The sequence below is a fragment of the Paracoccus haeundaensis genome (assembly GCF_006239215.1).
In the GTDB taxonomy this organism is placed as follows: Bacteria; Pseudomonadota; Alphaproteobacteria; order Rhodobacterales; family Rhodobacteraceae; genus Paracoccus; species Paracoccus marcusii.
Genome location: NZ_VDDC01000035.1, coordinates 1 through 41065, shown reverse-complemented (window position 1 = coordinate 41065; position 41065 = coordinate 1). Strand labels below are relative to the sequence as shown.

The window sequence follows — 41065 nt, the reverse complement described above, 5'->3', positions numbered from 1 at the left end:
GGCGGCCGCCGCCGTTGCGGCACGCGATGCGGCGGCGCAGGGCGCGGGCGCGGGCACCGTCCTGTCGCTGGCGGGCGACGCCTGGGCGGATCGCGCGGGCGGCACGTCGGGTGCCCTGTGGGGCGTGGCCCTGCGTGCCTGGGGGCAGGCGCTGGGCGATACGGATGTGCCCGATGCGGCCCGCGTGGCCGCAGGGGCGCAGGCGGGGATCGACGCAGTGACCCGCCTGGGCGGCGCGCGGCCCGGCGACAAGACGCTGGTCGATGCCTTTGCGCCCTTCGTCGACACACTGCAGGGGCAGGTCGCCCAAGGTGCCGCGCTGGTCACCGCCTGGGAGGCCGCAGCAAGCGCGGCGACCGCCGCCGCTGAAGCCACCGCCGACCTGACGCCGCGCCTTGGCCGGGCACGCCCGCTGGCGGAACGCAGCATCGGGCATCCCGATGCGGGCGCGATCTCGCTGGCGCTTTGCGCGCGGGTCGTGGCCGGGGCGCTGGCCCGCTGAATTCGGGCGGCGCGACCGACGCGCCGCCCACGAACCATCATTCCAGACGGAGAGACATATGCGCATTGCTTTGGCCTTGGGGGATGCCGGGGGCGTCGGCCCGGAACTGGCGGCGAAACTGCTGGCACATGACGACATGAAGATCTTGGACGTGATCGTCGTGGGCGATGCGCGGGTGCTGGAGATGGGCGCGCGCCATGCAGGGGTCACGCTGGACCTGCCGCGGATCGGCGCCGATCAGGTCGGCCCCGACATGGCGCCGGGCCATGTGCTGCTGGATCTGGCGAATTGCGCGGTGGACGGCATGACCCTGGGCCAGTCCAGCGCCCATGCCGGCGCGGCCAGCCTGCAGAATTTCGGCTGCGTGCTGCAACTGGCAGGGGCGGGGATCGCGGATGCGGCGATGTTCACGCCCTTCAACAAGCATTCGATGCGGCTGGCCCGGCCCAGCTATGTCGACGAGATCGGCTTCATCGACGCGGTGCTGAACGCCGATCGCAGCGGGCGCGAGTTCAACGTCCTGGAGGAGGTCTGGAACGCCCGCGTGACCAGCCACATCCCCCTGCGCAAGGTGGCCGAGACGCTGACCACCGAGCGTATCCTGGACAGCCTGCGCCTGACGGCCGAGGTGATGGCCGGTGCGGGCAAGCCCGGCGCGCGGATCGGCGTCGCGGCACTGAACCCCCATGCGGGCGACGGCGGCAATTTCGGCCACGAGGATGACGAGATCCTGGCCCCCGCCGTGGCGCAGGCCGTGGCCCTGGGCATCGACGCCAAGGGGCCGATCCCGTCCGACACCGTCTTCGTGCGTGCCATCCGCGGCGAATTCGACGCGGTGCTGACCATGTATCACGACCAGGGCCAGATCGCGATGAAGCTGATGGGCTTTGACCGCGGCGTGACGCTGATCGCGGGTTACGGCTTTCCGATCGTGACGCCCGCGCATGGCACGGCCTTCGACATCGCAGGGCAGGGGCGCGCCGATCTGGGCGCGACGCTGACCGCCGCGCGGCTTGGCCGCGACCTGGCCGCGCTGAACCCTGCCCGCGCGCCGCGCGCGCTGCCCGCGGGCTGGGCGCAGGCGGAAGTCGCCCCGACATTGCTGGTCGCCGAATAGGCGCCCGGTCTTTTTCCCGCCGCAAGCGGGTCGCATCATCTTTGGGAGGAGAGAGAGAATGACCATCAAGACCGCATTGATCGCAGGCACCGCCCTGCTGGCAGCCACTGTCCCGGCGCTGGCGGAATGGACCCCCGAACGCCCGGTGGAATTCGTCGTGGCATCCGGGGCCGGCGGCGGGACCGACAATTTCGCCCGCACCATCCAGGCCGCGCTGACGCGCAACGACATCCTGGACCAGAACATGGTCGTGCTGAACAAGGGCGGCGGTTCGGGTGCCGAGGCGTTCCTCTATGCCCGCCAGAACGCCGCCGATCCGCACAAGCTGATCTTCGGGACGAACAACGTCTATCTGCTGCCCCATGTGGCCCAGCTGGCCTATTCGGCCGAGGACCTGCAGCCCGTCGCCGCGCTGGCGCTGGACGAGTTCCTGATCTGGGTCAAGGCCGACGCCCCCTGGCAGACGTCGATGGAGCTGATCGAGGCCGCAAAGGCCGAACCCGGCACCATCGTCTTTGGCGGCAGCCAGTCCAAGGACACCGACGAGACGCTGGTCGCGCTGATCGAACAGACCACCGGCGCCGATTTCAAGTACGTCCCCTTCAACGGCGGCGGAGAGGTCGGCGTGCAGCTGGCCGGCGGCCATATCGCCGCGAACGTCAACAACCCGAACGAGAACATCGGCCAGTGGCAGGCAGGCGCGATCCGTCCGCTGTGCGTGTTCTCGCCCGAACGGATGGCGGAATCCGAGCCGGTCAGCGGCGACATGGGATGGCACGACATCCCGACCTGCGCCGAACAGGGGCTGGAGATCGAGCGGTACCAGATGCCGCGCACCGTCTGGCTGCCCGCGGGCACGGACCCCGAGGTGGTGGCCTTTTACCAGGACGCCCTGACCCGCGTGGCCGAGACCCAGGAATGGAAGGACTACCTTGCCAAGACCTCGCAGACCGCGGCGGTGCTGACCGGGGACGAGCTGACCGCCTTCATCGAGGAGAACGAGGCCGCGACCGTGACCGTCTTCGAGGCCGAGGGCTGGGTCACCGCCGCCGCGCAGTAAGCGCATCGGGGCATCCGGGATCGTCCGGATGCCCCTTTTGCCAATGGGGAAAGGGAGGGTCATGACCGTCAGACGTTTTCATGCCGAGATCGGCACGGCAATCACCACCGGCGCATTGGGCGTGGCGGCCATCATCGGCGCCGCCGAACTGGGCACCGGATGGAGCGACCATGGCCCGCAGCCGGGCTATTTCCCCTTCTGGGTGGCGATCGTGCTGATCGGGGCCAGCCTGTGGAACCTGGTCGGCGCGCTGGTCGCGCATCGCAAGGCACAGCGCACGCCCCCCGACCCCCTGGATGACCCGGAGGAGCCGTTCCTGCCGCGCCAGAACCTGATCCGCATCGCGACCTTCCTGGGGGCGATGACGGCCTTCGTCATCGGCATGCTGACGGTCGGCTTCTATGTCGCGGCGACCTTCTACATCGGGCTGACCGCCTGGCGGCAGGGCGGGTTCCGCCTGTGGAAAGGCCTGGCCATCGGCGCGGGTTTCGCCGTCAGCCTGTACCTGATCTTCGAGACGATCTTCCGGATTCCGCTGTTAAAGGGGCCGCTGGAGCCGCTTCTGGGCATCTATTAAGGGGCCACGACAATGGGCAATTTCGATCTGCTGATGCACGGGTTTTCCGTGGCCATCACCCCGATGCACCTGATGCTGATGGTTGCGGGCGTCCTGATGGGACTGGTCGTGGGCGTGCTGCCGGGTCTGGGGGCGCCCAACGGGGTGTCGCTGCTGATCCCGCTGACCTTTGCGCTGGACCCGACATCGGCCATCATCCTGCTGACATCGATGTATTGGGGGGCGCTGTTCGGCGGGTCCACCACGTCGATCCTTTTCAACATTCCGGGGGAACCGTCATCGGTCGCCACCACCTTCGACGGCTATCCGATGGCGCGAAACGGCCAGTCGACGCGCGCGCTGACGCTGGCCTTCGTGTCGGCGGGGGTGGGCGCGCTGATGGGTATCCTGGTCATCACCCTGCTGGCGGGCTGGGCGTCGCAATTCGCGCTGCGCTTCGGTGCGCCCGAATATTTCGCGGTCTATTTCCTGGCCTTCGCGGCCTTCATCGGCATGGGCAGCGCCGCCCCGATGAAGACGCTGGTGTCGCTGACGACCGGCCTGATCCTGACATCCGTGGGCATGGACAGCGTGACCGGTTCCATCCGTTTGACCTACGGGTTCTCGGACCTGCTGGGCGGGATCAGCTTCCTGGTGGTGGTGATCGGCCTCTTCGGCATCGGAGAGCTGCTGGCCACCGTGCAGGAGGGGCTGCGCTTTCGCGGCGTGTCCTCTAGGATCGACCTGCGCGATGTGCTCAAGACCCTGGCCGAGCTGCCCAAGTACTGGGCCACGACCCTGCGGTCGGGCCTGATTGGCATCTGGATGGGCATCACGCCGGGCGGGCCGACGGCGGCCAGCTTCATGTCCTATGGCGTGGCGCGCCAGACCTCGCGCAAGGGCGCGGCCTTCGGGTCGGGACGCCCCGAGGGCATCGTCGCGCCGGAAACGGCGGATCACAGCGCGGGCACCTGCGCGATGCTGCCGATGCTGGCCCTGGGCGTGCCGTCATCGGCCACTGCGGCGGTGATGATGGGTGGGCTGATGATCTGGGGCCTGACGCCGGGGCCAATGCTGTTCGCGACCCAGCCCGATTTCGTCTGGGGCCTGATCGCCAGCATGTACGTGTCGAACCTGCTGGGCGTGATCCTGGTCCTGGCCACCGTGCCGATGTTCGCGGCGCTGCTGCGCATCCCCTTCACCATCATCGGGCCGATGATCGTCGCGATCTGCTTCGTCGGTGCCTACACGGTGTCCGGGGCGACGTTCGATCTGTGGCTGGTGCTGATCTTCGGTTTCGTGGGCTTCATGTTCACCAAGCTGGACTATCCGCTGGCGCCGATGATTCTTGCCATGGTCCTGGGCCACAAGGCCGAGAACGCGTTCCACCAGTCGATGCTGCTGTCGGACGGATCGCTTGGCATCTTCTTTGCCAACCCGTTGGTGACAGGGATCATGATCGTGGCGCTGGCGCTGCTGATCATGCCCAAGACGCTTGGCCTGGCGCTCAGCCTGCGCCGCAACCGCAAGGTGGTCGCATGAACCTGATCGGTCACTTTGCCGCGCGCCACGGGCGCACCGTCCAGACCGCGATCATCGGCACCGGCGGGTTCGGGCGCAGCTATCTGGCGCAGGCGCGCCATGTGGACGGGCTGGCCTGCCGGGTGGCGGTGGACCGCGATGCAGAGACGGCAGTGGCGGCGCTGGCATCTGTCGGCGTGGACGTGGCGCGGATCGTTTCCTGCACCGACGCGGCGGCCGCGCGGGCGGCATGGGATGCGGGTCATTTTATCGCCGCCGGCGATCTGGCCGCGGTCGCCGCCCTCCCGCTGGACGTCGTACTGGAGGCCACCGGCGACCCCGAGGCCGGCGCCCGCCATGCTGAGATGGCCATTGCGGCGGGACATCACGTCGTCATGGTCACCAAGGAGACCGACAGCGTCATCGGCCCGATCCTGTCGCGCATGGCCCGCGATAGGGGCGTGGTCGTGGCGCCGGTGGACGGCGATCAGCCAAGCCTGCTGATCGGGCTTGCGACCTGGGCGCAGGTCATCGGCCTGCGGATCGTCGCGGCGGGCAAGTCCAGCGAATACGATTTCGTCTTCGATCCCGATACGGGGCAGGTGATCAGCAATGGCACGGCTGTAGCCGCGCCGGGGCTGGCCGACTGGATGGACCCGGCGGATCGGCCTTGGGCCGATGTGGCCGCGGGCCGGGCGCACGCCCTGCGCGCGCTGCCACAGCGCGCCGTGCCGGACCTGTGCGAGCTGACGCTGGTCGCCAATGCCCTGGGGCTGATGCCGGACCGTGCGGACCTGCACGCCCCCATCGCCCGCATCCCCGAGGTCGCGGACCTGATGACCGACCAGGGCGGGCTTCTGTCGGGGCAGGGGCGGCTGGACGTGTTCCACTGCCTGCGCTTGGCCGGCGAGGTCAGCTTCGCGGGCGGCGTCTTCGTCACCGTGGCCTGCGACGACGCCGCGACGTGGGACATGCTGCGCGACAAGGGCCATGTCGTGTCCCGCGACGGGCGCACCGCGATGATCGGCCTGCCGCGCCACCTGCTGGGGCTGGAGGCCGCGACCACGGTGTTCGAGGCCGCCCTGCACGGCGTCTCCTCCGGCGCGCGCGCCCCGCGCCCGGTCGTGGACCTGACCGCCTTCGCCGATGCCGACCTGCCCGTCGGCACCGTCCTGCGGGCCGAGGGGCATCATCACAGCATCGCCCATGTCTCGGGCCGCATGACGCCCGCGCGGGCGGTCGCGGACGATGTGCCGGTGCCGTACTACCTGGCCGCCGGGCGGACGCTGCGCCGCGACGTCGCGGCAGGGCAACCGATTCTGTGTGGCGACGTGGCACTGGACGAAGGCTCGACGCTCCTGCGGCTGCGCCGGATGCAGGACGCCCTCACCGATTGGGGGCTTGCCTCAGGGGCTTGAAGCCCGTCCGCCGCGCGGGCATTGAGGGCAGGCACCAACCGGAGGCTTGCCCGATGCGCGTGATCTTCATGGGAACGCCCGATTTCTCGGTCCCCGCCCTGCGGGCCATCGCCGCGCGCCACGACGTGGTGGCGGTCTATTCCCAACCGCCCCGCGCGGCCGGGCGTGGGCAAAAGCCGCGCCCCTCTCCGGTGGCCTTGGCGGCGCAGGACCTGGGGATCCCGGTCCGCACCCCGGCCCGCCTGCGCGACCCCCAGGACCAGGCCGACTTCGCGGCGCTGGACGCGGATGTGGCGGTGGTCGTGGCCTATGGCATGATCCTGCCGCAGCCAGTGCTGGATGCGCCGCGCCTTGGCTGCCTGAACATCCATGCCTCGATCCTGCCGCGCTGGCGAGGGGCGGCGCCTATCCACCGCGCGATCCTAGCGGGGGATGCGGAAACCGGCGTCGCGATCATGCAGATGGAGGCGGGGCTGGATACCGGCCCGGTGCTGGCCCTGACCCGCACGCCCATCACCGCGGATGACACAACTGCCAGCCTGCATGACCGCCTGTCGGCGATGGGGGCGGACCTGATCTGCGACGTGCTGGACCGCCTGCCGCTGCCTGCCGTGCCTCAGGCGCAGGATGGCGTGACCTACGCCGCCAAGATCGACAAGACCGAGGCGCGTATCGACTGGACCCTGCCTGCCGAACAGGTGGACCTCCAGATCCGCGGGCTGTCACCCTTTCCGGGGGCGTGGTGCATGATCGGGGACGAACGCGTGAAGCTGCTGGCGAGCACCGTCGTCCCGGGACAGGGCGACCCCGGAACGGTCCTGCCCGATTTCACCATCGTCTGCGGCTCCGGGGCGGTGCGCATCACACTGGCACAACGTGCGGGCAAGCGGCCGATGACCCCTGCCGACCTGCTGCGCGGTTGGGCGATGCCCCCCCGGTTGGGCTAGGGCCGCATCAGCGGCCCGTCGCGCCCGGGCGCGGTGGGGCTTGCCCCCACCCGGCGGGCGCGACCGCCATCGCGGGACGCAAACGGCGCCCCGCGTGATGCTCAGATCGCGCCGTGACAGTGCTTGAACTTCTTGCCCGATCCGCAGGGGCACGGATCGTTGCGCGCAGGCATCCCCCAGGTCGACGGATCGGCCTCGTCAAAGCCCGGGCGCGGCGCGGAAGGAGCCTCGGGCGCGGCGGGCGCGGGCGCTGCCGCCTCGGGTTCCGCCGATGCCTCCTCCTGGACCTGCTGCTGCTGGCGGGCCATCTGGGCCGCCATCTCGTCGCGCTCGGCCTGCGTCAGGGGACGGATCTGCGCCAGCCGCTGCGTCACGTCAAAGCGCAGGCCGTCAAGCAGCGTCTCGAACAGCTGGAAACCCTCGGTCTTGTATTCCGCCAACGGGTCGCGCTGCGCATAGCCGCGGAAGCCCACGACGGAACGCAGGTGATCCAGCGTCATCAGGTGCTCGCGCCATTTCTGGTCGATCTGCTGCAACAGGACCTGCTTCTCGATCTGCACCATGGTCTCGGGGCCGAAGGCCGCGGCCTTGTCCGCCATATAGGCGTCGCTGGCCTCGGTGATGCGTTCGCGCATCACGTCATGGTCCACGCCGTCCTCGGCCGCCCAATCCGCGACCGGCAGGTTCAGGTTCAGCCGCTCGCGGACCGATTTCTTCAGCCCCTCGGTGTCCCATTGCTCGGGATAGCTGCGGGGCGGCATGTGCTCGTCGATCAGGTCCTCGATCACCTGGTGCCGCATGTCGGCGGTGATCTCTCCGACCTCCTCGCTGTCCATGATCTCGCGGCGCTGGCCGAAGATCGCCTTGCGCTGGTCGTTCATCACGTCGTCGAACTTCAGCAGCTGCTTGCGGATGTCGAAGTTGCGACCCTCGACCTTGGCCTGTGCGCGTTCCAGCGACTTGTTCACCCAAGGGTGGATGATCGCCTCTCCCTCCTTCATGCCAAGCGTCGACAGGACCTTGTCCAGACGCTCGGAGCCGAAGATCCGCATCAGGTCGTCGTCCAGCGACAGGAAGAACAGCGACCGTCCGGGGTCGCCCTGGCGGCCCGAACGGCCGCGCAGCTGGTTGTCGATCCGCCGGCTTTCGTGGCGTTCGGTGCCCAGCACGAACAGCCCGCCCGCCGCCAGGACCTTTTCCTTCTCTCCGGCATGCTCGGCCTCGATCCGGGCGCGCAGCTCGTCGGGATGGGCGTCGGGATCGGCCTTCAGGGCCTCCATCACCTTCATCTCGACATTGCCGCCCAGCTGGATGTCGGTGCCGCGACCGGCCATGTTGGTGGCGATCGTCACCGCGCCCAGCTTGCCGGCATCGGCCACGATCTGCGCCTCGGCCTCGTGCTGGCGGGCGTTCAGGACGTTGTGGGGCACGCCGTCCTTCTTCAGCATCTCGGACAGCAGCTCGGACTTCTCGATGCTGGTGGTGCCGACCAGGATCGGCTGGCCCTTGGCATGGGCCTCCTTGATCGCCTCGACGACGGCGGCGTTCTTCTCGGTCGCGGTGCGATACACGCGGTCATGGTCGTCGATCCGCGCGATGCCGCGATTGGTCGGAACCTCGACCACGCCCAGCTTGTAGATCTCGGCGAATTCCTCGGCCTCGGTCGATGCCGTGCCGGTCATGCCTGCCAGGCGCTGGTACAGGCGGAAATAGTTCTGGAAGGTGACCGAGGCGAGGGTCACGTTTTCGGGCTGGATCTCGACGCCTTCCTTGGCCTCGATCGCCTGGTGCAGGCCGTCCGACAGGCGGCGGCCCTTCATCATCCGGCCGGTGAACTCGTCGATCAGCATCACCTCGCCGTCGCGCACCATGTAATGCTGGTCCCTCAGGAACAGCTTGTGCGCGCGCAGGGCCTGGCTGGCATGGTGGACGATGGTGGTCGATTCCGGATCATAGAGGGTCTGTCCCTCGGGCAGGACGCCGTCGGCCTGCAGACGCGTCTCCAGGAACTCGTTGCCGTCCTCGGTGAAGGTCGCATTGCGGGACTTCTCGTCCAGCTTGTAATGCTCCTCGGTCAGCAGGGGCACATAGGCATCCAGGATGCGGTACAGCTCGGACCGGTCCTGGCTGGGGCCGCTGATGATCAGCGGCGTGCGCGCCTCGTCGATCAGGATGCTGTCGACCTCGTCGACGATGGCGAAGTTGTGACCGCGCTGGACCATCTCGGCCACGCTGCCCTTCATGTTGTCGCGCAGATAGTCGAAGCCCAGCTCGTTGTTGGTGGCGTAGGTCACGTCGCAGGCATAGGCGTCGCGCTTTTCGCCCTCGGGCTGGAACGGCACGACCACGCCGCAGGACATGCCCAGCTGGGCATAGACCTTGGACATCCATTCGGCATCGCGTTTCGCCAGATAGTCGTTGACGGTGACGACATGGACGCCCTTGCCCGACAGCGCGTTCAGGTAGGCGGGAAAGGTGGCGACCAGGGTCTTGCCCTCGCCGGTCTTCATCTCGGCGATGTTGCCCTGATGCAGGAAGATCCCGCCCATCAGCTGCACGTCGAAGGCCCGCAGGCCAAGCGCGCGGCGCGCACCCTCGCGGCAGTTGGCGAACGCCTCGGGCAGGATGTCGTCCAGCGATTCGCCGCCCGCCACGCGGGCCTTGAATTCGGCGGTCTTGTCGACCAGCCCCTGATCGGACAATGCCTTGAAGCTGTCCTCAAGGGCGTTGATGCGGGCGACCAGCGCGCGCGTGCCCTTGACCTTGCGGTCATTGGGCGTGCCAAAGACCATCTTCGCCAGATTACCGATCATGTTACCTTCGCCATCACGTTGTCGGGAAGGGACGTCACCTGCGGCCCACTTGCCCGCGCCGGTCGCATTGCCGTATCAGGGGCGTTGAACGAACGCGGCGGCGGCGCCTTCCACGGAGTTGGTTTGGATGTAGGCGCAGCCCACCTGACTGTCAATGTTGGCCCGGCCCCCGCGGGGGTGCGCGCCGTGAAAGGACCCATCCCCATGACCCGATCGACTTTGCTGGCCGCAGCCGTGCTTGCCGCCCTTTCCGCCCCCGCCCTGGCGCAGGACGCCGATGCCGACCAGGTGGTCGCCACCGTGAACGGCCAGGAGATCACCCTGGGCCAGATGATCGTCATGAAGCAGTCGATCCAGGACCCGGCCATGGCCGAGATGCCCGACCAGGCGCTGTGGGACGTGATGCTGGACCAGCTGATCCGCCAGACCGCCGTGGCCGAATCCGCCGAGGACACCGCCGGCGTGCGCGCCCAGCTGGAGCTGCAGCGCCGCAACACCCTGGCCTCGGCCGCGGTCAGCCAGATCGCCCAGGCCGAGCCCACCGAGGAAGAGCTGCAGGCCAGCTATGACCGCCTGTTCGCCGATGCGGGCAGCGTGACGGAGTACAACGCCGCCCATATCCTGGTCGACAGCCAGGAGAAGGCCGCCGAACTGAAGGCCGAGGTCGATGGCGGCGCCGATTTCGGCACCGTGGCCGAGGCGAACTCGACCGGGCCGTCCGGTCCCAACAAGGGTGATCTGGGCTGGTTCGCCGCCGACCAGATGGTGCCGCCCTTTGCCGAGGCCGTCGCGGCGCTGGAGCCGGGCCAGGTCAGCGACCCGGTCGAGACCGAATTCGGCTGGCACGTCATCAAGCTGAACGAGACCCGCCTGCGCGAGGCGCCCCCGCTGGCCGAGGTCCGTGACCAGATCAGCCAGATGGTCCTGCGCGAGAAGGTCGAGGCTCAGATCCAGAGCTTGGTGACCGCCGCCGACGTCAAGAAGACCGAAGGTCTGGACCCCGCCCAGCTGAACGCCACCGACCTGCTGGAGGCCGAGTGATGGGAAAGGCGGGTCTGCCCGTCTCTCCTCTGGCACCTGCGCGGTTTCCTGACCTGCCGGTGATCGCGGGCGTCGATTTCGCCAGCGCCGCCGCGGGCATCAAGTACCAGGGCCGCAGCGACGTCACGCTGATCCGCATCGCGCCGGGCAGCACGGTGGCCGGGGCCTTTACCCGGTCGTCCACGCGCGCCGCGTGCATCCTGGACAACCAGGCCAAGCTGGCGCAGGGGGGCGATGCGCCCGACGGAGCGGCGATCCTGATCAATTCCGGCAACGCCAATGCCTTCACCGGCGCGCGCGGCCAGCAGTCGGTCGATGCCGTCTGCGCGGCCGTGGCGGGTGCCCTTGACCTGCCGCAGGGGCGGGTCTTCACCTCGTCGACCGGCGTGATCGGAGAGCCGCTGCCGCACGAGCGGATCGTGGCCATCGTGGGCGATCTGGCACGTGATCTGGATGCGGGCGGGGTCGCCGATGCGGCGCGTGCGATCATGACCACGGACACCTTCCCCAAGGGCGCGTCCGCGACCCTGGCGGACGGCACCCGCATCGCGGGCATCGCCAAGGGATCGGGGATGATCGCGCCCGACATGGCGACGATGCTGGTCTATCTGTTCACCGATGCCACGGTGCCTGCAGCCGTGCTGCAGCAGTCGCTGTCCTCCGGGCTGGACGCGACCTTCAACGCGATCACCGTGGACAGCGACACGTCCACATCCGACGCGCTGATCCTGGCCGCGACGGGGCAGGGGGCAGGCGCGCCCATCACCGATCTGGACAGCGATGCGGGGCGCGACTTCGTGACCGCGCTGCACGGCGTCATGCGCGATCTGGCCCATCAGGTCGTCCGCGACGGCGAGGGCGCCACCAAGTTCGTCGAGATCGCCGTGACGGGCGCCGCGGATGCGGCCGACGCGCATCGCGTGGCGATGGCCATCGCCAATTCGCCGCTGGTCAAGACCGCCATCGCCGGACAGGACGCGAACTGGGGCCGCATCGTGGCCGCGGTGGGCAAGTCGGGCGCGCGCGCCGACCGTGACCGCCTGCGCATCGCGTTCGGGGACATGGTCGTGGCCCGCGACGGCTGGCGCGATCCCGACTATGACGAAGCCGCCGCCAGCGCCTACATGCGCAACCAGGACCTGCGGATCGCCGTCGATCTGGGCTTGGGCGACGCGTCGCGGACGGTCTGGACCTGCGATCTGACGCACGGCTATATCGACATCAACGCGGATTACCGGTCGTGAAGACCGTCCTGGTGTCCGCGGTGGCACTGATCGATCCCGACGGGCGGGTGCTTTTGGCACAGCGCCCGCCGGGCAAGTCCATGGCGGGCCTGTGGGAATTCCCCGGCGGCAAGGTCGAACCCGGAGAGACCCCCGAGGCCGCCCTGATCCGCGAGCTGGAGGAGGAGCTGGGCATCCAAACCTGGAACAGCTGCCTGGCACCGCTGACCTTCGCCAGCCACGCCTATGACACGTTCCACCTGCTGATGCCGCTGTTCGCCTGCCGCCGCTGGCAGGGAATCGTCCAACCGCGCGAAGGGCAGCAGCTGGCTTGGGTCCGGGCACGCGATTTGCGCGATTACCCCATGCCTGCGGCAGACATTCCCCTCATCCCGGCCCTGCAGATGTGGCTATAGTGTCGCAAATTTGAGTGATCCGATTGCATTGTTGCTGAAAAAAGTCGTAGATGATCAAGTTGCGAACGATTTTTTAACCATTTCATGACTAACTTTGTTTAGGGCACAGAGGAGGCTTGACATGATTCGCACTATTTCCGTCGGCAGCTACATCTCGATCCAGGGTCTTTTCGAGGGCTCGACCGCGGATGGGAACATTTTGGTCCGCGTCGGCAACCGCACTTTCGAGGGCAAGCCGGTCGGCCACTGACCGTTCCGGCGCACGGGGGAGCGTGGCGCCAAGGGAACCGCATGAACATCAAGGGGGTGATCCGAAAGGGTCACCCCCTTTTCCGTTCCATCGTGCCGGGCCCCGGAACGCAAAAAGCCGGGCGATCGTATCGCCCGGCTTTCGCATGTCGCAGACGGCCGCTTACAGCGAGCGTTCGACCTCTTCGCGTTCGAAGATCTCGATGACATCGCCGGGGCGGATGTCATCATAGTTCTCGAAGGCCATGCCGCATTCCTGACCGGACTGCACTTCCTTGACCTCGTCCTTGAAGCGCTTGAGCGTCTTCAGCGTGCCTTCGTGGATCACCACGTTATCGCGCAGCAGGCGCACGCCGGCCGAACGACGGGCGATGCCTTCGGTGACCAGACAGCCGGCGACGTTGCCGACGCCCGTGACGCGGAACACTTCCTTGATGGTCGCGTAACCGATGAAGTTCTCGCGAATCTCATTGGACAGCATGCCCGAAGCGGCGGCCTTGATGTCGTCCAGCAGGTTGTAGATGATCGAGTAGTAGCGGATCTCGACACCCTTCTGGTTCGCGGCGTTGCGTGCCGGAGCGTTGGCCCGGACGTTGAAGCCGATGACCGGAGCGCCCGAGGCCTCGGCCAAGCCGATGTCGGATTCGGTGATCGCACCCACGCCGTAATGCAGCACGCGGACGCGGACCTCGTCGTTGCCGACCTTTTCCAGGGCCTGCACGATGGCCTCGGCCGAACCCTGCACGTCGGCCTTGAGGACGACAGCCAGTTCGGACACGTTCACGTCCGCCTTGGCCTTGGCCATCATCTGCTCCAGCGTGGTCGCGGCACCGGCTGCGGCGCGCTTGTCCTTGGTCTGCTGGGCGCGGAACTCGGCAATCTCGCGGGCCTGGGCTTCGGTCTCGACCACGTTCAGCACGTCTCCGGCCTCGGGGGTACCGTTCAGACCCAGAACCTCGACCGGGACGGACGGGCCGGCTTCCTCGACGCGGTCGCCCTTGTCGTTGATCAGGGCGCGGACCTTGCCCCACTGCTCGCCCACGACGAAGATGTCGCCGCGGCGCAGGGTGCCGTGCTGCACCAGGACGGTGGCCACGGGGCCGCGTCCGACATCCAGCTGCGCCTCGATGACCGCGCCCTGTGCGGCACGGTTCGGGTTGGCGCGCAGCTCCAGCAGTTCGGCCTGAAGCGCGATGGCCTCCAGCAGGTTGTCCAGGCCCAGGCCGGTCTTGGCCGAGACCTCGACATCCTGCACGTCGCCCGACATGGCCTCGACAACCACCTCGTGCTGCAGCAGGTCGGTGCGGACCTTCTGCGGGTCGGCCTCGTGCTTGTCGATCTTGTTGATCGCCACGATCATCGGCACGTTGGCGGCCTTGGCGTGGTTGATGGCCTCGACGGTCTGGGGCATCACGGCATCATCCGCCGCGACCACCAGCACCACGATATCCGTGACGTTCGCGCCACGGGCACGCATCGACGTGAAGGCCGCGTGGCCCGGCGTGTCCAGGAAGGACAGGACGGCGCCACTGTCGGTCGTCACCTGATAGGCGCCGATATGCTGCGTGATGCCGCCGGCTTCGCCCGAAACGACGGAGGCCTTGCGGATCGCGTCCAGCAGCGAGGTCTTGCCGTGGTCGACATGGCCCATGATCGTGATGATCGGCGGGCGAGGCTGCATGTCCTCGTCACGATCGACCGTGGGGGCGATGACCTGCTCCACATCGCTGTCGCTGACGCGCAGGACCTTGTGGCCGAATTCCTCAATCACCAGCTCGGCGGTATCGGCGTCGATGGGCTGGTTGGCAGTGACCATCATGCCCATCTTCATCAGCGCCTTGACCACGTCGGCGGCGCGTTCGGTCATGCGGTTGGCCAGCTCCTGGACCACGATGGTCTCGGGCAGGCGGACTTCGCGGAACTGCTTTTCGGGACGGGCGGACTGGCCCATCGCCTTCTGGCGGGTGCGTTCCTGCTTGCGCTTCATCGCGGCCATGCTGCGCTGGCGGCCGCCTTCGCCGTTCAGCGCCTGATTCAGCGACAGCTTGCCGCCGCGACGGTTGTCGTCGGTGGTCTTGGCCTTGGCGGTCTTGTCTCGATCCGTGCGCTCCACGCGGTCGGTCTTGCGGGCCACGCCGGTCGTGACGCCCTTGGTCTCGGCGCGCGAGGCGGCAGCCTCGATCGCGGCCTGATCGGGGGCGGCGGGCTTGGTCGCACCGGCCGAGGGCTTGGGACGCTCCTGGCGCGGCTCGGCCTTGCGGCGGGCCTCGTCGGCGGCATCCTGCGCGGCCTGGGCCTCGGCCAGGGCCTTGGCCTTGAGGGCCTCCTCGCGCTCGCGCTCCTCGCGGGCCTTGGCCTCGATCTCGGCGCGGCGGCGCTCGCGCTCCTCCTCGCGGGCCTTCTCGTCGGCCAGGCGCTTGGCGGCGTCATCGGCCTCGCGTGCCTTGGCGGCGGCAAGGGCCTTCAGGCGGCGCTCCATCTCGGCATCGGAGATGCCTGCGGGGCGCTTGGAGCTGTCGCCGGCCACGCGGGCGGTCAGCGGGTTCTTTTCTTTCTGCGCATCCGTCATCGGCGCGGCTGCCTTGGGCACCACGACGCGCTTGCGCTTGGTTTCGACGACGACGCTTTTGGTGCGACCGTGGCTGAAGCTTTGCTTGACTGCGCCGGGGCGATTACCGCCACCAAGGCCCAAGGGGGTTTTTCCGTCTTTGTCGCTCATCTGCGTCTTCATTCCTTCCCGACAGCCGTATTGCCGTCGTCATGCCCGCGCAGACCCGTTAGTCTGCCGGCTTCCAAGATCACCTTGTCCGTCAGGCCACCCTTCGCAAGCGCGCCGTGTATGACATGACTGCGCCCAAAGGACAAACCCAATTCTGATGCGGTCAGGCAGCCGAACCAGCGTCCGCCGGTGGGCGTCCACAGCTTGCCCTTGCCGCGGTCCGACCCGTCGCTGGCCTGAAGCAGCACCTTGGCGCGACCTTCGGCCAGCCAGCCCTTGACCTTTTCGAACCCCGCCACCGCGCGGCCCGATTTCCGCGTCAGCGACACCAGTTCGACCAGCCGGCGGGCGATGCCCGCCTCGACCAGGTCGGCCAGGTCGGGGGCCGCCTGGACCGGAGCCTTGGCGGCACGAGAGAACAACCCCTTGGTCACCGCCTTGTTCAGGGCCGCTTTGTCTGCGGCGACCCAGATGCCGCGACCGGGCAGCTTTTCCGCCAGGTCGGGCACGACCTGCCCGTCAGGGCCGATCACGAAACGGATCAGGCCCCGCTTGGGTTGCACCTCGCCGGTGGCGATGCACCGGCGTTCCGGGTCATCGTCCCGGTCCTTGTCATGTCCACCACGGCTCAATCTGTGCTCCGATCCGGGGCGATCAGGCCCCGGCCTCCTCGTTGTCGTCATCGTCCTGCAGGTCGTCTTCCGCATCCGTGTCGTCCAGCTCGGTCGGATCGACCCAGCCCAGCATCACGCGCGCAGTCATGACCATGGTCTGCGCATCTTCCAGCGTCACGCCATAGGGTTCCAGCAGGCCTTCGTCCTTGACGCGGGCACCGTTGACGGTGGTCCAGCCACCGGCCAGCTCCCAGTCGGCGCAGGTCGCGAAATCTTCCAGCGTCTTGACGTCGTCCTTGGCCAGCGCCTCTACCATCTGGGGTGTCAGACCCTCGAATTCAATGAGGCTGTCCTCGGCGCCCAGGGCACGCGCGGCATCCAGGGCGGCCTTGTTCTTTGCCTCCAGCACGTCGCGGGCGCGGGCCTGCAGCTCAGCTGCGGTGCCCTCGTCAACCCCGTCGATCGTCAGCAGCTCGTCCTGGTCGACATAGGCGACCTCCTCAAGGTTGGTGAACCCTTCGGCCACCAGCAGCTGGGCGAAGAACTCGTCCAGGTCCAGCTGTTCCATGAACAGCGCGGTGCGGGTGTTGAACTCTGCCTGACGACGCTTGGATTCCTCCTCGTCGGTCAGGATGTCGATGTCCAGGCCGGTCAGCTGGCTGGCCAGGCGCACGTTCTGGCCGCGACGGCCGATGGCCAGCGACAGCTGCTCGTCGGGCACGACGACCTCGATCTTGTTGGCCTCCTCGTCGAAGACAACCTTGCTGACCTCGGCGGGCTGCAGGGCGTTGACCAGGAAGGTCGCCTGGTCCTCGTTCCACGGGATGATGTCGATCTTCTCGCCCTGCAGTTCGCCGACGACGGCCTGCACGCGGCTGCCGCGCATGCCGACGCAGGCGCCGACCGGGTCGATGCTGCCGTCATGGCTGATCACGGCGATCTTGGCGCGCGAACCGGGGTCGCGGGCGACGGCCTTGATCTCGATCACACCGTCATAGATCTCGGGGACTTCCATCTTGAACAGTTCAGCCATGAACTGCGGGTCGGTACGCGACAGGAAGATCTGCGGCCCGCGCGTCTCGCGGCGCACGTCCTTGATATAGGCACGGATGCGGTCGTTCGGACGATAGCTTTCGCGGCCGATCTTCTCGTTGCGGCGCAGGATCGCCTCTCCGCGGCCGACGTCGACGATGATGTTGCCGTATTCCTCGCGCTTGACGACACCGTTGATGATGCTGCCGGCGCGGTCCTTGAATTCCTCGTACTGGCGGTCGCGCTCGGCCTCGCGGACGCGCTGCAGGATCACCTGCTTGGCGGATTGCGCGGCGATGCGGCCCAGTTCGACCGGGGGGACCTGGTCGATGATCTCGTCGCCGATCTGGGGGTTGTCCAGATAGGGCTTGGCCTGCTCGACCGTCAGTTCGGCCTGATAGTTCTCGACGGCATCGTCGGCCACGACCGTGCGCACGCGCGTGAAGGTCGCGTTGCCGGTGCGGCGGTCGATCTTGACGCGGATGTCCATCTCCGCGCCGTAGCGGGACTTGGCGGCGCGGGCCAGGCTGTCTTCCATCGCTTCGATGACCAGCTCGGGCTCGATCATCTTCTCGCGGGCGACGGCTTCGGCCGTCTGCAGCAGTTCAAGCTGGTTGGCAGAGGTGATGGCCATCACTCACTCCTTGGGTTGCACGGCGGTCGCGCCGTCATCATCGGTTTCGATCTCGTCGAAGGCGGTTTCGTCCAGGTTGTCGATCTCGACCCCGGCTTCCTTCTTCTGACGCAGCATTTCCTTGATCAGCTCGTCCGTCAGGACCAGCTTGGCGTCCGACAGCAGGTCGAAGTCCAGCCCGATCGTGTGGGTCTGGCCCTTGTCCTCGATGTTGATCAGCACCTCGGTGCCCTCGACGCCCGCCAGGACGCCCTTGAACTTCTTGCGCCCGTCGATCGCCTGGTTCAGGTCCAGCCGCGCCTCATAGCCCTCGAATGTCCCAAAGTCCTTCAGGCGGGTCAGGGGACGGTCGATGCCGGGGCTGGACACCTCGAGGTGATAGTTGTCCTCGATCGGGTCCTCGACATCCAGCGTGGCGCTGACCGCGGTCGAGATCTGGGCGCAGTCGTCCACGTTGATGCCGCCCTCGGGGCGGTCGGCCATGATCTGCAGCGTGGCGGTCTTGCCGCCCTGCAGGCGGACGCGCACCAGCTCGTATCCCAGATCCTCGATCACCGGGGTGATGATCTCGGCCAGGCGGCGGTCGATCGCGGTCTTGGCGATCAGGTCGTTCGTGACGGGCAGATCGTCGGACATCAGATCCTCTTGGACAGGAAAAAGGGGCCGTCAGCGGGCCCCATGCGGAAGTTCCGGTGGGCAGGGTTTGGACGCCTGCACCGCTGTTGATCGGTCCTATAGCCGGAGACGGGTGCGAATGCAAGCGATCTTAGGCGGCGGGTCGCGGCACGGCGGGGTTGTCGCGCCAGATGCGCCAGTTCAGTCCCGACGCGACGCACAGCCACGCCAGATAGGGCAGCAGCATCGCCCCCGCGACCCGGTCCAGCGACCAGAAGCTTACCGTCATGGCCGCGACCGTCACCAGCAGCGTGGTGATGATCGCCATGCCCAAGGCCATCCGCCGCGCCCCGAAGAAGACCGGCGTCCACAGCGTGTTCAGTGCGATCTGCGCCGCCCACAGGGCCAGCGCAGCCCCCGCGCCGGGCAGGCCCGCCACCCGCGTCGCGGCCGCGGCAGACAGCAGGTAGATGATCGTCCAGGCCACGGGAAAGGCCCACTTCGGCGGGGTGAAGCCGGGCTTGCGCAGCCCGTCATACCACGCGCCGGGCTTGAAGATGACGCCGGTCGCGGCGGCGGCGACGCTGGCCAGCAGGAAGATCGGGAACAGGATCAACGGGGAACCTTTCTGCTGCGGTCTTCGTCGCGGATGCCGTCCATGACGGCGGCCAGCTCTGCGGTGATGCGGGGTTCGGACAGGGCGTGGCCCGATGCCGGGACCAGACGCAGTTCGGCCCGGTCCCACCCCTGGGCCAGCCGGTGCGCGCTGACGGGCGGGCAGACCATGTCATAGCGGCCCTGGACGATGATCGCGGGCAGGTGTTCGATCCGCCCGCGGTCGCGCAACAGCTGCCCCTCGTCCAGGAAGCAGCCGTTGCTGAAATAGTGATTCTCCAGACGGGCAAAGGCGCGGGCGTAATCGGCGGGGGCATGGCCAGCGGCCTGCGACTGCAGCCCCGCCAGCGCGTTTTCCCACATCAGCCAGGGCTGCGCGAATCGCGCCTGACGGCCCAGGTCGTCGTCGAACAGCCGCCGGTGATAGGCGCCGATCATGTCCTGACGTTCGGATGGGGGGATCGGCTCCTGAAAGCGCTCCCACAGGTCGGGAAAGAACCGCGCGGCGCCCCCGCCATAGAACCAGTCCAGTTCGGACCGCATCCCCAGGAACACCCCGCGCAGCACCAGCCCGGTGACATGGTCCGGATGCGCCTGCGCATAGGCCAGGGCCAGCGTCGCCCCCCAGCTGCCGCCGAACAGCAGCCAGCGGTCGATGCCAAGGCGCGCGCGGATCAGGGCGATGTCGTCGATCAGATGCGCGGTGGTGTTGGCCCGCACCGACGCGGTGGGCCGCGACCGCCCGCAACCGCGCTGATCGAACAGCACCACGCGGTAATGCGCCGGGTCGAAAAAGCGCCGCATATAGGGGCTGCACCCGCCGCCCGGCCCGCCATGCAGCACCAGAACGGGCCGGCCCTGCGGGTTGCCGCATTCCTCGGCGTACAGGATGTGGCCGTCGCCCACGTCGATCTCGTGGCGGGCAAAGGGTTCGACCGCCGGGTGAAGGCGGCCATGTGACGCGGAGATTTGTCCTGCCAATCGGTCCATCCTGCCACTATAAGCACAGACAACGCCGCCCGCCAGAAGGACCGCCCCCAATGACCACGCCCAGCAGCATCGACGAGGCCGAGATCGCGAAATTCGAGGCGATGGCCGCCGAATGGTGGGACCCCAACGGCAAGTTCCGCCCCCTGCACCTGATGAATCCGCTGCGGCTGGACTATATCCGCGACCAGATCGCGGCCGAATACGGGCGCGACCGGCGCAGCCTGCGGCCCTTCGCGGGGCTGCGGGTCCTGGACATCGGCTGCGGCGGCGGGCTGGCCAGCGAACCGATGGCGCGCTTGGGCGCAGATGTGGTGGGCGCGGATGCGACCCAGGTGAACATCGCCGTGGCCCAGACCCATGCCGATCAGCAGGGGCTGGCGATCGATTACCGCGCCACCACGGCCGAGGCGCTGGTCGCGGCGGGCGAACGCTTTGACGCGGTCCTGGCGCTGGAGATCGTCGAACATGTCGCCGACCCCGCGGCCTTCGTCGCGACCTGCCACGACCTGCTGCGCCCCGGCGGGCTGCTGATCCTGTCGACGCTGAACCGGACCGCGCGCAGCTTCGGCGCGGCGATCATCGGGGCGGAATGGATCATGCGCTGGCTGCCGCGCGGTACGCATGACTGGGCGCGCTTCATCACCCCGGACGAATTGGCCGCCCATGCGCAGGCGGCGGGGCTGATGGTCGCGGATCGCAAGGGGATGGTGTTCAACCCGATCACCTTCGGCTGGTCGATGTCGGATCGCGACCTGGCGGTGAACTACATCATGACGGCGCGTCGGGCCTGAGGCCTCAGGGCTTGGGCGGGTCGGCCTCCAGCCGCAGGCGCAGCTCGCGCAGGACGGGCAGGGCGCCGCGCACCCGGTCCGCGCCGATGTCGCGCACCACGCCCGCGATCAGCGGCATGAAGCCCGCGATGGCCTGATCGCGCGCGGCCCGGCCCGCCGTGCTGATCGACACGAACTTGCGCCGTGCATCGTCCCAATCGGGGCGGATGTGCACATGGCCCGCCCATTCCAGCCGCGCCAGCGTGTTGGTCATCGCGCCCCGCGTGATGTGAAACGCCGCCGCCAGCTGGGCGGGGGTGCGTTCCTCGTTCACGTGGGCCAAAAGATTCAGCACCGAAAAATGCGAAATCTGCATCCCCTTGGGCAGCGCCTTGCCGATCAGGTTGCGCGACAGCTGGTCGGCGATCAGCACCTCGGCGAACAGGCTTGCGGCCAATCGGTCGGTGGACCGGGCCTCGGCGGCTTTGTCAGGGTTGGGCGCAGGTGTCGTCATGGCCTTCCGGGGCCGCAAAGGGCCTGTCGTGATACAGCGAGGGAATGCGAGACCGTGCCTCATCCACCGCCGAAAGGTCAAGGGATACAATGGTGATGCCGGGGTCGTCCCCGCCATCCGCCAGCACCCGGCCCCAGGGGTCGACGACCAGCGAATGGCCGTGGCTGCGCCGGGCGGGGCGGTCCGGGCTGTGGGGCGCGGGGTGGGTGCCGCATTGCGCGGGCGCCAGCACGAAGCACCCGGTCTCGATCGCGCGAGCGCGCAGCAGCGGCTCCCAATGGGCGACCCCCGTGACGGGGTTGAAGGCCGACGGCACCGTCAGGATGCGCGCGCCCGCCTGCGCCAGCGACCGGTACAGGTGCGGAAAGCGCAGGTCATAGCAGACCGTCATGCCCAGCACCGTCCCGGCCGCGGGTGCCGTGACCGCCCGGTCGCCGGGGCGATAGGCAGCGCTTTCGCGATAGGCTTCGGTGTCGCTGATGGTCACGTCGAACATGTGCAGCTTGTCATAGCGGGCCGCGACCGTCCCGTCGGGGGCGATCAGCAGGCTGCGGTTCGCAAACCGCCCGTCCGCGTCGCCGCTGGCCAGGGCCAGCGATCCGACCAGCAGCCAGATGTCCAGCGCCCGCGCCTCGGCCCGCAGGGCGGCCAGGGTCGCGTCCTGATCCTCGGGGCGCAGCAGGGCGGCCTGACGCGCGCGGTCGGGGGACAGCAGGTTCGTCGCCTCGGGCGTCAGGACCAGCCGCGCGCCCCGGCCCGCGGCCTTGCGGATCAGGGCGATCGTGGGGCCAAGATTCGCGACCGGGTCGTCGCCGACCGTCAGCTGGATCAGCCCGACGGTCAGCGCGCCCATCAGGCGGCGCCCTTGAGCAGCGGGTCCAGCTTGCCCGACCGCTCCAGCGCATAGAGGTCGTCGCAGCCGCCGACATGCGTGGTGCCCACGAAGATCTGCGGCACGCTGCGCTTGCCCGCGCGCTTCGTCATCTTGTCGCGAAGCGCCGGGTCGGCGCCGACGTCGATTTCCGTATAGGACGCGCCCTTCTGGTCCAGAAGCTGCTTGGCGCGGATGCAGAAGGGGCAGGTGCGGGTGGTATAGATCTCGATGCTCATGGCGGTCCTTTTTGGTGGCTGCCCCCTATCTAGTGATCCTTGACCGCGCGTGCCAGCACCGCCACCGAAACCGGTCCCGATCCCGCCGCCAGCAGCGCCAGTGCCGCTGCGTGGATCGTGGCCCCCGACGCCATCACGTCGTCGACCAGGATCACCGGCCGCCCCGCCACGCCCGCCGCGCGACGCGGATGCACGGCCAGGGCGTCCTGCTGGTTGGCATAGCGGTCGGCCACGCCGCGATGGTCCTGCGCCTGCGTGTGGCGCACCCGCACCAGCAGGTCGGCCTGGTGATCCAGCCCCAGGGCGCGCGCCACCCGGCCCGACACCTGCGCGGACTGGTTGTACTTGCGTTTTGCCAGGCGGCGCAGGTGCAGGGGCACCGGGGCCACGATCATGCCGGGCATCGCCAATGGTGCCGCCGCCCGCGCCAGCCACGCGGCCATGGGCGGGGCCAGGTCCAGCCGGTCGCCATGCTTCAGCGCCAGGATCAGCCTGCGCGCGGTGCCGCCATAGACCATCGCCGCGCGCCCCCGCGTCCAGGGCCGCACCGTGCCCAGGCAGTCGTCGCAGACCAGCACGGTGTCCACGCCCGACCCGTCATCGGGCAGCGGCGCCCCGCAGCAATCGCAGCAGGCGCCGGTGATGAAGGCAGCCTCGGGCCAGCAGTCGGCGCACAGATGCACGGCCCCCGCGCCCCCGTCGGCCACGCCCGCGCCGCAGGACAGGCATTGGGGGGGATAGAACAGCCGCAGCGCGGCTTTCATCGCCCCCGAAAGCACCTTATGTTCCCGTCCCATGAGTGACCCCAGACCCGCCCTGACCGACCGCATCGCCCTGACCCGCCAGCGCCGCCGCGCCCAACGGGACGGCATGGTCGACCTATTCCACCAGATCGCCGCCGACGAGATCCACGATAGGCTGGCCGAGGTTAACAGAACCTTTACGGCCCCCGCCCTGGTGACCGGTTTTCCCGACATCTGGGGCCCGCGCTTTCCTGATGCGCGGGTGGTGGCGGACGACCCGGTGCTGGACCTGGAACCCGGCGCGCATGACCTGGTGATCCACGCCCTGTCGCTGCATTGGGCGGACGATCCGGTCGGGCAGATGGTGCAGTGCCGCCGCGCCCTGCGCGAGGACGGGCTGTTCATCGGCGTCCTGTTCGGCGGCCAGACCCTGTCCGAAGCCCGCGCCGCCCTGGCCCAGGCCGAGGCCGAGATCACCGGTGGTTTGTCGCCCCGAATCCTGCCCATGGGAGAGATCCGCGACCTGGGCGGCCTGCTGGCCCGTGCGGGACTGGCGTTGCCGGTGGCCGACCTGCTGCCGCAGCGCGCCAGCTATCGCGACCTGTTCCACCTGGGCCGCGACCTGCGTGCGATGGGCGAGGGCAACGCGATGGCCGCGCGCCTGCGCCGGCCCACCCCGCGCACCGTGCTGGCCCGCGCCGCCGATCTGCTGGCCGCCCACAGTCCCGACCGCGACGATCCGTCCCGTGTCGCGGTCACCTTCGATCTGGTCTTTCTGACGGGCTGGGCGCCCTCGGACAGCCAGCCAAAGCCCTTGCGCCCCGGATCGGCCACCACCTCGCTGGCCGATGCGCTGACAAAACTCAGGAAGTCATGATGAGACCCACCCACGCGCCTGCCGACCATCCCGCGGTCAAGCCCGCCAAGACCGGCATCCTGATCGCCAATCTGGGCACGCCGGACGGCTATGACTACTGGTCGATGCGCCGCTATCTGAACGAGTTCCTGTCCGACCGCCGCGTCGTCGACGTGAACCGCCTGATCTGGCAGCCGCTGCTGCAGGGGGTGATCCTGACCAAGCGGCCGTTCAGTTCCGGCAAGAACTACAAGCTGATCTGGAACCACGAGGCGAACGAAAGCCCGCTGCTGACCATCACCAAGGCCCAGACCCGCGCGCTGGCGCAGATGGCGCATGACGAATGGGGCGATCAGGTGATGGTCGATTTCTGCATGCGCTATGGCAATCCGTCGACCGGGGACGTGGTGCGACGGATGGTCGATGCGGGCTGTCGGCGGATCGTGTTCCTGCCGCTTTATCCGCAATATGCGGGGCCGACCTCGGCCACGGCCAACGACCAGCTGTTCCGCGTCCTGATGAAGGAGACCTGGCAGCCCGCCGTGCGCACGGTCGAGCCCTATGTGAACCGCCCCGACTACATCAAGGCGCTGGCCGACAGCGTGCGCCGCGCGCTGGACGGCAAGGTGCCCAAGAAGCTGGTCGCCAGCTATCACGGCATGCCCAAGCGCTATCTGATGCAGGGCGATCCCTATCACTGCCAGTGCCAGAAGACGTCGCGCCTGCTGCGCGAGGAGCTGGGCTGGCCCGAGGGGATCATCGACACGACCTTCCAGTCGGTCTTCGGCCGCGAGGAGTGGCTGCGCCCCTATACGGTGGAGCATGTGGCCGAACTGGCCAAGCAGGGCCATACCGACATCGCGGTGATCTCTCCGGCGTTCTCGTCGGACTGCATCGAGACGCTGGAGGAGATCAACGGCGAGATCAAGGAGGCCTTCGAGGAGGCCGGGGGGCACGAATTCCAGTACATCCCCTGCCTGAACGACGACCCCGCCCATATCCGCGTCATGTTGGAGGTGGTGCGCGAGAACATCGGCGGCTGGGTGCAGCCGCGGTGAGCGTCGGCGCGTTCACGCCAAGTTGGGTTTGATCCGGTGCGAGGCATTGGATAGGACTAGGCCATGTGCGCGAGGAGAGTGGCCGGAACATGAAGAAAATCAACGCGCTTGCGATTCTGGGCCTGATCGTGCTTGGTGCGTGCGGCCCGCGCAATCTGGCGCCTGCGCCGATGGCCATGCCCATGGACCCGGCCGCGGCGGCGGCGCCGGTGGTCGACGACAACGCGGCCATCGCGGGGCGCGTGCTGCAGCAGATCAACACGCTGCGCGGCAACATCGGCCTGTCCCCGCTGCAGCCCAGCCCTGCGCTGGAGGCGGCGTCGCTGGTCCATTCGCGCGACATGTCGGCCCAGAACCGGGCCTGGCACTGGGGGTCGGACGGATCGTCGCCCCTAGACCGGGCGCAGCGTCAGGGGTTCGGCGGAGAGATCATCGGCGAGAATATCTCGGAGACCTACGAGAACGAGATCGAGACGCTGGCCGCATGGATGTCCACGCGCGACACCCGCGACGTGATCATGGACCCGACCGCGACGCAACTGGGCTTTGCCTGGTTCAAGGAGCCGTCGGGCAAGGTCTGGTGGACGCTGCTGACCGGACGCTAGGCCTCGGGCGGCCCCCATGCGGGGCCGCATCGGTCGCGGGGGTCAGGGATAGATGACGACCGGCGTGCCGGGCATCAGCATCGCATAGATTTCCTGGATTTCCTCGTCGGTGACGGCGATGCAGCCGGCCGTCCAGTCGCGCTGGCGGGGGAACAGGTTGTTGCCCTGAGGGCCGCGGCCGTGGATAAAGATGTCGCCGCCCGGATCCATGCCGTACTGCTCGGCGAAGGCGCGGTCGTTGGGGTTCGGATACGAGATGCCCACCGACAGGTGGAACGCGCTGCGCGGGTTGAAGCGGTCGATGTAATAGACGCCTTCGGGGGTCTTGCCGTCGCCCGAGAACTGCTTGTGCCCCACCGGCTGGTTGCCCAGGCTGATGTCATAGGACCGGACCGGCGTGCTGCCGCTGAACAGGTGCATGCGACGCTGACCCTTGTTCACCTGCACCTGGGTGATCGGCGGCCCAGAATAGCGCTGGAACTTGCTGGGTTGCTGCGGCTTTCCACAGGCAGCCAGCAGGGCCAGCATCGAAATCGTGAACGTCCGACGGGTGGTTCTGATCATCACTGCCTCTGAAGCGTTTTTGATTTTTTATGGGCCCGGAATATCACGGATACACCATGCCTGCCTAGCGGTGCGTTAACGCCGCCACCAGTTCGACATGCGGGGAAAACCGGAACTGGTCGACCACCCACAGCCGATCGATGCCATAGCCGGCATCGGCCAGAATCCGCGCATCCTTGGCAAAACTGACCGGGTCGCAGGACACGGCCGCCACCACCGGGACGCGAGCGGCGGCGATCTGACGCATCTGCGCCTCGGCCCCGGCGCGGGGCGGGTCGATCACGATCGCGTCAAACGGGGCCAGTTCATCGGGCATCAGCGGCCTGCGGGCCAGATCGCGGACCTCGGTCGTGACACGGTTCAGGCCCGACGTGGCCCGCCACGCCGAATCAAGGGCGGACAGGGGTGCGGCCAGCCCCTCAACCGCATGGACAGAGGCCCGTTCCGCCAAAGGCAGCGTGAAGGTCCCGCAGCCCGCGAAAAGATCGGCGACCTGGGACGCGCCCGCCACGGTGTCGCGCACCGCAGCCAGCAGTGCGGCCTCGCCCTGGGCGGTGGCCTGAAGGAAGGCACCGGGCGGGGGGACGACATGCGCGCGCCCCATCGGCAGGGCGGGCGCGCGGCGGGTGATGGCCTGGCCATCCCAGTCCAGCCGCGCCAGATCGCCCTCATCCGCGAGGGCGGCCAGGGCCTGGAACAGCGCAGGGTCCATCGGCTTGCCGCCACGCACGGCGACGTCCAGCCCGGCCGGACCATGGATGACGACCAGCGACAGTTCAGCCGCGCGCGACGCCCCGGCGATGACGATGCGGCGCAGCAGCGGCAGCGCGGCCAGGATCTGCGGGCGCAGCACGTGGCATTCGGTCAGATCGACGATCACGTCGGATGCGCGGCCATGAAACCCCACGGTCGCGCCCTTCTTCGTGCGCCGCCCCGATAGCACGGCCCTGCGGCGGCTGTTCGGCGCCGACACGTGGACCTGCGGCAAGGGCGCCGCGATCCCCTGGGCCGCCAGCGCAGTCAGCACGACCTGGGTCTTCCAGGCGGTGGTGAAGGCGTCGGTCGCGTGCATCAGCGAACAGCCCCCGCAGGCGCGGTAATGGCCGCAGACGGGACGGATGCGGTCCGGGGACGGGGTGACGATGCGCGGGGCGGCGATGCGGCCGTCCAGGGCCTCGCCCTCGACGACCTCTCCGGGCAGGACCAGGGGGGCCAGCGCGCGGGCGTCGCCCGACAGGGCCACGCCGTCGCCCTTGCGGCCAAGCCGCTCGATCGTCCATTGGGTCATTCCGCAGCCTCTTCGGTGCCCAGGAAACCGCCCGACTGGCGGTTCCAGTAGCGGGCATAGCGGCCGTCGCGGGCCAGCAGGTCGTCATGGCCGCCCTGTTCGACGATGCGCCCGTCCTCGATCACCAGGATGCGGTCCAGTTCCGCGATGGTGGACAGTCGGTGCGCGATGGCCAGCACGGTCTTGCCGCGCATGGCGCGGGTCAGGGCATCCTGGACCTGGGCCTCGACCTCGCTGTCCAGCGCACTGGTCGCCTCGTCCAGGACCAGGATCGGCGCGTCCTTGAGGAAGGCGCGGGCCAGGGCGATGCGCTGGCGCTGGCCGCCCGACAGCTTGACGCCGCGTTCGCCCAGATAGGCGTCGTACCCGGTGCGGCCCGCATAATCCTCCAGCGTCAGGATGAAGTCATGCGCCTCAGCCGCCTTGGCGGCGGCCACGACCTCGTCCTGCGTCGCGTCGGGGCGACCGTACAGGATGTTGTCGCGGGCGGATCGGTTGAACATGGCGGTGTCCTGGGTGACCATCGCTACCTGGCGGCGCAGGCTTTCCTGGGTCACATCGCGCAGGTCGTGGCCGTCGATGCGGATGGTGCCCCGTTCGACATCGTAGAGCCGCAGCAGCAGGCCGACCAGCGTCGTCTTGCCCGCGCCGGACGCGCCGACGATGCCGATCTTCTCTCCGGCCGGGATGGTCAGGGTCAGGTCGCGGATGCCGCCCGCGTCGCGGCCATAGGCGAATTCGACATGGTCGAACTCGATCCGGCCCTGCACGCGCGACAGGGTCCGGGCGCCGGGGCGGTCGGTCAGGGCATGGGGCGGGGACAGGGTCTTCATCCCGTCCTCGACCTCTCCGATGCTGCCCCACATGCCCATCAGGGCCATGCTGACCCACCCGGTCATCTGCGACAGGCGCATGGCGATGGCACCGCTGGCGGCGACATCGCCCACGGTCGCGGTGCCGTCGCGCCACAGCAGGATCGCGCCGCCGACCAAAATCACCGGTAGGATCCCCGCCACGACCATCAGCGACAGCCGGAACCAGGTCGAGACGACGCCGAAATCCAGCGCGCGTTCGCGGAACCCCGCCATCGCGCCCAGGGCGGCCTGATCCTCGTGGTCGGCATGAGCGAACAGCTTGACCGTCTTGATGTTGGTGATGGTGTCGACGACCTGTCCGGTGACATTGGCCCGCGCCGATGCGCGCGCGCCCGATTTCGCGCGGATGCGTGGCAGGAAGAACCGGATCAGCGCGAAATAGGCCGCCAGCCAGACCAGCAGCGCCACCGCGCCCCAGCCATCGACGGCCAGCAGGAAGGCCGCCGATCCCAGCACGGATGCCAGGGCGAATGCCACAACGTTCACCATCTCGGATGCGACATCGGTCACCGCGCGCGCGGTCTGCATCTGCTTTTGCGCCAGCCGCCCGGCAAAGTCGTTGTCGAAGAAGGTGACCGCATGTCCCATCGTCCAGCGATGCAGGCGCGACAGCACCAGCGGCAGGATGTTCGGTCCGATGATCACGTTCGAGCTGGCCGTGGACAGGCCATAGATCGCCGGGCGCACCACTAGGAAGAACCCCGCGAACAGCGCGACCAGGCCCCAGTTCTGGTCCCAGAAGACGCCGGGCGCGCTGGTCGTGACCGCATCGACGACCATCCCCAGCAGCAGCGCCGAGACGACATCCGCCACCCCGCCCAGGGCGGAGGCGATGGCGGCAAAGCCCAGCCCCGGCCAGGCGCCCGACAGGCACCAGCGGAAGAAGGCCATCAGCGTGGCGGGCGGCGCGCCCTCGGCCGGGCGAAAGGCGTCGACCATGCGGCCGAAGCGGGTGTGCAGGCTCATTCGTCGTCCTTCCCGGCCAGGCGGGCCGCGTCGATCAGGGCAGGGGCGGGCAGGGTGAAGGCCGACGCGATCCACGCCTCCTCCGCGGCCTTCAGGGCCCGTCCCAAGGCAGGCCCCTGCAGCGGGGCCAGGTCGGCTGCGGCCACGGGCAGGGGGGACCGGGTCGCCCGCGTGATGCGGGCCTGCCAGTCGGGGGGCAGCGGGTGGCCGTCGGCGGCCATCAGGGCGGCATGGTCGGTCGCGGCATCCGCGCCCAGGTGCCATGCCGCGCGGTCCAGCGACCAGCCGCGTGCCCGGTCAAGCGCCGCCAGCGCGCGCTGATCGGCGCGCGACAGGCGCAGGTCGGGCTGGACCGGACCAAGCGCCGCCAGACGGCGCAGCCAGCCGCCGGGCGCGGGTTCGGCGTCCAGCAGCGCCTGCAGGCGCGCGGCATCGGCACCGGGCAGCAACTGATGCAGCACCCCCGTCCGGTCCATCAGCGCGACCGCCGGGCCGGGGTCGGGCGCGTCCAGCAGTTTCTTCAGTTCCGCCCCGATGCGTTCGCGGGCGATGCGCGACAGGCCGTCGCGATGCGCGCCGCAGGCGGCGACGGCGGCCGGGTCGGCATCCTGCCCGTAGCGGGCCAGGAAACGGAAGAAGCGCAGGATGCGCAGGTAATCCTCGGTGATCCGCGCGTGGGCGTCGCCGACAAAGCGCAGGCGACGCGCGGCCAGATCGGGCAGGCCGCCCATCGGATCGATCACCTCCCCGTCGCGGCCCGCGTAAAGCGCGTTGATGGTGAAATCGCGGCGCGCCGCGTCCTGGGCCAGATCGGTCGAGAACGCGACCACGGCATGACGACCATCGGTGGCGACGTCCCGGCGAAAGGTCGTGACCTCGAACCCGCGCCCGCCAGCGATCAGCGTGACGGTGCCGTGGTCGATGCCTGTGGGCACCGCGCGCAGGCCCGCAGCCTGCGCCAGCCGGGTCACCCGGTCGGGCAGGGCGTCGGTCGCGATGTCGATGTCGTCGATGGGTTGCCCCAACAGCGCGTTGCGCACCGCGCCGCCCACCAGATAAGCGTGATCGCCCTCTGCCTGCAGCGCGTCCAGCACCCGGATCAGGGCGGCATCCTCCAGCACATGCGCGGGCAACCGGGTCATAGGCGCCGCGCCAGTCCCAGCAGGATGCGCGCGGTCGCGCCCCAAAGGTAATAGGGCCCGAACGGCGCCGCGTGATAGCTGCGCCAGCCGCCGCGCCAGCGCCGGCGTTCGACGCGATAGCGGGCGGGGTCGGCGACATGCGCAAAGGGCAGGTCGAACGCCTCCTGCACCTCTCCGGCCTCGGGGACGGGGGCGAAGGGGCCGTCGATCACGGCCAAAACCGGGGTCACGGAAAAGCCTGTGACGGTGCGGTGCGGCGGCAGGCAGCCCAGCACGCGCACCTGGGAGGGGTCCAGGCCGATCTCCTCGCGCGCCTCGCGAAGGGCGGCGGCGACGGCATCGGCGTCGCCCGGATCGACCTTGCCGCCGGGCAGGGCGATCTGGCCGGGATGGTGGCGCAACCCCGACGCGCGCTTCGTCAGGACCAGGCGCCCGTCATCGGCGCGAAACGCCGCCAGCACCCCCGCCGGGCGCAGGGGCGCGTCCGGCGGCGCGGCTTCGGGGTTCAGGTCATAGTCGGAGCTGGGGTCCGCCGCGCGGCGCAGGGCGTCGCGCAGGCGGGATTCGGACCACTCCGTCACTCGGCCGCCTTGTCGCTGTCGCTGTCGGGCAGGGGGTTGCCGTCGGCATCCACCGTCGCCTCGAAGCCCAGGCTTTGCGGGTCGAAGACGTAATGCGCGCCGCAGAACTGGCAATCGGCGGTCACGGTCCCCTCCGGCGTGGTCATGTGCCCGATGTCCTTGGCCGAATAGATCGACAGCGTGCCCCGCACCCGGTCGGCGTCGCAGGAACAGCCGAACTCCACGCGGTGCGCGTCGAAGACCCGCGGCGTCTCTTCGTGGAACAGGCGCAGCAGCAGGTCGGTCGGGCCGACGGTGGGGCCGATCAGCTCCAGCGTCTCGACCGTGTCCAGCAGGATGTTGGCCCGGCTCCAATCCTCGGATTCCGCGCCCTGCAGGATGTCGGCCGCCTCGATCAGCCCGCCCTCGCCGCTGCCACCCTCGGTCGGCTGCGCCGGATTGCCGGGCAAAGTCTGCAGCATCATGCCGCCTGCGCGCCACTGCGCGTCCTGACCGGACAGGCGCGACTGACCCGATGCCAGCTGGAACCGCGTCGGCAGCTGTTCGGATTGCGCGAAATAGGTCTGCGCGCAGGCCGACAGCGACCCGCCCGTCAGCGGCGTGATGCCCTGATAGGGGGTGCTGCCCGGTCCCTGGTCGATCAGGATGGCGAAATAGCCCTCGCCGATCTGCTCGAAGGGGGCGCGGGCATCCAGGCGATCGGGGTCGAAGCTGGCCCAGGCCCGGATGCGGGCGGGCTTGCCCTCGCCCTCGGGGGCGAAATAGTCGGCGGCCAGCGTGCGGATCGCGCCGTTGCCGCGCACCTGCAGGCTCAGCTTCCAGCGCAGCTTGACGGTCGGGCCGATCAGCGCGGTCAGCAGCGCGATCTCGGCGACCATGGCGCTGACGGCGGGTGGATAGTCGTGACGCGACAGGATATGGTCCAAGACGCCGTCCAGACGCACCACGCGGCCCCGGATGGAGCTGCGGTCAAGTTGAAAGGGCAGTACGGTGTCGTCCCAGGCGATCTGGTTGATCTTGCTCATGATTGATCCTTGAGGTGGTGTCGGCGCCGACATTGCGCGCCCGGTTGCGCCCAATATAAGGCATTTTCCGCCGATCCCAAGGGGGCCCGGGCACGCCGCTTTCCGCCACGCCCGGTCCGGGCTATCACGGGCGGGCAATCAGACAGGTGCCCCATGATCCCGCGTTTCGGACAACCGCCGCTGACCGGACCCTGCTATCGCCGCAGGCCCGGCGCCTATGCGATCCTGTGGCGCGACGGGCGCATCCTGCTGACGCATCAGCAGGCGCCCGAACCCGAATTCCAGCTGCCCGGCGGCGGCATCGACCCTGGAGAGCATGCCCTGGCGGCCCTGCACCGCGAGGTGGCCGAGGAGACCGGCTGGACCATCGGCGCGCCGCGCTATCTGGGCAGCTATCGGCGGTTCTGCTTCATGCCCGATTACGACATGCACGCCGAAAAGCGCTGTCAGATCTGGGTGGCACGGCCGATCAGCCGCCTGTCGCCGCCGACCGAACCGGGACACAGTGCGCATTGGATGACGCCCGCGCAGGCGATGGACGCGCTGGCCGATCCAGGGTCGCGTGCGGCGCTGTCGGGGTGGCTGGCGGGACGCTAGCCGTCGTCCAGGCGGATGACCTTGCCCGTGCCACGAAACTCGACCAGCACCGCGGACATGTCGTCCTGCCGTTCGCCGCGGCAATATTCCGACACCGACCAGGCCATCGATTCCAGGAAGGAGTGGCCGTTCAGAAAGGCGTTGGTGCGCATCACCGCCTCAAGCCCGTCATTGCCCAGCTGGCGGCCGTTGGGGGTCGTGGCCTCGGTGATGCCGTCGGATGCGATCAGCAGACGGTCGCCGGGACCAAGGGTGATGTCGATCTCGTCGAAGAGCGGGCTTTCGAAGACGCCGATCGGCATGCCGCCCGCGCCCAGATGCGTCACCGTGCCGTCGGCCCGTTGCAGCGCGGGGTGGGGGTGCCCCGCCTGGACCATGCGCAGGTGCCCTGTCATGTGGTTCAGCTCGGCATAGATCATGGTGAAGTAGGTGTCGGTGTTCATCTCCTCCAGCATCATCGTGTTGAAGAAATGCGCCAGCGCCGCCGGCCCCCCCGCATCCGCCCCGCCAAGCGCGCCGCGCAGCGCGATGTTCTGGTCGGACGACCCCGACAGGTGCACCGACAGCTGCGCCGTCAGCAGTGCCGCGGTCACGCCATGCCCCGATACGTCCAGCGCATAGAGGCCAAGCCTGTCGTCGCCGATGGGAAAGAATCCCACCAGGTCGCCGCCGATATGGCCCGCCGGGCGCAACAGCAGGCTGATCTCAATCTGGCCGAACCGCCCGGAGCGTTCGCGCACCAGCCCCTGCTGCAGCTTGCGCGCCTCCCGCAGGTCGCGTTCCATCGCGGCCTGGGTCTCGGACAACTGCGACAGGGCCTGACGCAGTTGGGTGTTGCTGGCGCGCAGCTCCTCCTCGATGCGCAGGATGCGTTCGCCGGCGGCAAGGCGCGCCAGCAGTTCCTGGGGTGCCACGGGCTTGGTCAGGAAATCGTCGGCGCCGGCCTGCAAGCCCTCGGTGATGGCATGGGCGTCGGCATTCGACGTCAGCAGCACGAAATAGCCATAGTTCGGGCGCGACAACTGGCGGAACGCGGCGCAGAACTGCAGGCCGGTCATCTCGGGCATCACCCAGTCCGACAGCACAAGGTCCGGGGCCAGCCTTTCGCACAGCTGCAGCGCCTCTGCCCCGTTGGCGGCCTCGATCACGTCATAGCCGCCGCGTTTCAGCAGCCGCGCCAGCAGCCGGCGTTGCGCGGCGCTGTCATCGACCAGCAGCACCAGCCGCTTCTGCTTGGGCGGTGCCGTGTCGGAGAGGGGAGAGGGGCGATTCGCGGCTGTCATGGGACCATGCATAGCGTGCCGGTCGTAAATTTCGGGTAAACCGCCCCGTTTCCCGCGGTTAAACTTTTCGCAACGCGGCCGCGCTAGACAAGGGCATGTCAGCGATTCGAAGGGTTTGGGGAATGATCGATTGGAACCGCGTGATCGAGCTGCGCGACGAGCTTGGCCCCGAGGAGCTTTTGCCCATCATCGACATGATCCTGGTCGAGATCGAGGCGCATCTGTTCGCGCTGGACAGCCGTACCCTGCACCTGGCCGAGGACCTGCACCTGCTGCGCGGCCTGGCGCTGAACATCGGCTTCACCGAGTTCTGCGCCCAGTGCCTGCGCGCCGAACAGCAGCTGGCCCGCGGCGACCAGACGGCCCTGGCCCCCGCGGCGCTGCGCGCCAGCTTCGGCCATACAAAGCAGCTGTTCCTGCGCGATCTGCCGCATGTGATGGACGGCGACCAGGGCGGCCAGGCCGCCGCCCGCGCGTCGTGATCAGACCAGCAGTTCCGACAGGATGCCGTCGTTCGTGATGTCGCGATAGGCAAAGCCTGACCGGTCCAGCCGCGCCATCAGCGTGATCAGGTTGGCCGGGTCCGACGTCTCGATCCCGATCAGCACCGAACCGAAGTTGCGGGCGGATTTCTTGAGGTATTCGAACCGCGCGATGTCGTCGTTCGGTCCCAGCAGGTCCAGGAAATCGCGCAGCGCGCCGGGGCGCTGCGGCATGCGCAGCACGAAATACTTCTTCACCCCCTGGAACCGCTGGGCCCGCTCCTTGACCTCGGGCAGGCGCTCAAAATCGAAATTGCCGCCCGAACAGACCGCGACGACGGTCTTGCCGGACAAGTCGCCCAGATCACCCAGCACGTCCAACGCCAGCGCGCCCGCGGGTTCCAGCACCACGCCTTCGGTGTTCAGCATCTCCAGCATGGTGCGGCAGATGCGGTCCTCGGGGGCCAGATAGACGTCGGCGGGGGTAAAGCGCTGCAGCGCCTCGAAGGGCAGGGCCCCGATGCGCGCGACCGCGGCACCGTCGACGAAGCTGTCCACCGCCGGCAGGGCCACGGGCGCCCCCTCCTGCAGTGCGGCCTTGAGGCTGGCGCCGCCCAGGGGTTCGGCAAAGGCAAAACGGGTGTCGGGCGCCTGGGTCGCCAGCAGCTTGGTGACGCCCGCTGACAGGCCGCCCCCACCCACGGGCAGCACGACCAGGTCGGGCGCGCGGCCAAGCTGCGCCAGCATCTCCATACCGACGGTGGCCTGCCCCTCGATCACGTCGGGGGCGTCGAAGGGCGACAGGAACTGCGCGCCCTGTTCGGCGCAGAAGGCCTGGGCCGCGGCCAGGGTCTGGTCGAAATAGTCGCCCTTCAGCACGATCTCGATCGCGTCTCCGCCGAACATGCGGGTCTTGTCGATCTTCTGTCCCGGCGTGGTGATCGGCATGAAGATCGTGCCGCGCGCGCCGAAATGGCGGCAGGCATAGGCCACGCCCTGGGCATGGTTCCCCGCACTGGCGCAGACGAAATGCCCGGGCGCGCCGGGCGTGACCTGCTTGCGCATTGCGTTGAACGCCCCGCGCAGCTTGTAGCTGCGCACGGGGGTCAGGTCCTCGCGCTTGAGCCAGATGTCGGCGCCGTATTTCGCCGACAGATGGTCGTTGCGTTGCAGGGGCGTAGGCTCGAACAGGTCGCGAAGCGCGGCCTCGGCCAGACGGACGGCGGCGACAAAGTTTTCCATGCCCCGCCCATGCCGCGAAACGGGCCTGTTGGCAAGGGTCAGCGCAGCGCGCGACCCTCGACGAAATGCCCCCAGAGCGTGGTGATGATCGACAGCGACAGCAGGGTGCCCAGCCAGGCAGCCAGAAGCGTGGCCACCAGCCCCACCAGACCGGGGATCTGCGACGCAAGGTTCAGAATGGTCTGCAGGATCTGGCTGAACACGGCCAGAAGGAGCAGGGTGCCCAGACAGGATTCCGTCCCCTTCCAGCCGGTCGTCAGCGGCTTTGCGGCGCCGATGGCCGCCCCGGCCAGCCCTGTTCCAAGGCGCAGGCCGATGATGGCCACCGCGATCCCGATGATCAGGCTGGCCAGCATGGTGACGTAGATGCTGCCGTTCAACGCCGAGGTCAGCGCCACGATGAGGATCATGGGCATGAAGACGATCAGCATGATGCCGAGGCTCATCCTGACCGCCGCCCAGAAATAGCGCGCCTCGGAACCTCCGAAGCTGCGAAAGACCTGCGGGCGTTCCCCCAGGAGGACGTGACGATGCCAGGATGCAGCCAGGCTGACGAAGGCCAGCACGAAGGTCGCGACGATCGCCACTGCCACCACTGCGACAATGATCCCGGGCGGATCGCCGACCGCTAGGGCCTGGTGCGCGGCCATCCCGATGCCGATGCCGAGGGCGGCCAGCAACAGCGGCAGAACCGACAGCGTCAGCGCCGCGCCCAGATTGCCGGTCAGCTGCAGAATGGAATGGCGGAGAAGGCGAAAGGCCAGCATCAAATCATTCGTTTGAAATGGCCCAGACCCTAATCGCCGCCGAACCCTTGTGACAACGCGCAAATCGCCGTATTCCCGCTGAAACTTCGACGAAGGGTTAACCGCATGTCCGACGCGCCGAAAAAAGTCGTCCTCGCCTATTCGGGGGGGCTTGATACCTCGATTATCCTGAAATGGCTGCAGACCGAATACGGCTGCGAGGTGGTGACCTTCACCGCCGATCTGGGCCAGGGCGAGGAGCTGGAGCCCGCGCGCGAAAAGGCGCTGATGCTGGGCATCGCGGCTGAGAACATCCACATCGTCGACGTGCGCGAGGAATTCGTGCGCGACTTCGTCTTCCCGATGTTCCGGGCCAATGCGCTGTACGAGGGGCTGTATCTGCTGGGCACGTCGATCGCGCGGCCGCTGATCTCTCAGCATCTGGTGCGGATCGCGCAGGAATCGGGCGCGGATGCGGTGGCGCATGGCGCGACGGGCAAGGGCAACGATCAGGTCCGGTTCGAGCTGTCGGCCTATGCGCTGGACCCGTCGATCAAGGTGATCGCGCCCTGGCGGGAATGGGACCTGACCAGCCGCACCAAGCTGATCGAGTTCGCCGAGAAGAACCAGATCCCCATCGCCAAGGACAAGCGCGGCGAGGCGCCCTTCAGCGTGGACGCGAACCTGCTGCACACCTCCAGCGAGGGCAAGGCGCTGGAGAACCCGGCCGAGGCCGCGCCCGATTACGTCTATCAGCGCACCGTGAACCCCGAGGACGCGCCCGATCAGCCCGAGTTCATCGAGGTGGCCTTCGAGAAGGGCGATGCGGTGGCGATCAATGGCGAGGCCATGTCGCCCGCCACGATCCTGACCAAGCTGAACGAACTGGGCGGCCGACACGGCATCGGCCGTCTGGATTTCGTCGAGAACCGCTTTGTCGGCATGAAGTCGCGCGGCATCTATGAGACGCCGGGCGGCACGGTCCTCTTGGAGGCCCATCGCGGGATCGAGCAGATCACCTTGGACAGCGGTGCGGGCCACCTAAAGGATTCGATCATGCCGCGCTATGCCGAGCTGATCTATAACGGCTTCTGGTTCAGCCCCGAGCGCGAGATGCTGCAGGCCCTGATCGACAAGTCGCAGGAGCATGTGACGGGCACGGTGCGGCTGAAGCTCTACAAGGGTCTGGCGACCTGCGTGGGCCGCTGGTCGGATCACTCGCTCTACAGCGAGGCGCATGTGACCTTCGAGGACGACGCGGGTGCCTATGACCAGAAGGACGCGGCGGGCTTCATCCGCCTGAACGCGCTGCGCCTGAAGCTGATCGCGAACCGCAACGCCCGCGTGGCGAAATGACGGACGGGGCCGCCCGCATCGCCATCGTGACCGTCAGCGACCGCGCGTCGCGAGGCGAGTACGAGGACAAGGGCGGCCCCGGCGCCGAGGCCTGGCTGCGGGGTGTCGTCACCTCGCCCATGGCCATCGAACGCCACATCATCCCCGACGGCCGCGACAGCGTCGCCAGCACCCTGCGCGATCTGGCCGACGGGGGCGCGGACCTCATCCTGGTGACCGGCGGCACCGGCCCCGCACCGCGCGACCTGACGCCCGAGGCCGTGGCCGACGTGATGGACAAGGAACTGCCCGGCTTCGGAGAGGAGATGCGCCGCGCCTCGCTGCGCGAGGTACCGACCGCCATCCTGTCGCGCCAGACCGCGGCGATCCGCGGGCGTAGCCTGATCATCACCATCCCCGGCAAGCCTTCGGCCATCGCCACCTGCCTGGATGCGGTCTTTGCCGCTGTCCCCTATTGCCTGGACCTGATGGGTGCGGCGCGCATCGAGACCGATCCTGCACGGATCCAGGCCTTTCGTCCCAAATCGGCCTGACCGCCCGTATGTGCTGGCAAAGGGGGTATTTGGACAAAGGAGACTGATTTCTTCTTTGTCCAAATACCCGAAAGCGCCTAGCCGCCGAACAGACGCAGGGCCAGCGGGGCGATGATCGCCGTCAGCACCGCGTTCAGGCCCATGCCGATGCCCGAAAACGCGCCCGCCGTGGCGTTTACCTGGAACGCCCGGGCCGTTCCGATGCCATGCGCGGCGACGCCCACCGCAAATCCGCGCGCGCGCCAGTCGCGGATCTTCATCGCGTTCAGCAGAGGCGTGACCACGATCGCGCCGAAGATGCCCGTCAGCAGAACCAGCGCCGCGGTCAGCGTGGGCTGACCGCCCAGCTGTTCGGCGATGCCAATGGCCACCGGCGCGGTGGTGGATTTCGGTGCAAGCGAGGCCAGAACCGATCCCTCGATCCCGAAGGCGCGGGCGATCAGCAGGGCCGAGACGACCGCGACGCCCGATCCGGCCAGCAACCCTGCCAGCATCGGCCACGCCGCGCGCCGCACGCGGGGCAGGTTGTCATAAAGAGGCAGCGCCAGCGCCACGGTGGCCGGCCCCAGCATGAAATGCACGAACTGCGCGCCGTCGAAATAGGTGGCGTAGTCGGTCCCCGTCATCCCCAGCAGCACCGCCAGCAGGATCACCGCGATCAGCACGGGGTTGGCCCAGCTAGCGCGGCCCAGCCTGCGCGACACTGCGTCGCCCGCGAGGTACGCGACCAGCGTGGCGGTCAGCCACAACAGCGGCCCCTGCGCCAGATAGGACCAGATCAGGACCGGATCACTCACGCCCCTGGTCCCTCAGGGCGGCGCGTTCCTCGGATCCGGTCAGGCGGGCCACCGCGGTGAAGGCCCAGGCCCCTGCGGCGATGGCCAGCACCGTCGATCCCGTCAGGGCGGCGGCCAACCCCAGCCCCTGTTCGCGCAGCAGATCCCAGTGGGCCACGATGCCGACGCCCGCAGGCACGAAAAACAGCGACAGATGCGACAAGAGTCCCGTCGCCGTGGGGCGGATCGCCTGCGCCAGGTCGGGGCGCAGGATGAAGGCCGCGACCATCGCGATCAGTCCGACCACCGGGCCGGGCAGGGGCAGGCCCAGGCCGCGCGAGGTGATCTCTCCGACCAGCTGGAACGTCAGGATGATGGCAAGGCTGCGGATCATGCCGCCAGAGTAGCGTGCGGCCCCCGGTCGCGCCAGTGGCGACGCCGCGCATCTTGTGGATAAGTGTCCCGGCGGGGCGACATCTTGCGGTCCGGTTGACTTGTCCCCCCTGCGGATGGACAATCCGCCAGCCTTTTCGAATCTGGACCCGACCCCTTGCGCTTTGACCGCCTGCGACTGAACGGCTTCAAGAGCTTCGTGGACCCGACCGATCTGGTCATCCGCGAGGGGCTGACGGGCGTGGTCGGGCCCAACGGCTGCGGCAAGTCCAACCTGCTGGAGGCCCTGCGTTGGGTCATGGGCGAAAACCGCCCCACCGCGATGCGCGGCGAGGGGATGGAGGACGTGATCTTTGCGGGCACCACGCGCCGCAATGCCCGTGCCCATGCCGAGGTTTCGCTGAGCGTCGACAACCGCGACCGTCTGGCGCCCGCGGGCTTCAACGAGGACGACCAGTTCGACATCACCCGTCGCATCACCCGCGACGCGGGCAGCGCCTACAAGATCGCCGGCAAGGACGTGCGGGCGCGCGACGTGCAGATGCTGTTTGCGGATGCCTCGACCGGGGCGCACAGCCCGGCGCTGGTGCGGCAGGGCCAGATCAGCGAGCTGATCAGCGCCAAGCCCAAGTCGCGTCGCCGCATCCTGGAGGAGGCGGCGGGGATCTCGGGGCTTTACGCGCGCCGCCACGAGGCGGAGCTGAAGCTGAACGGGGCCGAAGGCAACCTGACGCGCGTCGACGACACGCTGGACCAGCTGTCGTCCCAGGCCGCGACACTGGCCCGGCAGGCGCGTGCGGCGGCGAAGTACCGCGAGATCGGCGCCGCGCTGCGGCTGGCCGAGGGGATGCTGCTGTATCGCCGCTGGTCGGATGCCGAGGCTGCGCGCCTTGCCGCGGCGCAGGCCCTGGCCGAGGCGGTGCGGGCCGCCGGTCAGGCGGGTGCCGCCGCCGATGCCGCCGTCCTGCGGCGGACCGAGACCGAGGCCGCCCTGCCGCCGCTGCGCGAAGAGGAGCAGATCGCCGCCGCCCTGGTCCAGCGGCTGGCCGTGGAGACCGAGGCTCTGGCCGAGGCCGGGCGGCGCGCGACCCAGGCCATCACCGCGCTGTCGGGGCGTCTGGCGCAGCTGGACCGCGACATCGATCGCGAGCAGGCGCTGAACCGCGATGCCGATGAGGTCGTGCGCCGCCTGACCTGGGAGGCCGAGCAGCTGCGCGCGGGCGGCGAGGGTCATGACGCGCGGCTGGAGATGGCCTCCGCCCAGGCCGAGGCCGCCGCCGAGACGCTGCACGAGGTCGAGGCCCGGCTGGCCGAGCTGACCGACGAATCCGCCCGCCTGGCCGCCCGCCATCAATCGGCCGAGCGTCTGGCCCATGACCTGCGCGCCATGTTCGACCGCGCCGACCGGGCCGCCGCCGAGGCCGCCGAGGCGCTGGCCGCCGCCGATGCCGCCGGAGAGGCCGCGGCCGCCGCGCTGG

Annotated in this window: 42 protein-coding genes; 20 read left to right on the top strand and 22 right to left on the bottom strand. The window is 68.7% G+C overall.

Annotated elements, in window-relative coordinates:
- The 7 genes from FHD67_RS16195 to fmt form a co-directional block, all read left to right on the top strand.
- The coding region (locus tag FHD67_RS16195; RefSeq protein ID WP_139599319.1) for a DAK2 domain-containing protein at positions 1-502 on the top strand (502 nt) is incomplete at its 5' end.
- 58 nt (positions 503-560) lie between these two features.
- Positions 561-1619, top strand: coding sequence for a 4-hydroxythreonine-4-phosphate dehydrogenase PdxA (locus tag FHD67_RS16190; protein ID WP_139599317.1), 1059 nt, complete (start codon positions 561-563; stop codon positions 1617-1619).
- A gap of 58 nt (positions 1620-1677) precedes the next feature.
- Positions 1678-2679: a Bug family tripartite tricarboxylate transporter substrate binding protein gene (locus tag FHD67_RS16185; protein ID WP_139599316.1), complete on the top strand. Its 1002-nt coding sequence runs from the start codon at positions 1678-1680 to the stop codon at positions 2677-2679.
- Between the two features lie 61 nt (positions 2680-2740).
- The gene (locus tag FHD67_RS16180) at positions 2741-3256 is read left to right on the top strand and encodes a tripartite tricarboxylate transporter TctB family protein (protein ID WP_176695162.1); all 516 of its coding nucleotides are present in this window, start codon (positions 2741-2743) and stop codon (positions 3254-3256) included.
- 12 nt (positions 3257-3268) lie between these two features.
- Complete coding sequence (locus FHD67_RS16175; protein WP_139599313.1) at positions 3269-4777, top strand: tripartite tricarboxylate transporter permease; 1509 nt, start codon at positions 3269-3271, stop codon at positions 4775-4777.
- Positions 4774-6174 (top strand): NAD(P)H-dependent oxidoreductase, encoded by a 1401-nt coding sequence (locus tag FHD67_RS16170; RefSeq protein ID WP_139599311.1) that lies wholly within the window; start codon positions 4774-4776, stop codon positions 6172-6174. The genes FHD67_RS16175 and FHD67_RS16170 overlap by 4 nt, the downstream gene beginning before the upstream one ends.
- Before the next feature lie 53 nt (positions 6175-6227).
- On the top strand, positions 6228-7121 hold the full coding sequence (gene fmt, locus FHD67_RS16165) for a methionyl-tRNA formyltransferase (RefSeq protein ID WP_139599309.1): 894 nt from the start codon (positions 6228-6230) through the stop codon (positions 7119-7121).
- Positions 7122-7222: 101 nt separating this feature from the next.
- Here the strand turns inward: fmt and secA are convergent, their stop codons facing one another.
- Positions 7223-9934 carry a preprotein translocase subunit SecA gene (gene secA / locus FHD67_RS16160; RefSeq protein ID WP_139599308.1) on the bottom strand — a complete coding sequence of 904 codons (2712 nt, stop codon included), beginning with the start codon at positions 9932-9934 and terminating at the stop codon, positions 7223-7225.
- A gap of 204 nt (positions 9935-10138) precedes the next feature.
- Here secA and FHD67_RS16155 point away from each other — a divergent pair, with 204 nt between their 5' ends.
- The 4 genes from FHD67_RS16155 to FHD67_RS21085 all read left to right on the top strand — a co-directional run bounded on the left by FHD67_RS16155 (position 10139) and on the right by FHD67_RS21085 (position 12864).
- Positions 10139-10975, top strand: a complete 837-nt coding sequence (locus FHD67_RS16155) for a peptidylprolyl isomerase (protein WP_045981740.1) — start codon at positions 10139-10141, stop codon at positions 10973-10975.
- Positions 10975-12219 (top strand): bifunctional glutamate N-acetyltransferase/amino-acid acetyltransferase ArgJ, encoded by a 1245-nt coding sequence (gene argJ, locus FHD67_RS16150; RefSeq protein ID WP_139599306.1) that lies wholly within the window; start codon positions 10975-10977, stop codon positions 12217-12219. The genes FHD67_RS16155 and argJ overlap by 1 nt, the downstream gene beginning before the upstream one ends.
- A complete protein-coding gene (locus FHD67_RS16145; protein ID WP_127897813.1) occupies positions 12216-12614 on the top strand; it encodes a (deoxy)nucleoside triphosphate pyrophosphohydrolase in 399 nt (132 codons plus the stop codon). The genes argJ and FHD67_RS16145 overlap by 4 nt, the downstream gene beginning before the upstream one ends.
- A 121-nt stretch (positions 12615-12735) precedes the next feature.
- The gene (locus tag FHD67_RS21085) at positions 12736-12864 is read left to right on the top strand and encodes a hypothetical protein (RefSeq protein WP_045981737.1); all 129 of its coding nucleotides are present in this window, start codon (positions 12736-12738) and stop codon (positions 12862-12864) included.
- Between the two features lie 162 nt (positions 12865-13026).
- Here FHD67_RS21085 and infB read toward each other — a convergent pair whose 3' ends face one another.
- The 6 genes from infB to pip all read right to left on the bottom strand — a co-directional run bounded on the left by infB (position 13027) and on the right by pip (position 20082).
- Complete coding sequence (gene infB, locus FHD67_RS16140) at positions 13027-15582, bottom strand: translation initiation factor IF-2 (protein ID WP_139599304.1); 2556 nt, start codon at positions 15580-15582, stop codon at positions 13027-13029.
- An 8-nt stretch (positions 15583-15590) separates the two neighbouring features.
- Complete coding sequence (locus tag FHD67_RS16135) at positions 15591-16214, bottom strand: RNA-binding protein (RefSeq protein ID WP_045981736.1); 624 nt, start codon at positions 16212-16214, stop codon at positions 15591-15593.
- Between the two features lie 22 nt (positions 16215-16236).
- Entirely contained in the window at positions 16237-17862 is a 1626-nt protein-coding gene (gene nusA / locus FHD67_RS16130) for a transcription termination factor NusA (protein WP_045981735.1), read from the bottom strand.
- Positions 17863-17865: 3 nt separating this feature from the next.
- Positions 17866-18498 (bottom strand): ribosome maturation factor RimP, encoded by a 633-nt coding sequence (gene rimP, locus FHD67_RS16125; protein WP_045999958.1) that lies wholly within the window; start codon positions 18496-18498, stop codon positions 17866-17868.
- Positions 18499-18628: 130 nt separating this feature from the next.
- Positions 18629-19093: a tryptophan-rich sensory protein TspO gene (gene tspO / locus FHD67_RS16120; protein WP_339817887.1), complete on the bottom strand. Its 465-nt coding sequence runs from the start codon at positions 19091-19093 to the stop codon at positions 18629-18631.
- Complete coding sequence (pip, locus tag FHD67_RS16115; protein WP_045981368.1) at positions 19090-20082, bottom strand: prolyl aminopeptidase; 993 nt, start codon at positions 20080-20082, stop codon at positions 19090-19092. The genes tspO and pip overlap by 4 nt, the downstream gene beginning before the upstream one ends.
- Before the next feature lie 50 nt (positions 20083-20132).
- Between pip and ubiG the strand changes: the two genes are divergently transcribed.
- Positions 20133-20873, top strand: coding sequence for a bifunctional 2-polyprenyl-6-hydroxyphenol methylase/3-demethylubiquinol 3-O-methyltransferase UbiG (gene ubiG / locus FHD67_RS16110; protein ID WP_139599302.1), 741 nt, complete (start codon positions 20133-20135; stop codon positions 20871-20873).
- A gap of 4 nt (positions 20874-20877) precedes the next feature.
- Here ubiG and FHD67_RS16105 read toward each other — a convergent pair whose 3' ends face one another.
- From FHD67_RS16105 to FHD67_RS16090, 4 genes are read right to left on the bottom strand one after another with little or no spacing between them, the layout of a single operon-like run.
- Positions 20878-21366 (bottom strand): MarR family winged helix-turn-helix transcriptional regulator, encoded by a 489-nt coding sequence (locus FHD67_RS16105; RefSeq protein WP_045981366.1) that lies wholly within the window; start codon positions 21364-21366, stop codon positions 20878-20880.
- Complete coding sequence (locus tag FHD67_RS16100; protein WP_139599322.1) at positions 21341-22210, bottom strand: carbon-nitrogen hydrolase family protein; 870 nt, start codon at positions 22208-22210, stop codon at positions 21341-21343. Before FHD67_RS16100 ends, FHD67_RS16105 begins: the two co-directional genes overlap by 26 nt.
- A gap of 8 nt (positions 22211-22218) precedes the next feature.
- Positions 22219-22476: a glutaredoxin 3 gene (gene grxC / locus FHD67_RS16095; protein ID WP_045981364.1), complete on the bottom strand. Its 258-nt coding sequence runs from the start codon at positions 22474-22476 to the stop codon at positions 22219-22221.
- Positions 22477-22505: 29 nt separating this feature from the next.
- Positions 22506-23240, bottom strand: a complete 735-nt coding sequence (locus FHD67_RS16090; RefSeq protein ID WP_045999962.1) for a ComF family protein — start codon at positions 23238-23240, stop codon at positions 22506-22508.
- 31 nt (positions 23241-23271) lie between these two features.
- Here FHD67_RS16090 and FHD67_RS16085 point away from each other — a divergent pair, with 31 nt between their 5' ends.
- From FHD67_RS16085 to dalA, 3 genes are all read left to right on the top strand, one after another.
- On the top strand, positions 23272-24096 hold the full coding sequence (locus FHD67_RS16085; RefSeq protein WP_045999963.1) for a class I SAM-dependent methyltransferase: 825 nt from the start codon (positions 23272-23274) through the stop codon (positions 24094-24096).
- On the top strand, positions 24093-25133 hold the full coding sequence (gene hemH / locus FHD67_RS16080; protein WP_045999964.1) for a ferrochelatase: 1041 nt from the start codon (positions 24093-24095) through the stop codon (positions 25131-25133). The genes FHD67_RS16085 and hemH overlap by 4 nt, the downstream gene beginning before the upstream one ends.
- 89 nt (positions 25134-25222) lie before the next feature.
- Positions 25223-25738 (top strand): divisome-associated lipoprotein DalA, encoded by a 516-nt coding sequence (gene dalA, locus FHD67_RS16075; protein WP_045999965.1) that lies wholly within the window; start codon positions 25223-25225, stop codon positions 25736-25738.
- A 42-nt stretch (positions 25739-25780) separates the two neighbouring features.
- Here the strand turns inward: dalA and FHD67_RS16070 are convergent, their stop codons facing one another.
- The 6 genes from FHD67_RS16070 to hslO all read right to left on the bottom strand — a co-directional run bounded on the left by FHD67_RS16070 (position 25781) and on the right by hslO (position 32179).
- Positions 25781-26302: a L,D-transpeptidase family protein gene (locus FHD67_RS16070; RefSeq protein WP_045981359.1), complete on the bottom strand. Its 522-nt coding sequence runs from the start codon at positions 26300-26302 to the stop codon at positions 25781-25783.
- 64 nt (positions 26303-26366) lie between these two features.
- Positions 26367-27590: a class I SAM-dependent RNA methyltransferase gene (locus tag FHD67_RS16065; protein ID WP_139599301.1), complete on the bottom strand. Its 1224-nt coding sequence runs from the start codon at positions 27588-27590 to the stop codon at positions 26367-26369.
- Entirely contained in the window at positions 27587-29431 is a 1845-nt protein-coding gene (locus FHD67_RS16060; RefSeq protein WP_127897822.1) for an ABC transporter ATP-binding protein, read from the bottom strand. The genes FHD67_RS16065 and FHD67_RS16060 overlap by 4 nt, the downstream gene beginning before the upstream one ends.
- Complete coding sequence (locus FHD67_RS16055) at positions 29428-30573, bottom strand: CCA tRNA nucleotidyltransferase (RefSeq protein ID WP_139599299.1); 1146 nt, start codon at positions 30571-30573, stop codon at positions 29428-29430. Before FHD67_RS16055 ends, FHD67_RS16060 begins: the two co-directional genes overlap by 4 nt.
- Entirely contained in the window at positions 30570-31154 is a 585-nt protein-coding gene (locus tag FHD67_RS16050; protein WP_246071325.1) for an NUDIX hydrolase, read from the bottom strand. The genes FHD67_RS16055 and FHD67_RS16050 overlap by 4 nt, the downstream gene beginning before the upstream one ends.
- The gene (gene hslO / locus FHD67_RS16045) at positions 31151-32179 is read right to left on the bottom strand and encodes an Hsp33 family molecular chaperone HslO (protein ID WP_139599298.1); all 1029 of its coding nucleotides are present in this window, start codon (positions 32177-32179) and stop codon (positions 31151-31153) included. The genes FHD67_RS16050 and hslO overlap by 4 nt, the downstream gene beginning before the upstream one ends.
- A 153-nt stretch (positions 32180-32332) precedes the next feature.
- Here hslO and FHD67_RS16040 point away from each other — a divergent pair, with 153 nt between their 5' ends.
- Positions 32333-32776 carry an NUDIX domain-containing protein gene (locus FHD67_RS16040; protein ID WP_139599296.1) on the top strand — a complete coding sequence of 148 codons (444 nt, stop codon included), beginning with the start codon at positions 32333-32335 and terminating at the stop codon, positions 32774-32776.
- On the opposite strand, the gene FHD67_RS16035 is transcribed toward FHD67_RS16040, so the two are convergent.
- Positions 32773-34059 (bottom strand): PP2C family protein-serine/threonine phosphatase, encoded by a 1287-nt coding sequence (locus FHD67_RS16035; RefSeq protein WP_045999970.1) that lies wholly within the window; start codon positions 34057-34059, stop codon positions 32773-32775. The two genes, FHD67_RS16040 and FHD67_RS16035, sit on opposite strands and share 4 nt — an antisense overlap.
- Before the next feature lie 122 nt (positions 34060-34181).
- Here FHD67_RS16035 and FHD67_RS16030 point away from each other — a divergent pair, with 122 nt between their 5' ends.
- Positions 34182-34541: a hypothetical protein gene (locus FHD67_RS16030; protein ID WP_045999971.1), complete on the top strand. Its 360-nt coding sequence runs from the start codon at positions 34182-34184 to the stop codon at positions 34539-34541.
- On the opposite strand, the gene ilvA is transcribed toward FHD67_RS16030, so the two are convergent.
- Positions 34542-35783 carry a threonine ammonia-lyase IlvA gene (ilvA, locus tag FHD67_RS16025; protein WP_045983339.1) on the bottom strand — a complete coding sequence of 414 codons (1242 nt, stop codon included), beginning with the start codon at positions 35781-35783 and terminating at the stop codon, positions 34542-34544.
- A 38-nt stretch (positions 35784-35821) separates the two neighbouring features.
- On the bottom strand, positions 35822-36550 hold the full coding sequence (locus FHD67_RS16020; protein ID WP_045999972.1) for a hypothetical protein: 729 nt from the start codon (positions 36548-36550) through the stop codon (positions 35822-35824).
- Between the two features lie 105 nt (positions 36551-36655).
- Here FHD67_RS16020 and FHD67_RS16015 point away from each other — a divergent pair, with 105 nt between their 5' ends.
- Both FHD67_RS16015 and mog read left to right on the top strand, forming a co-directional pair.
- Complete coding sequence (locus FHD67_RS16015; protein WP_045999973.1) at positions 36656-37885, top strand: argininosuccinate synthase; 1230 nt, start codon at positions 36656-36658, stop codon at positions 37883-37885.
- Positions 37882-38418, top strand: coding sequence for a molybdopterin adenylyltransferase (gene mog / locus FHD67_RS16010; RefSeq protein WP_045999974.1), 537 nt, complete (start codon positions 37882-37884; stop codon positions 38416-38418). The genes FHD67_RS16015 and mog overlap by 4 nt, the downstream gene beginning before the upstream one ends.
- 77 nt (positions 38419-38495) lie before the next feature.
- Here mog and FHD67_RS16005 read toward each other — a convergent pair whose 3' ends face one another.
- Both FHD67_RS16005 and FHD67_RS16000 read right to left on the bottom strand, forming a co-directional pair.
- Positions 38496-39215: an LrgB family protein gene (locus tag FHD67_RS16005; RefSeq protein WP_045999975.1), complete on the bottom strand. Its 720-nt coding sequence runs from the start codon at positions 39213-39215 to the stop codon at positions 38496-38498.
- The gene (locus FHD67_RS16000) at positions 39208-39588 is read right to left on the bottom strand and encodes a CidA/LrgA family protein (RefSeq protein WP_045999976.1); all 381 of its coding nucleotides are present in this window, start codon (positions 39586-39588) and stop codon (positions 39208-39210) included. Before FHD67_RS16000 ends, FHD67_RS16005 begins: the two co-directional genes overlap by 8 nt.
- 156 nt (positions 39589-39744) lie before the next feature.
- Here FHD67_RS16000 and FHD67_RS15995 point away from each other — a divergent pair.
- On the top strand, positions 39745-41065 hold a 1321-nt coding region (locus FHD67_RS15995; protein ID WP_176695161.1), incomplete at its 3' end, for an AAA family ATPase.

Excerpts from the sequence above, each read along its gene's own strand:
- FHD67_RS16190 (WP_139599317.1), top strand. The coding sequence starts at position 561 with ATGCGCATTGCTTTGGCCTTGGGGGATGCCGGGGGCGTCGGCCCGGAA.
- FHD67_RS16185 (WP_139599316.1), top strand. The coding sequence starts at position 1,678 with ATGACCATCAAGACCGCATTGATCGCAGGCACCGCCCTGCTGGCAGCC.
- FHD67_RS16180 (WP_176695162.1), top strand. The coding sequence starts at position 2,741 with ATGACCGTCAGACGTTTTCATGCCGAGATCGGCACGGCAATCACCACC.
- FHD67_RS16175 (WP_139599313.1), top strand. The coding sequence starts at position 3,269 with ATGGGCAATTTCGATCTGCTGATGCACGGGTTTTCCGTGGCCATCACC.
- FHD67_RS16170 (WP_139599311.1), top strand. The coding sequence starts at position 4,774 with ATGAACCTGATCGGTCACTTTGCCGCGCGCCACGGGCGCACCGTCCAG.
- fmt (WP_139599309.1), top strand. The coding sequence starts at position 6,228 with ATGCGCGTGATCTTCATGGGAACGCCCGATTTCTCGGTCCCCGCCCTG.
- secA (WP_139599308.1), bottom strand. The coding sequence starts at position 9,934 with ATGATCGGTAATCTGGCGAAGATGGTCTTTGGCACGCCCAATGACCGC.
- FHD67_RS16155 (WP_045981740.1), top strand. The coding sequence starts at position 10,139 with ATGACCCGATCGACTTTGCTGGCCGCAGCCGTGCTTGCCGCCCTTTCC.
- argJ (WP_139599306.1), top strand. The coding sequence starts at position 10,975 with ATGGGAAAGGCGGGTCTGCCCGTCTCTCCTCTGGCACCTGCGCGGTTT.
- FHD67_RS21085 (WP_045981737.1), top strand. The coding sequence starts at position 12,736 with ATGATTCGCACTATTTCCGTCGGCAGCTACATCTCGATCCAGGGTCTT.
- infB (WP_139599304.1), bottom strand. The coding sequence starts at position 15,582 with ATGAGCGACAAAGACGGAAAAACCCCCTTGGGCCTTGGTGGCGGTAAT.
- nusA (WP_045981735.1), bottom strand. The coding sequence starts at position 17,862 with ATGGCCATCACCTCTGCCAACCAGCTTGAACTGCTGCAGACGGCCGAA.
- rimP (WP_045999958.1), bottom strand. The coding sequence starts at position 18,498 with ATGTCCGACGATCTGCCCGTCACGAACGACCTGATCGCCAAGACCGCG.
- pip (WP_045981368.1), bottom strand. The coding sequence starts at position 20,082 with ATGGACCGATTGGCAGGACAAATCTCCGCGTCACATGGCCGCCTTCAC.
- ubiG (WP_139599302.1), top strand. The coding sequence starts at position 20,133 with ATGACCACGCCCAGCAGCATCGACGAGGCCGAGATCGCGAAATTCGAG.
- FHD67_RS16105 (WP_045981366.1), bottom strand. The coding sequence starts at position 21,366 with ATGACGACACCTGCGCCCAACCCTGACAAAGCCGCCGAGGCCCGGTCC.
- grxC (WP_045981364.1), bottom strand. The coding sequence starts at position 22,476 with ATGAGCATCGAGATCTATACCACCCGCACCTGCCCCTTCTGCATCCGC.
- FHD67_RS16090 (WP_045999962.1), bottom strand. The coding sequence starts at position 23,240 with ATGAAAGCCGCGCTGCGGCTGTTCTATCCCCCCCAATGCCTGTCCTGC.
- FHD67_RS16085 (WP_045999963.1), top strand. The coding sequence starts at position 23,272 with ATGAGTGACCCCAGACCCGCCCTGACCGACCGCATCGCCCTGACCCGC.
- hemH (WP_045999964.1), top strand. The coding sequence starts at position 24,093 with ATGATGAGACCCACCCACGCGCCTGCCGACCATCCCGCGGTCAAGCCC.
- dalA (WP_045999965.1), top strand. The coding sequence starts at position 25,223 with ATGAAGAAAATCAACGCGCTTGCGATTCTGGGCCTGATCGTGCTTGGT.
- FHD67_RS16070 (WP_045981359.1), bottom strand. The coding sequence starts at position 26,302 with ATGATCAGAACCACCCGTCGGACGTTCACGATTTCGATGCTGGCCCTG.
- FHD67_RS16065 (WP_139599301.1), bottom strand. The coding sequence starts at position 27,590 with ATGACCCAATGGACGATCGAGCGGCTTGGCCGCAAGGGCGACGGCGTG.
- FHD67_RS16060 (WP_127897822.1), bottom strand. The coding sequence starts at position 29,431 with ATGAGCCTGCACACCCGCTTCGGCCGCATGGTCGACGCCTTTCGCCCG.
- FHD67_RS16055 (WP_139599299.1), bottom strand. The coding sequence starts at position 30,573 with ATGACCCGGTTGCCCGCGCATGTGCTGGAGGATGCCGCCCTGATCCGG.
- hslO (WP_139599298.1), bottom strand. The coding sequence starts at position 32,179 with ATGAGCAAGATCAACCAGATCGCCTGGGACGACACCGTACTGCCCTTT.
- FHD67_RS16040 (WP_139599296.1), top strand. The coding sequence starts at position 32,333 with ATGATCCCGCGTTTCGGACAACCGCCGCTGACCGGACCCTGCTATCGC.
- FHD67_RS16035 (WP_045999970.1), bottom strand. The coding sequence starts at position 34,059 with ATGACAGCCGCGAATCGCCCCTCTCCCCTCTCCGACACGGCACCGCCC.
- FHD67_RS16030 (WP_045999971.1), top strand. The coding sequence starts at position 34,182 with ATGATCGATTGGAACCGCGTGATCGAGCTGCGCGACGAGCTTGGCCCC.
- ilvA (WP_045983339.1), bottom strand. The coding sequence starts at position 35,783 with ATGGAAAACTTTGTCGCCGCCGTCCGTCTGGCCGAGGCCGCGCTTCGC.
- FHD67_RS16020 (WP_045999972.1), bottom strand. The coding sequence starts at position 36,550 with ATGCTGGCCTTTCGCCTTCTCCGCCATTCCATTCTGCAGCTGACCGGC.
- FHD67_RS16015 (WP_045999973.1), top strand. The coding sequence starts at position 36,656 with ATGTCCGACGCGCCGAAAAAAGTCGTCCTCGCCTATTCGGGGGGGCTT.
- mog (WP_045999974.1), top strand. The coding sequence starts at position 37,882 with ATGACGGACGGGGCCGCCCGCATCGCCATCGTGACCGTCAGCGACCGC.
- FHD67_RS16000 (WP_045999976.1), bottom strand. The coding sequence starts at position 39,588 with ATGATCCGCAGCCTTGCCATCATCCTGACGTTCCAGCTGGTCGGAGAG.